This is a genomic window from Flavobacterium sp. (assembly GCF_036515215.1).
In the GTDB taxonomy this organism is placed as follows: domain Bacteria; phylum Bacteroidota; class Bacteroidia; order Flavobacteriales; family Flavobacteriaceae; genus Flavobacterium.
On the sequence record NZ_DATBVQ010000130.1, the window covers coordinates 1 to 57,671 of the forward strand.

50 protein-coding genes, 1 tRNA gene and 1 pseudogene (1 of these 52 running past the window's edge) are annotated in these 57,671 nt (G+C 38.2%); 23 read left to right on the top strand and 29 right to left on the bottom strand.

All coding sequences use genetic code 11. The features are described 5' to 3' along the window. Positions 1-215: 215 nt before the first annotated feature. The 3 genes and pseudogenes from VIH09_RS09000 to VIH09_RS09010 form a co-directional block, all read left to right on the top strand. Positions 216-1,109, top strand: a pseudogene (locus VIH09_RS09000) (2-hydroxyacid dehydrogenase); the annotation flags it as partial. Between the two features lie 108 nt (positions 1,110-1,217). Next, positions 1,218-1,520: a VOC family protein gene (locus VIH09_RS09005; protein WP_331580245.1), complete on the top strand. Its 303-nt coding sequence runs from the start codon at positions 1,218-1,220 to the stop codon at positions 1,518-1,520. Between the two features lie 46 nt (positions 1,521-1,566). Then, on the top strand, positions 1,567-1,848 hold the full coding sequence (locus VIH09_RS09010) for a TM2 domain-containing protein (protein ID WP_331580110.1): 282 nt from the start codon (positions 1,567-1,569) through the stop codon (positions 1,846-1,848). 57 nt (positions 1,849-1,905) lie between these two features. Here the strand turns inward: VIH09_RS09010 and VIH09_RS09015 are convergent, their stop codons facing one another. After that, positions 1,906-3,708 carry a lysophospholipid acyltransferase family protein gene (locus VIH09_RS09015; RefSeq protein WP_331580112.1) on the bottom strand — a complete coding sequence of 601 codons (1,803 nt, stop codon included), beginning with the start codon at positions 3,706-3,708 and terminating at the stop codon, positions 1,906-1,908. Between the two features lie 138 nt (positions 3,709-3,846). On the opposite strand from VIH09_RS09015, the gene VIH09_RS09020 reads away from it, so the two are divergent. From VIH09_RS09020 to VIH09_RS09030, 3 genes are all read left to right on the top strand, one after another. Continuing rightward, on the top strand, positions 3,847-4,611 hold the full coding sequence (locus VIH09_RS09020) for an exodeoxyribonuclease III (protein ID WP_331580114.1): 765 nt from the start codon (positions 3,847-3,849) through the stop codon (positions 4,609-4,611). A gap of 39 nt (positions 4,612-4,650) precedes the next feature. After that, positions 4,651-5,592, top strand: coding sequence for an OmpA/MotB family protein (locus VIH09_RS09025; RefSeq protein WP_331580116.1), 942 nt, complete (start codon positions 4,651-4,653; stop codon positions 5,590-5,592). 154 nt (positions 5,593-5,746) lie between these two features. After that, positions 5,747-6,784 (top strand): aldo/keto reductase, encoded by a 1,038-nt coding sequence (locus VIH09_RS09030; protein WP_331580118.1) that lies wholly within the window; start codon positions 5,747-5,749, stop codon positions 6,782-6,784. Positions 6,785-6,896: 112 nt separating this feature from the next. Here VIH09_RS09030 and VIH09_RS09035 read toward each other — a convergent pair whose 3' ends face one another. From VIH09_RS09035 to panC, 11 genes are all read right to left on the bottom strand, one after another. Beyond that, positions 6,897-8,858, bottom strand: a complete 1,962-nt coding sequence (locus tag VIH09_RS09035) for a biosynthetic peptidoglycan transglycosylase (protein WP_331580120.1) — start codon at positions 8,856-8,858, stop codon at positions 6,897-6,899. Positions 8,859-9,010: 152 nt separating this feature from the next. Continuing rightward, positions 9,011-9,424, bottom strand: coding sequence for a hypothetical protein (locus tag VIH09_RS09040; RefSeq protein WP_331580122.1), 414 nt, complete (start codon positions 9,422-9,424; stop codon positions 9,011-9,013). Between the two features lie 69 nt (positions 9,425-9,493). Continuing rightward, a complete protein-coding gene (locus tag VIH09_RS09045) occupies positions 9,494-9,904 on the bottom strand; it encodes a hypothetical protein (RefSeq protein WP_331580124.1) in 411 nt (136 codons plus the stop codon). Between the two features lie 90 nt (positions 9,905-9,994). Beyond that, the gene (locus VIH09_RS09050; RefSeq protein WP_331580126.1) at positions 9,995-11,164 is read right to left on the bottom strand and encodes a hypothetical protein; all 1,170 of its coding nucleotides are present in this window, start codon (positions 11,162-11,164) and stop codon (positions 9,995-9,997) included. A 13-nt stretch (positions 11,165-11,177) separates the two neighbouring features. Next, on the bottom strand, positions 11,178-11,894 hold the full coding sequence (locus tag VIH09_RS09055; RefSeq protein ID WP_331580128.1) for an ABC transporter ATP-binding protein: 717 nt from the start codon (positions 11,892-11,894) through the stop codon (positions 11,178-11,180). A gap of 6 nt (positions 11,895-11,900) precedes the next feature. After that, a complete protein-coding gene (locus VIH09_RS09060) occupies positions 11,901-13,112 on the bottom strand; it encodes an ABC transporter permease (RefSeq protein ID WP_331580130.1) in 1,212 nt (403 codons plus the stop codon). 13 nt (positions 13,113-13,125) lie between these two features. Continuing rightward, positions 13,126-14,340 (bottom strand): ABC transporter permease, encoded by a 1,215-nt coding sequence (locus tag VIH09_RS09065; protein ID WP_331580132.1) that lies wholly within the window; start codon positions 14,338-14,340, stop codon positions 13,126-13,128. Continuing rightward, positions 14,337-15,086 carry an outer membrane lipoprotein-sorting protein gene (locus VIH09_RS09070; RefSeq protein WP_331580134.1) on the bottom strand — a complete coding sequence of 250 codons (750 nt, stop codon included), beginning with the start codon at positions 15,084-15,086 and terminating at the stop codon, positions 14,337-14,339. The genes VIH09_RS09065 and VIH09_RS09070 overlap by 4 nt, the downstream gene beginning before the upstream one ends. 317 nt (positions 15,087-15,403) lie before the next feature. Further along, entirely contained in the window at positions 15,404-16,765 is a 1,362-nt protein-coding gene (radA, locus tag VIH09_RS09075; protein WP_331580136.1) for a DNA repair protein RadA, read from the bottom strand. Between the two features lie 109 nt (positions 16,766-16,874). Further along, positions 16,875-17,225, bottom strand: coding sequence for an aspartate 1-decarboxylase (gene panD / locus VIH09_RS09080; RefSeq protein WP_331580138.1), 351 nt, complete (start codon positions 17,223-17,225; stop codon positions 16,875-16,877). A gap of 14 nt (positions 17,226-17,239) precedes the next feature. Continuing rightward, complete coding sequence (panC, locus tag VIH09_RS09085; RefSeq protein WP_331580140.1) at positions 17,240-18,118, bottom strand: pantoate--beta-alanine ligase; 879 nt, start codon at positions 18,116-18,118, stop codon at positions 17,240-17,242. Between the two features lie 78 nt (positions 18,119-18,196). Between panC and VIH09_RS09090 the strand changes: the two genes are divergently transcribed. From VIH09_RS09090 to VIH09_RS09140, 11 genes are all read left to right on the top strand, one after another. Further along, on the top strand, positions 18,197-19,003 hold the full coding sequence (locus tag VIH09_RS09090; protein ID WP_331580142.1) for a glycogen/starch synthase: 807 nt from the start codon (positions 18,197-18,199) through the stop codon (positions 19,001-19,003). 21 nt (positions 19,004-19,024) lie between these two features. After that, positions 19,025-20,608 (top strand): DUF4270 domain-containing protein, encoded by a 1,584-nt coding sequence (locus VIH09_RS09095; protein WP_331580144.1) that lies wholly within the window; start codon positions 19,025-19,027, stop codon positions 20,606-20,608. 9 nt (positions 20,609-20,617) lie between these two features. Further along, positions 20,618-22,465, top strand: a complete 1,848-nt coding sequence (gene glmS / locus VIH09_RS09100) for a glutamine--fructose-6-phosphate transaminase (isomerizing) (protein ID WP_331580146.1) — start codon at positions 20,618-20,620, stop codon at positions 22,463-22,465. A gap of 303 nt (positions 22,466-22,768) precedes the next feature. Continuing rightward, on the top strand, positions 22,769-25,588 hold the full coding sequence (locus VIH09_RS09105) for a TonB-dependent receptor domain-containing protein (protein ID WP_331580148.1): 2,820 nt from the start codon (positions 22,769-22,771) through the stop codon (positions 25,586-25,588). Positions 25,589-25,626: 38 nt separating this feature from the next. Continuing rightward, the gene (locus VIH09_RS09110; protein ID WP_331580151.1) at positions 25,627-27,177 is read left to right on the top strand and encodes a G-D-S-L family lipolytic protein; all 1,551 of its coding nucleotides are present in this window, start codon (positions 25,627-25,629) and stop codon (positions 27,175-27,177) included. Between the two features lie 260 nt (positions 27,178-27,437). Continuing rightward, positions 27,438-28,949, top strand: a complete 1,512-nt coding sequence (gene atpD, locus VIH09_RS09115) for a F0F1 ATP synthase subunit beta (RefSeq protein ID WP_331580153.1) — start codon at positions 27,438-27,440, stop codon at positions 28,947-28,949. 43 nt (positions 28,950-28,992) lie between these two features. Continuing rightward, positions 28,993-29,274, top strand: a complete 282-nt coding sequence (locus VIH09_RS09120; protein WP_331580155.1) for a F0F1 ATP synthase subunit epsilon — start codon at positions 28,993-28,995, stop codon at positions 29,272-29,274. A 138-nt stretch (positions 29,275-29,412) separates the two neighbouring features. After that, on the top strand, positions 29,413-30,552 hold the full coding sequence (locus tag VIH09_RS09125; RefSeq protein WP_331580157.1) for an 8-amino-7-oxononanoate synthase: 1,140 nt from the start codon (positions 29,413-29,415) through the stop codon (positions 30,550-30,552). Between the two features lie 119 nt (positions 30,553-30,671). Further along, on the top strand, positions 30,672-31,289 hold the full coding sequence (gene bioD, locus VIH09_RS09130; RefSeq protein ID WP_331580159.1) for a dethiobiotin synthase: 618 nt from the start codon (positions 30,672-30,674) through the stop codon (positions 31,287-31,289). A gap of 2 nt (positions 31,290-31,291) precedes the next feature. After that, a complete protein-coding gene (gene bioA / locus VIH09_RS09135) occupies positions 31,292-32,596 on the top strand; it encodes an adenosylmethionine--8-amino-7-oxononanoate transaminase (RefSeq protein WP_331580161.1) in 1,305 nt (434 codons plus the stop codon). Between the two features lie 218 nt (positions 32,597-32,814). Further along, positions 32,815-33,969, top strand: coding sequence for a beta-ketoacyl synthase N-terminal-like domain-containing protein (locus tag VIH09_RS09140; RefSeq protein ID WP_331580163.1), 1,155 nt, complete (start codon positions 32,815-32,817; stop codon positions 33,967-33,969). Positions 33,970-33,979: 10 nt separating this feature from the next. On the opposite strand, the gene VIH09_RS09145 is transcribed toward VIH09_RS09140, so the two are convergent. After that, complete coding sequence (locus tag VIH09_RS09145) at positions 33,980-34,450, bottom strand: regulatory protein RecX (protein WP_331580165.1); 471 nt, start codon at positions 34,448-34,450, stop codon at positions 33,980-33,982. Between the two features lie 292 nt (positions 34,451-34,742). Here VIH09_RS09145 and VIH09_RS09150 point away from each other — a divergent pair, with 292 nt between their 5' ends. The 3 genes from VIH09_RS09150 (at position 34,743) to VIH09_RS13625 (ending at position 38,855) form a co-directional block, all read left to right on the top strand. Further along, positions 34,743-38,111, top strand: coding sequence for a hypothetical protein (locus VIH09_RS09150; protein ID WP_331580167.1), 3,369 nt, complete (start codon positions 34,743-34,745; stop codon positions 38,109-38,111). 369 nt (positions 38,112-38,480) lie between these two features. After that, complete coding sequence (locus VIH09_RS09155) at positions 38,481-38,618, top strand: hypothetical protein (protein ID WP_331580169.1); 138 nt, start codon at positions 38,481-38,483, stop codon at positions 38,616-38,618. A 69-nt stretch (positions 38,619-38,687) separates the two neighbouring features. Continuing rightward, positions 38,688-38,855, top strand: coding sequence for a T9SS sorting signal type C domain-containing protein (locus VIH09_RS13625; protein WP_414656152.1), 168 nt, complete (start codon positions 38,688-38,690; stop codon positions 38,853-38,855). 76 nt (positions 38,856-38,931) lie between these two features. Here the strand turns inward: VIH09_RS13625 and bioB are convergent, their stop codons facing one another. The 4 genes from bioB to VIH09_RS09175 all read right to left on the bottom strand — a co-directional run bounded on the left by bioB (position 38,932) and on the right by VIH09_RS09175 (position 42,174). Next, a complete protein-coding gene (gene bioB, locus VIH09_RS09160) occupies positions 38,932-40,017 on the bottom strand; it encodes a biotin synthase BioB (RefSeq protein ID WP_331580171.1) in 1,086 nt (361 codons plus the stop codon). Between the two features lie 98 nt (positions 40,018-40,115). After that, entirely contained in the window at positions 40,116-40,553 is a 438-nt protein-coding gene (locus VIH09_RS09165; RefSeq protein ID WP_331580173.1) for a hypothetical protein, read from the bottom strand. A 121-nt stretch (positions 40,554-40,674) separates the two neighbouring features. After that, entirely contained in the window at positions 40,675-41,127 is a 453-nt protein-coding gene (locus VIH09_RS09170) for a hypothetical protein (protein ID WP_331580175.1), read from the bottom strand. Positions 41,128-41,241: 114 nt separating this feature from the next. Then, positions 41,242-42,174, bottom strand: a complete 933-nt coding sequence (locus VIH09_RS09175; RefSeq protein WP_331580177.1) for a bifunctional riboflavin kinase/FAD synthetase — start codon at positions 42,172-42,174, stop codon at positions 41,242-41,244. A 200-nt stretch (positions 42,175-42,374) separates the two neighbouring features. Between VIH09_RS09175 and VIH09_RS09180 the strand changes: the two genes are divergently transcribed. Continuing rightward, on the top strand, positions 42,375-45,053 hold the full coding sequence (locus tag VIH09_RS09180) for a reprolysin-like metallopeptidase (protein WP_331580179.1): 2,679 nt from the start codon (positions 42,375-42,377) through the stop codon (positions 45,051-45,053). Between the two features lie 50 nt (positions 45,054-45,103). Here VIH09_RS09180 and pth read toward each other — a convergent pair whose 3' ends face one another. From pth to VIH09_RS09195, 3 genes are all read right to left on the bottom strand, one after another. Next, a complete protein-coding gene (gene pth, locus VIH09_RS09185; protein ID WP_331580181.1) occupies positions 45,104-45,778 on the bottom strand; it encodes an aminoacyl-tRNA hydrolase in 675 nt (224 codons plus the stop codon). 261 nt (positions 45,779-46,039) lie between these two features. Continuing rightward, the gene (locus VIH09_RS09190; RefSeq protein ID WP_331580183.1) at positions 46,040-46,654 is read right to left on the bottom strand and encodes a 50S ribosomal protein L25/general stress protein Ctc; all 615 of its coding nucleotides are present in this window, start codon (positions 46,652-46,654) and stop codon (positions 46,040-46,042) included. Between the two features lie 112 nt (positions 46,655-46,766). Then, complete coding sequence (locus tag VIH09_RS09195; protein ID WP_331580186.1) at positions 46,767-47,708, bottom strand: ribose-phosphate pyrophosphokinase; 942 nt, start codon at positions 47,706-47,708, stop codon at positions 46,767-46,769. Between the two features lie 218 nt (positions 47,709-47,926). On the opposite strand from VIH09_RS09195, the gene VIH09_RS09200 reads away from it, so the two are divergent. Next, positions 47,927-48,006, top strand: a tRNA-Leu gene (locus VIH09_RS09200). Positions 48,007-48,413: 407 nt separating this feature from the next. Further along, positions 48,414-49,115 carry a hypothetical protein gene (locus tag VIH09_RS09205; protein WP_331580188.1) on the top strand — a complete coding sequence of 234 codons (702 nt, stop codon included), beginning with the start codon at positions 48,414-48,416 and terminating at the stop codon, positions 49,113-49,115. A gap of 70 nt (positions 49,116-49,185) precedes the next feature. On the opposite strand, the gene VIH09_RS09210 is transcribed toward VIH09_RS09205, so the two are convergent. The 9 genes from VIH09_RS09210 to VIH09_RS09250 all read right to left on the bottom strand — a co-directional run. Next, the gene (locus VIH09_RS09210; RefSeq protein WP_331580190.1) at positions 49,186-49,902 is read right to left on the bottom strand and encodes a DsbA family oxidoreductase; all 717 of its coding nucleotides are present in this window, start codon (positions 49,900-49,902) and stop codon (positions 49,186-49,188) included. 189 nt (positions 49,903-50,091) lie between these two features. Further along, on the bottom strand, positions 50,092-51,462 hold the full coding sequence (locus tag VIH09_RS09215; RefSeq protein WP_331580193.1) for an NADH-quinone oxidoreductase subunit N: 1,371 nt from the start codon (positions 51,460-51,462) through the stop codon (positions 50,092-50,094). Between the two features lie 13 nt (positions 51,463-51,475). Continuing rightward, entirely contained in the window at positions 51,476-52,918 is a 1,443-nt protein-coding gene (locus tag VIH09_RS09220) for an NADH-quinone oxidoreductase subunit M (protein WP_331580195.1), read from the bottom strand. 9 nt (positions 52,919-52,927) lie between these two features. Next, positions 52,928-54,811 carry an NADH-quinone oxidoreductase subunit L gene (gene nuoL / locus VIH09_RS09225; RefSeq protein ID WP_331580197.1) on the bottom strand — a complete coding sequence of 628 codons (1,884 nt, stop codon included), beginning with the start codon at positions 54,809-54,811 and terminating at the stop codon, positions 52,928-52,930. 6 nt (positions 54,812-54,817) lie between these two features. Continuing rightward, positions 54,818-55,138: an NADH-quinone oxidoreductase subunit NuoK gene (gene nuoK, locus VIH09_RS09230; protein WP_007137055.1), complete on the bottom strand. Its 321-nt coding sequence runs from the start codon at positions 55,136-55,138 to the stop codon at positions 54,818-54,820. 1 nt (position 55,139) lies between these two features. Then, the gene (locus VIH09_RS09235) at positions 55,140-55,652 is read right to left on the bottom strand and encodes an NADH-quinone oxidoreductase subunit J (protein ID WP_331580200.1); all 513 of its coding nucleotides are present in this window, start codon (positions 55,650-55,652) and stop codon (positions 55,140-55,142) included. After that, positions 55,652-56,197: an NADH-quinone oxidoreductase subunit I gene (locus VIH09_RS09240; protein ID WP_331580202.1), complete on the bottom strand. Its 546-nt coding sequence runs from the start codon at positions 56,195-56,197 to the stop codon at positions 55,652-55,654. Before VIH09_RS09240 ends, VIH09_RS09235 begins: the two co-directional genes overlap by 1 nt. Positions 56,198-56,311: 114 nt before the next feature. Next, a complete protein-coding gene (nuoH, locus tag VIH09_RS09245) occupies positions 56,312-57,364 on the bottom strand; it encodes an NADH-quinone oxidoreductase subunit NuoH (RefSeq protein ID WP_331580204.1) in 1,053 nt (350 codons plus the stop codon). A gap of 3 nt (positions 57,365-57,367) precedes the next feature. Continuing rightward, a protein-coding gene (locus tag VIH09_RS09250) for a 2Fe-2S iron-sulfur cluster-binding protein (RefSeq protein ID WP_331580206.1) crosses the window boundary here: on the bottom strand, positions 57,368-57,671 show its 3' portion. It continues 740 nt past the right edge of the window; only the last 304 of its 1,044 coding nucleotides appear in the window; its start codon lies off the right edge, out of view; it ends in the stop codon at positions 57,368-57,370.

Below are 57,671 nucleotides of genomic sequence, written 5' to 3' on the forward strand. Positions count from 1 at the left end.
GGCATTTCCCGCCAAAAAAAGCGGGTCGGGCTGTACGCTATATCCACGAGATTGCTTCGTTCCTTGCAATGACGTGGGATGCCGCTTCCATCCCTAATGCAAGCCCGTTTCCAAATCAAATTTGTAACTTTGAACCACATTCAATTCAAACCACGGATATTTTGAAACCAGAAAACATTAAAATTCTACACATCGACAGCAACAACCCAATATTGATGGGGCAATTGCAAGAACTGGGTTTTACGAACCATGAAGATTTCACTTCCTCAAAGGAAGAAATCGAAGCCAAAATTCAGGATTACCAAGGCATCGTAATCCGCAGCCGCTTCAAAATCGACAAAGCGTTTTTGGACAAAGCCATTAATTTACAGTTTATAGCGCGCGTGGGAGCCGGTCTTGAAAGTATCGACTGTGCGTATGCGCTATCCAAAAACATCGAATTGATTGCCGCCCCCGAAGGGAACAGGAATGCCGTCGCCGAGCATACGCTGGGGATGATTCTGTCGCTTTTTAATAAGTTGAATATCGCCGACAGGGAAATACGCTCTGGACATTGGAATCGCGAAAGCAATCGAGGGCAGGAACTCGACGGTAAAACGGTAGGGATCATCGGATACGGAAACATGGGGAAATCCTTTGCCAAGAAACTGCGCGGTTTTGATGTGGAAGTCTTGTGTTACGACATTCAGGAATTTGTGGGTGATGCCAATGCAAAGCAGGTGTCGCTGGAAGAACTGCAGCAAAAATCGGATGTCTTGAGTTTGCACATTCCGTGGACGCCCCAAACCAACAAAATGGTCAATGCTGCATTTATAGACGCTTTTGTCAAGCCTTTTTGGATTTTCAACACCTCGCGGGGAAAAAGCATAGTGACAGCCGATTTGGTTGCCGCATTGCAATCGGGCAAAATTTTGGGCGCCGGACTCGACGTATTGGAATATGAGAAACTGTCGTTTGAAACGCTTTTCCAAGAAGACAAAACACCTGAGGCATTCCAATATTTATTGGACGCTAAAAATGTTGTTTTGACACCGCATGTTGCGGGTTGGACTTTCGAGAGTCATGAACGACTGGCGCAAGTTATAATAGATAAAATAAAAGCAAAATATTTTGGAGCAGCTGTAGCAACTGTCGAAGAAAAACGGGTTACCGGAATCGGAGGCATTTTCTTTAAATCAAAGAATACCAAAGAACTGATTGCTTGGTATGCCGAACATTTGGGCCTCAAAACGGATACGTATGGATCTACGTTCTGGTGGAAGGATAAGGATGGAGCGGACTGCTCGACGCAATGGTCGCCATTTGCTGAGGACACCACTTATTTTGCACCCAGCGAAAAGCAATTTATGCAAAATTTCAGGGTCGCCAATTTAGGTAAACTTCTGGATCAGTTAAAACAGGAAGGGGTTACCGTTGTGGGCGAAATAGAGTCATATGAGTACGGCAAATTTGGCTGGATTTTAGATCCCGAAGGAAATAAAATCGAACTTTGGGAACCTATCGATAGCGCCTTTAAATAAAAATATTATATTTATTGATTGAAAACCAATCAAATAAAAAAACACCATGGAAAATTCAAAAACCGAACATTGGAATAATCCGAGACCGGCGCAAGAAGACAATAAGAAATTGGCGGCGGGCTTGCTGGCTATACTTTTAGGTCCTTTCGGGATTCATAAATTCCTTTTGGGATACACTACTGAGGGAATCATATGGTTAGTGATCAGCCTTTGCACTTGTGGTTCGGTAACGGCAATCCTAGGTATTATTGAAGGAATTATATACCTGACAAAATCAGATGAGGAGTTTTATCAAACCTACCAGGTTAATAAAAAAGGATGGTTTTAAAGATAAAAAAGTCTCGACATTGTCGAGACTTTTTGGTTTTATTATCGAAAGAAAACTTTAATCTTCTTTTTCGGCAAGTTTGCGTTCCAGTTCGGCCTGAAATTCTTCCATAACGGGTTTCATGGTGCTCTCCGGAATGTCCGCAATCCTGATGTACATCAATCCGTCGACGGCATTGTTGAATAAAGGATCAACATTAAAAGCGACCACTTTTGCATTTTGCTTAATGTATTTTTTTATCAACACCGGCAAACGCAAAATACCGGGTTCCAGCTCATCTATAATTTTGTCGAACTTATTCAAATCAGATTCGGCCTCATCAAAAATGAAATCTTTGTCTGCGTCTTTCAGTTTTACCTTGTAGGCTTTTTTTGGATGAATGTATTGCGCTATATAAGGATCGTAATAATTCGATTTCATGAATTCAATCATCAAAGATTTCGAAAAATCAGAGAATTGATTGCTGATACTTACGCCGCCAAGGAGAAATTTGTGTTCGGGAAAACGCAAAGTCGTGTGAATGATTCCTTTCCAAAGCAAGAAAAGAGGCATCGGTTTCTGTTGGTATTCCTTGATGATAAATGCCCTACCCATTTCAATGGATTTGTGCATCATGTCATGTAACTCAGGTTCAAAACGAAAAAGTTCATTCAAATAGAAACCTTCAATTCCATATTTGGGAAAAATTTCAGAACCCAATCCCATCCGGTAAGCCCCGGCAATTTTCTTCGCGTCCTCATCCCATAAAAAAAGATGGTGGTAGTACTGGTCAAATTTGTCCAAATCAATCGATTCGTTAGTTCCTTCACCCACTTCCCTGAATGTTATTTCACGCAAGCGCCCGATTTCATGGAGAATGTTCGGTATTTTATTGGCTTCGGCAAAAAAGACTTCATAGTTTTTGCTTTGCAAAAGTCTGCAATCCGTATCTCTTAAAAAATCCACTTCTGCAATCATCTTTTCGCCATTGGCGGGAGTTGCGATCTCTTTTGGGCTTCTGGGGATTTTTAAAGTTGGGGGAGTCAGTAATTTACTTTCTTTCTCGTAAGGATTAGCCAACATATAGGTTTTCTTTCTCAAGAATTCGGAATAGGCCTCAATGGTTTTATATTCGTTTTGTTCTGCTACCGAAATGGGTTTTCCGATGCGCACTTTAATTACCCGATGTTTCTGACTGAAAACTTCCGACGGTAGTTTTGCGGTACGGAAGGTTCCACTGATTTTGGAAAGGAGATAAAACAACCAACTGTTTTTAGCGTGAAAATAAATCGGAACGACAGGGACTTGGGCTTTTCGAATTACTTTAATGGCGCCTTCTTCCCAGGGTTTGTCTACCATGAGTTTCCCGTCCTTATAGCTGGAAACTTCTCCGGCAGGAAACATTCCGAGGGGTTTTCCGTCGCTTAAATGACGCAAAGTTTCTTTGATTCCTATAACACTTGACTTGCTATCCTTGTGATTTTCAAAAGGATTTACAGGCATGATGTATTTCTTGAGCGGACTGATTCTGTGCAACAGGAAATTAGCGATGATTTTGAAATTAGGTTCTTTTTCAAGCATTAATTTCAATAATAAAACACCGTCTATTCCTCCGAGGGGATGGTTTGAAATGGTGATATATGCGCCTTCTTTCGGCAGGCGTCTAAAGTCATCCTCCGGAATTTCAAAGTTTATATGCAAATCGTCGACTATAGCATTTAAAAAGTCGATGTCCTCTAAATGTTTGTTGCTGTCGTAAAATTTATTAAGCTTAGATATTTTTAAAACCTTCATTAATAACCAACCGGAAAAAGTTCCGAAAACCCCATATTTTTCAGCATTTATTGCTTTTGCAACTTCTTTGGCGGTAACTAAACCCATTTACTTATTGTTTATTGAGCGAAAAACAAAGATAGAAAAAAACTCCATTATCCGGCTATTGGCGCATTGGATTTTCTGGTTTTTTACGGCATATCCTTTTTAATTTTTATTACTTTTGAAAATCAAAAATTTATATCAATGAGAATTATCTCTTACAATGTTAACGGAATTCGTTCCGCAATTTCAAAAGGATTCATCAACTGGTTGCAACAGGCAAATCCCGATGTAATTTGTCTTCAGGAAATTAAGGCGTCTCCTGACCAACTACCATTATTAGATTTCGAATTGGCCGGTTATCAATATCATTACTGGTTTCCCGCGACAAAAAAAGGGTATAGCGGTGTTGCCATTTTGTCAAAAGTGAAACCTAACGATATCGTCTTTGGGACCGGAATCCCGCATATGGATTTTGAAGGGCGAAATATTCGTGTGGATTTTGATGAAATGTCAGTAATGAGTCTTTATTTGCCTTCGGGAACTAACAGCGAAAGACTAGGTCACAAGTTTATGTTTATGGACGATTTTCAGAACTATATTACAGAATTAAAAGCAACAATCCCCAATTTGGTGATTTGCGGAGATTATAACATTTGTCATGAAGCCATTGACATACATGACCCCATTCGTAATAAAAATGTGTCGGGGTTTTTACCCGAGGAAAGAGCTTGGCTTGACGTTTTTTTGAAAAATGGTTTTATCGACAGTTTCCGCTTTTTAAACAAAGAGCCGGACAATTACAGCTGGTGGACTATGCGTGTTCCTACCGCAAGAGCAGCTAATAAAGGCTGGCGAATTGACTATTGTTTAGTAAGTGCGCCATTGAAAGATCGAATAAAAAGAGCACTTATATTGCCCGAAGCAAAACATTCTGACCATTGTCCCGTTTTGGTAGAAGTAGAATAACGTTAAAATAGAAAATAACCCCAATTTTAAATTATTAAAATGATAAAGAAAATCTCTCTAGGACTACTGATTATGGCACTTTCGACTTCTTGCGTGTCCAAGAAAATATACAATGATTTAGAAAATAAATTCACAGACCTAAAAAAGGAAAACAGAAGTTTGGCCGACGAAAACTCGGAACTTTTGAAAGCCAAAAATGAATTGGAACAGGATCAGGATGCGTTGAAAAATGATTTCGCCAAGTTGAAATTGGAACGCGATAAATGGCTCGCCGATTATGGCGCTTTAAATAATAAAATGGATTTGCTTAACGAGTCCTATAAAGCATTGGAGAAAAACAGCAATGAGGCTTTGCAAACTAATATGAGCAAAAATCGTGATTTGCTTTCTCAATTAGACGCCAAAGGAAAAGCATTGGCTATTGAGCAGGAACGGTTGAACAAAAGTTCCCAAAGACTACAAGAAATGGAAACTTTGATTGCCGCCAAAGAAGCTGCGATGAAAAAGCTGAAGGAAACGCTTTCGAAAGCATTGAATAGTTTTGAAGGTAAAGGATTGACCGTGGAGCAAAAGAACGGAAAGGTTTATGTTTCGATGGAGAACAAGCTTCTTTTCAATTCCGGTAGCTGGTCTGTAGGATCTGAAGGTAAAAAAGCGGTAGTGGAAGTTGGAAAAGTTTTGGGCGATAATCCTGATATTTCAGTGCTTATTGAAGGGCATACTGACGACGACGGTTTTTCAAGTTCAGGGCCAATTGCCAATAACTGGGATTTGTCTACCAAAAGAGCCACTGCGATTGTTGCCATTTTGAGCGAAAACAAAGCCATCAACAAGCAAAATCTTACCGCTGCGGGTAGAGGGGAATTTTCTCCTTTGGCCAGCAATTCAACAGCAGAAGGGAAAGCGAAAAACCGTAGAATCGAAATAATTCTTACACCAAGGCTAGACGAAATTGCTGAAATGTTGAATGAAATTAATTAATATAGAAGCACAGAATAAAAGATACAAAGGCTCAGAGTTTTTACTTTGAGCCTTTTTTTATTAGAGTGAACGTTTCTAAAATATCTGATAACACGATCAGGGACGCTATTAATAAAATCTACATTTGTATCTTTATCCTTTAAAATTAAAATAAATGAAATATACTACTTTACCCAATACCGAAATAAAAATCAGCAAAATTTGTCTTGGAACAATGACTTTTGGACAACAAAATACAGAAGCGGATGGCCATTCACAAATGGATTATGCCTTGGATCACGGCGTTAATTTTTTTGATACTGCCGAGATGTATTCCGTTCCCGCACGTGAGGAAACCTACGGTAGCACCGAAAAAATCCTTGGAACATGGTTTAAAAAAACAGGAAAAAGGGAAGAAATAGTTTTGGCTTCAAAAATTGCGGGACCCAACCCGAATTTCACCTATATGCGTGAGAAAAATGATTTTTCACCAGCCAGTATAAAATTTGCTTTGGACAGTAGTCTGCTGCGATTACAAACGGATTATATCGATTTGTATCAACTGCATTGGCCAGAACGCAAAACTAATTTTTTTGGACAAAGAGGGTTTAAAGTACAGGATGACGCTTGGGAAGACAACATTCATGCTGTTTTGGATGCCTTGGGAGATTTCATAAAAGAAGGGAAGATTAAGCATATCGGCCTTTCCAACGAAACGCCTTGGGGAATCATGCGTTTTCTGGAAGAAAGCAAATACAACCACTTGCCTAGGATTAAAACGGTACAAAATCCTTATTCTTTATTGAACAGACTTTTTGAAAACGGTTCAGCCGAAATTTGCATGAGGGAAAATGTAGGCCTATTGGCCTATTCGCCAATGGCTTTTGGTGTTTTGTCAGGTAAGTTTTTGTCTGGGGAAAGCCATCCGAATGCCCGAATCAAATTGTTTCCACAGTTCTCAAGATACAATAGTGCGCAGTGTACAGAGGCGACTCGCTTGTATCAAGAAATCGCACAAAAAAATGGTTTGACATTGACGGAGTTGTCATTGGCGTTCATAGAACAGCAGTCATTTGTGACCAGTACGATTATCGGAGCCACAACAATGGAGCAATTGAAAGAAAACATAGATACAATACAGGTCTCTCTTTCTGACGATATTCTTAAAGCGATAGACGAAGTTCAGGCAGTGATTCCCGATCCAGCCCCCTAATTTTTAACCGCAAGCTTCGCAAATTTTTTTACGCAAAGCCCACAAAATTTTTTTGCGGGCTTTGTTATTTTTAATAAAATTGAAAGTTCATTGTGAATTTTGTGGTTAGACACTAAAACTCAAATTCCTCATCGTTTGATAAGCTGTCAACAACTGTTGAATCCTGCACTTTTAATCGAAGATATGATTTTGCGGGACCAGAAATCAGCATCGGTTGCGATCTGTAGATCGTATCATCAACATTCAGAAGCCCTCTTCGTATCATGATGCTGGTTAGAAATTTTTCCTGCTTTGCGGCAAAATCCCTTAGTTTTCCTTGGTCATTGAACTGATACATGAATTTTTTCGGGCTGGGAATGATTCGGGCTAGATACAAACATTCGTTAAACGTTAACTCGGAAGGGCTTTTTTGAAAGTAGAAACGGCTGGCTTCTCCTATACCATATACATTCGGTCCCCATTCGATAATATTAAAGTAAACTTCCAGCATGCGTTCTTTGCTTACTATCCTGTTGTTTTCCAAAATGTAAACCAACAGGATCTCTTCCAGTTTTCGTGAGACCGTTTTTTCTCGGGTGAGGAATACATTTTTCACCAATTGCATGCTTATCGTGCTGGCTCCACGTGAGAATTTTTTAGTTTTTATATTTTTTACGATGGATTGTTTGAAGGCCTCGTTGATAAAACCATGATGCGAAAAGAACGAGGGGTCTTCAGTGGTCAGGGCACATTTTTTTAAATAGGGGGATATTTGTTCTAATGGCGTGTAATTTGGATTAGCAGCCCCAACTAAAATAGGGCGCTGAAGCACATCCCTTATGATGGCTCTATAAACAAATTCGCCGTTTAGTTTGGTTAGATTCGCTTCTCCATATTTCGTTATTTTTAAATTCTCTTTTTTCAGGTTACTGTCGAAAACGAGTTGATCGGGTTTGTTTTTATTGAACCTGAAGTCTAATTTGTAATCAAAAGTCCCTTCAGCTTGCATTCCCTGAAAGTGGGTAAACAGACCATCGGGAAGAGAAGAGATGAAATCCTGGGCTTTCATTTTCGGAATCACAACTTTGAGTTTGTAAACCGTATCCGATTGCGTTTCATAGGAGGCATAGGGATGAAATTTTATGGCATTAAACTGCGCGGTGGAACTGCTGTCTACAGAAATAAAATCGGAACCCAACAGCAATCGATAATCAAATAGGGCATTTTTTATCAAGACGTCTTTGCTGGCTATTTTTGGATGATTGATTCTTAGGTTGGAAATGGACGTGAAACCGTCAATATGCAATTCGCCGCCGCTTTTTTCAATGTTCGTAATTTTTAATCTGATGGAATCAAAGCTGGATTTCAGATTGTAACGTTCGTCGAAATAAGGCACTTTAATGGCGCCCGTGTCAATATTGAAGAAACGGATATCCGCTTTTTTGTTTCTGGGGTCGGCGAAGCCTTTTATTTTCCAGCGCTGCGAAAAAGTATTGGTTTGCACATTTATCGAAGTCTCGATTTCCTTGTCAAAAAGGTTCAATTTTTTTATGTCGATTGTTGCCTTCTTGCCATTGTCATCCAGCTTGAATACCAAATTTTCTATGCGCATATCGGTAGGGACCAGATTCAGTGCTTTCGAAATGATCCTATAGGCAAAAGTGGCGTAATCCCTTTTATCCTCGCTTATTGGTTCTTTGTTTTCTTTTTTTAAAAAAGCGGCAAAATTTTTAACCTTTCCTTTCTGCACCAGTTGCACTAGACCATTTTGAATTTCCAAAGTTCCCAGTTGCACTTCGCCAAGGAACAAATGCCTGATGCTGACCGTGGTTTTCATCTTTTTGATTCTGAAAAGCGTGTCGGCATTTTTGGGAACCAGGATTACCTCCGTCAGATTCACTCCCGACAGCCCTTCGAAAGAAGCTTTTTTCACCGAGAGATCACTGTTATATTCTAGTTGCATCTTAGTTGAAACTTTTGTGATTGCCTGCTGCAGAAGGGAATCTCTAAACGCAAAGAACGCCGCGGACAGAACCAGGATTATGGATGCAAATACTACCAGTAGAATGATTGTTTTTTGTTTTCCGGTTTTCATGAAATGGCGTCGGTTATTAAATGATATTGATTTTCTTGTAGAAAATCTGTCGAGCCCAAATGTAGGGACTTATTTATTTGGTGCATAAAAAAACTACAACATCTTTTATGCTGTAGTTTTTGAAAATTGAAGCTTCACTTTAGTGGAGGATATTATTTTTGGTTGTAGAACTGTTTGACTTTTGCCACAATCTGGTTTGATGTCATGCTGTCGGCCGTTTCAACTGATTTAGGCTTGCTGGCAATAGTAGATTTCTCGGCGTTTATTTTTTGTTCTAACTTGATTTTTGTGTCTGCCGGACCAAAAATATACAACTCATCTGCCCCATTAACAGTCGATATGACATCTTTTAGATAGGTGTTTATTTGGTGTTTTTTTCGTTCGTCGAATGATTTCTGGGAGTCAATGTGTTGCCCGGCAAAGAAACTTCCTTTGTCTCCCTCTTTATCGTGATAAACTCGATTTTCAAGATCGGATTGTATTTCTGTTACCGCTTCTTTGCCGTCTTCAAGAGTTACTATGATTGCTTTTTTTGAGTCAATCCAAATGCCTGTTTGCTTTTTCATCTTTCATTGTTTTTAAATTATATTGGACAATTTCACATTTCATAGGATTATTATATTACAAATTTTAATTTAATATTGGTTTTCTAACAGCGCATTCAGTTGGCTTATTAAAACATGTTCCGATTTGTTTTTGCCTGCAAAAGAGGTCGCAATCGCTTGGCTGGTTTTTAAAATCAGGGCATTTATTTGGGGCGTAAATAAACTACTATGCTCTTTTCTGAATAATCTGAAATCGGATAAAGTTTGTTCCATATCCCATTTATTTTCCACCAGCCAATCAAAAACAATCTCTATTTGGTATGCTGAATCAGATCCAAATTCGTCGAAAGTATCTTCAAGGGGTACCCATTCTTTTTGAATTATTTTTTTTAATTGTTTAATCTCTTCTTGGCGAACAGTTTCATCCACCGCGGCAATACTGTAAAATATTGTACCGAGTTGCCGATAAAAACGAACCATTGTTTTGTCAGATGGTTTCATATTTAAAAATCTTTAGAAGGGACTTTACAGGAATATAAATTTACGAAAAAATATTGAAAATCAGATTTTTACGGGTTGAAAAAGAGGTTTTTAAAAGCTCCATCTGCTTCTGATGAAAACTGCGCTGCTTAAATTATTATATGAGTTCTGTTGTCTTGTAAAAAAGGATTGTGCCGTGAAATCTAAATCAAAATTAGTGGCAACATTCCATGCAAAGGTTGGAAACAGAATTAGTGTATTTTGATGTGGAGAGTAAATTACGGAAACGGTGATTGAACTTATTGGAGAGATGGTTTTTACAACTGTGGTGTACACATTATATCGAAAAGGGAACAGTGATTTAGCCGTAAGGTTTGAACCATAAAAACCTCCGTTAGGTATAAAAATATTTGTGGGACTGCTATTGTATAAAGTAGCTAATGAGATGTACAAATCGTTTTTAAAAGTGCGGTCGGCCATTAAGGACATACTAAAAGATTCATTAGGCTCGGACGCTCCTTTTTGAGGAATAAAGTAACTAAATTCGCCTTTAAACCCTGCATCTTTAATGCTCCCGGCCCAACCGCCTCCAAGAACATAATCTTGTTCAAAAGTACCACTTAAGATTTGAAAGTCGTATTTCCATTTATTGAATTTATATAAAAGTGCGGCTGTATGTTTATCACTGTTTTTACCGGGTTTATAGGCTATTTCAACTGTTGAATTGTTTTTTAAGTAATGCTGAATCCGAACGGCATCATTTCCGGGACGCTCCTCGTAATCAAAATCCAAAAAATCGTAAGCGTTGAAAATGTCATTTGGATTCCAAACATTATTGATTCCCCAATTGATCCGTTGCCTGCCAATGGTTATGTTCCAAGTGTTATCTGAATATTGAATTAACATTCGGTCAATAACTGAATGGGCGACAAACGATTTTTCGTTCACCCATAAATGGGAAAGTTTCAAAATGCCGTTGTATTGGTTGATAATTGTACCAAAATTAGGAGTCTGTTTTATCTGTTCTCCATAAAAAATCCGGTTACGAACTTCTAATCTTCCGCTAAATTTTGAAGAAACATTGAATTTTAAATTCAATCGATTATGGATCAAATTGGAGGAAGAGTTTGAGTCGATTTTTCGGATAAAATAGGTGCTTTGAATGTCCTTTATGTAGCCGCTTAATTCAACCTTTGGGATTTTGGCATCTTGAGTCTGTCCTATAACCGATATAGGGATCAGGTAAATTAAACAACCGAATATGTAGTTACAGAATTTCACGCCTTTTTAATTTTTATTCGGTTTGGTCATGTTCAATTTTTGTAGGCGAGGTGTCGGCAACAATTTTTCCGTCTTCTAATGTGATAACTCTCCGAGCTCGATCAATTACCCGTTGGTCATGGGTAGAGAAAACAAATGTCATGTTCTCTTCCTTGTTCAATTTCGCCATCATATCCAGTAAGTTGTCTGCGGAAACTGAATCAAGATTTGCCGTTGGTTCATCAGCTAAAATAAATTGGGGTTTTGGCGCTAGTGCCCTGGCAACGGCTACCCGCTGTTGCTGGCCACCAGATAATTCTCGGGGCCTTTTGTTTATTTTGTCTTCCAGCCCTATTTCCCTCAGTAATTCCAATACACGCTGCTCTCTTTCCTTACGGGGTCTTTTTTGTAATAAAAGGATAAATTCGATGTTCTCCTTTGCGGTTAATACGGGTATCAAATTATAGGATTGAAAGACAAAACCGATATTATTTAAGCGAAAATCAATTAAATCATTGCCCTTAAGGGCAGTGATCTTGGTTCCATTGATTTCGACATAACCATCTGAAGGCGTGTCCAGGCCTCCAATCATATTCAGCAAGGTCGTTTTGCCTGATCCTGACGGGCCTTTTATTGCCGTAAATTCCCCGCGGGTAATATGTAAATGAACACCATTAAGAGCATAAACCGGAATGGTTTGTTCGTCATATATTTTTGATAAATTATGCGCGTCTATTACTGTTTCTTGCATGATAATTTATTTTTTTAAAGATTCGGCAGGATTTAACTTCAAGGCTCTCCTTGCCGGGAATAAAGCTGAGAACAGCGCTGTTATCACCACCAAAAGAATCATTATGCCAAACTGTTTTAATGTTAAACTAGGATATATTATGGAATCATATCCAAAACTGGAATAGGCTTCCGAGAAACGGCCAAAGTCTATTCCTGTTTTTTGGGTAATTGCAATAGTGGCAAGGGCAAGCAATATCCCCATTGGACATCCCGCAAGGATTAGGAAAAAGGTTTCGAAGAGTATCATGAGAAATATTTTTAATTTATTCATCCCTAATGCGAGCAGCATCCCTAGTTCGCGAGTTCTTTCTAAAATAGCCATCATCATAGTGTTAACGATTCCAAATGCCAGTGCGAGTAAAATGATCCCCATGAAAATATAAACCATTTGATCACCCACCGAAACCGTTAATCCCAGTTCTGGCGCAATTTCCTTCCAGTTTTTTATTTCTGTTGTTGGAAAACGTTTCTTCAAATTGTTTTGGCTTTGCTCCAATAATTTGCTGCTTTTAATCAATACTGCAATTTCGTTAAACTCATTTTCAATTCCAGAGAGAGAATCGATGTCCTTAATATTTACGAAAACGTTAGCTTCATCGTAAGGCCCGTTTATGGTTTTGTATATCGAAATAATCCGGAAAGCGGAGGAAGCCAAATTGCCTTCCTTATCTTGAAAAGTCAGAATGGTCTTTTTCTTTAAATCGAGTTTCAACTTTTTTCTGATTTTTTCGCTAATAATAATCTCGTTTGTTTTCTCAGAATTAAAATAATTCCCTTTTATTATTTTCTTCTTTAGGTTAGTGAGCAACTGTTCTTCGGTAGGCATGACCCCGTTTATGGTTATTCCGCTGCTACCGGAAGCTGATGCGACCATCCCTTTTAATACTATACGTCCAGCCGTAGCTTTTACCGTTGAATCTTTAGAGATTGATTCTAGCATTTTCCTGCCATTCGGCAAGCGGTATTTAACTTCATATTCTTTTCGGAATTCGGGATGATGCAACTGGATATGGGACAGTTCGGTGCTGATGGCGGTATTTATGCGCTGCTCGATCATACCGTTATAAAACGCCATCATAAAAATACCCGCCCATAAACCAATGCCTATGGCCGTGATGATTATGTAGCTTCGTTTTTTACTCCGCCATACGTTTCTGCCCGCTATTTTTATCAACATTTTCATATGTTTTTTACTGTTTCATTGCTTTGACCGGATCTAGCCCTTTTATAAAATAAAGAGGATACAAACCGATAAGAAATGCCATGAATAATACAATAAGCGATTGCGTGTAAAAAACTCTTAAATCAACGCTGGTGGGAAATATGGCTTCAAAGCCGAATTGCTCATATACTTTGGCAATTTCCCCTGTAAATCGCAATGGTTTTTTATTCAAATAAATGACTAGCGGTAAGCTAAAAAGTATGCCTAAAGCAACACCCAACATTGTAATAAATAGTGTTTCGCCCAACAACATGATTTCTAGCTTTCTTTTGCCCATTCCTATTGCTACCAGCATCCCGAATTCGTAGGTGCGTTCTGCAGTCATCATTAAAACGGTTCCGAAAAGGCCAAACCCTATTATGAAATACAATATTCCTGAAAACACATAAAAGGAAAACCCATCCGCTTTTATATGATTAGCAATTTCTGGCATCAATTCCTGCCATTTCATTACTTCATAGTTTTGACCAACTGTCTTTTTGAGCTTTTTGGTTAAGGCATCAGTGTTTTCCGGGTCAACTAACCCCAATGAAATGGAGGTGAGTCTGTTTTCGGCATTCAAAAAATATTGTGTGGCCGCTAGTGGTAAATAAACGAAACTATCATTCATTTCGGGAGATGCTAAATGAACGATGCCTTTTATCTTAAATTTTCCCGCAGCCATTGTTCCATGATAGCCTTGGCCAAATAACACTACAGTGTCGTTTGTTTTTAAATCAAGTCTTCTGGCAAGGCCTTCTGCTACAAGTGCCACTTCCTCATTGTTTTTAAAGTATTCTCCACTTATCAACTTGCCTTTTAACTTGGTCAAGTTGTTTTCTTTTACAGCGTCAGTGCCTATAAGCATGCAGCCTTTAGAATTGCTGTCTTTAGAAGCGAGCACAAATGTCTCCACTCTGGGAACCAGTTGATTTATCTCTGGGTATAGCTTCAGTTTGCTAGTTAACGCATCATCAACAGCAAAACAATTATCGAGCACTTGCTCCTCCCAATATCCTTTTTGATGTATTTGAACATAGCCCGAATAGTAACCGACAACATTTTTAATCAAATTATTGAAAACACCAATTTGAAAAGACTGCATTATAACAGCTGCCAAGACTGCAAAGGCAATCGAAGCCATTGTGATCAGCGTACGCCTGCTATTGCGCCAAAGATTCCTCCAAATCAGTTTTAAGATCATTTCACTTTGGTTATGTTTTGAGTGGTGAAAAAGGAATCATCTAATGGAGTGTCGAATACTATCGAATTGTATATCAATACCGTTTTATTTCCTTTTTTGCTCTCAGGTGTCATCTCCATTCTCGCCGGCAATAATCGCCCGCCTAGAATTTTTATATCGGAACCATGCATAGTATTTATAAGGGTGCCATCTTCATCATAGTATTGAACATGAAGCGTCATAAAATCCTTTTTGTCAATAGACATTATTACCTTTCCCCAAACCACGGCCGATTTCGGTTTTGGAAGGAGCTGGATTTTGTAACAAGTTCTCGCATCAACAACTGCATCTTCTAGAAAAGTATGGTCATAGTCCTCTAAAATAGAAGCCTCTTTTACCAAATCGTCATTTGTGAAATCAGTTCCCATCCAACTTTGGCTCATCATCGACGGTGGCATTTTGATATTTCGCTCAATTGAGGGAATCCAATTCCAAATTTCTTTGAATCGCTTTAGATAAACGACCCCTTTTTCCTTGGCAGGCGCCGTAACATATATCAATACCAAATCATTTCCTTTTGTCCAAGTTTTTATGCTCATCTCTCGTGACCAAGTAGGTCTTATGATTTGAACGGTCATAGTGGCAATTGAAGTTTTGCCTTTTGCCTTTTCGTCCGTTTTTCTGACAATTTCTTTTGCACTTTGGGCAAAAGATGGACTATTTAAAAGCGACAGATTAATAAACAATAGGAACACTATTCTTATCATGATATCAATATTAATAGTTTACGAATTATTTATATTGTATTCTTTGTAATCCTTAATGTCTTTAATGAACAGAAATCAGCTAAGTGGATGTTTGGTGATGTTACTCGGGTTAAAAAATGTAACAAACTAAAATTAAGTAACTTACATTACAAATGTAGCTATAAATTATTTTTAAAGCTAAAGAAAACCGCTGTTCTTCAGGTAGGAATTTTAGATGAATAGGAGTTGCAATAGGACAGCCTTTGGGAATTAATTTCTAACGGAAACTAAAACATCAAGGTAGATCAGTTGGGTATTTCATCCGCTTCTGGATTGGGTTATCCAAATAACATGCTGGCCACATCTTCTATTTTTGCCACCAATTGAATTTTGATACCGGTATTTTTCAGGGCGATTTTATTGTATTTGGATACAAAAATGGTCGAAAACCCCAGTTTTTCGGCTTCCTGAATGCGTTGATCCACACGGTTTACTGGACGGATTTCCCCCGACAATCCGACTTCTCCTGCAAAACAGAAATCTTTATTCACCGGAATGTCTTCATTGGAAGATAAAATGGCCGCAACAACCGCCAAATCTATGGCGGGATCATCTACAGAAATTCCTCCGGTTACGTTTAGGAAAACGTCTTTGGCGCCAAGCCTAAAGCCGGCTCTTTTTTCCAGAACGGCCAAAATCATGTTTAGTCGTTTGGCATTGTAGCCCGTTGTGCTGCGTTGAGGGGTCCCGTATACTGCTGTGCTTACCAGCGACTGTATTTCGATCATCAGTGGGCGCATTCCTTCCAGCGTAGAAGCAATGGCGGTTCCCGACAATTCCTCGTCTTTGTGAGAAATCAATATCTCCGACGGATTGGATACCTCTCTCAAACCGCTTCCTAACATTTCGTAGATACCTATTTCGGCCGTAGAACCGAAACGGTTTTTTAGCGAACGCAAAATGCGGTACACGTGATTCCTGTCGCCCTCAAATTGCAATACGGTGTCTACCATGTGCTCCAGAATTTTTGGGCCTGCTATGTTTCCGTCTTTCGTTATATGTCCAATAAGAATTACCGGAATATTGGTTTCCTTGGCGAATTTAATCAGCTCTGCCGTGGTCTCTCTAATCTGCGAGATGCTTCCCGCAGTAGATTCTATGTAATCAGTATGAAGAGTTTGGATCGAATCGATAATCACGATTTCGGGCTCAATGGCTTCAATTTGTTTGAATATGTTTTGGGTTTTTGTTTCGGTAAGAATGTAACAGTTGTCGCTGATGGACGTGATTCTTTCGGCACGCATTTTTATTTGTTTTTGGCTTTCCTCACCAGAAACGTAAAGTGTTTTATAAGGTAATTTTAATGAAATTTGTAGTAATAATGTACTCTTTCCAATTCCAGGTTCCCCTCCCAAAAGTGTTAAAGATCCAGGAACAATGCCGCCGCCCAATACTCGATTGAGTTCTGCATCGGTGGTGTCCATGCGGATTTCCTCAGTGGAATCTATTTCGGTAATTTTCAAAGGCTTTGGGGCTTTGCTCTTGACCGTCGATTCGCTTTTCCAAGCCGTCTTTTCTTCCTTTTGGATGATTTCCTCTGCAATGGTATTCCATTCTTTACAAGAATTACATTGTCCCTGCCATTTGGCATATTGCGCTCCGCAATTTTGACAAAAAAAGGAGGTTTTTACTTTGGCCATAGGTAGAGTAACTGTTTTATTTAAATTATGGAATAAAAAAAGACAATAGACATGACGGCTATTGTCTTTTGTAACGATAAAATTACATTTATTTCTGAACTAATTTTAATTAGGTCAAGGAATTGTCTTGTTCGTTGGGAAAAATAATCCAAGGCTTGAAAGTTTTGGCTTCTTCAAATTCCAAAGTAGCGTAAGAAATGATAATGATGATGTCGTCTTTCTGGACTCTTCTTGCTGCGGGACCGTTAAGCGTAATTTCGCCTGAATTTCTCTCGCCTTTTATGGCATATGTGTCAAAGCGCTCGCCGTTGTTGATGTTCACGATTGAAACTTTTTCTCCTTCAATGATATTTGAAGCCTCCAAAAGTGTTTCGTCGATGGTAATACTACCGATATAGTTTAGATCGGCTCCAGTTACTTTTACCCGATGGATTTTTGATTTTAGTACTTGAATTTGCATGCTACAAAAGTAAATTAATTTAATGAAATGGTGTCAATCAATCGAATATTATTGACAATAACCGCTATAAAAGCGCGGTACTTTTTGGTTTTATTTTTTCTTAAACAAGGCAATAGTGTCGTTTCATCGGCGATTTGAAAATATTCCAATTCAAAGGAAGTGTTTTTTTCGAACACTTTTTCGACCCATTCCGTTACGGATTTTGCGCTGTTCGTTTTGAATTTTTCTTTTGCGCCGTTTAAGGTTTTGTATATGAGAGCTCCGTCCATTTTTTGTTGCTCGGAAAGGCGCTCATTTCTCGAACTCATCGCAAGGCCGTTAGATTCCCTGTAAATGGCACATCCCTGCACGTTAACGGTCATGTTATTTTTTTTGACCATCTTTTTGACGATCTGCAATTGTTGGAAATCTTTCTCTCCAAAATAAGCGTTGGTTGGGTTTACAATTTCGAACAACCTTTTTACGATTGTTCCAACGCCATTAAAATGACCAGGCCTGAATTTTCCTTCCATTTGGTTTTCCAATCCGTCGAAATCAAATTCTTGGGACAAGATTTTTCCTTCATATACGTCTTCAACTGAGGGGGCGTACAAAATTATTTCGGTATTTAATTCCGATATTTTGGTAATATCCGCTTCCAGAGTTCGTGGGTATTTTGACAAGTCTTCCGGATTGTTGAACTGAGTGGGATTGACAAAAACACTAACCACCGTATTTTCATTCTCAGCCAGCGATTGTTGCATCAAGGACAAATGACCTTGATGTAATGCACCCATTGTAGGAACAAAACCAATAGTGGAATCAGGAGTCTTAATAGATTTCAAATGGTCCATCAAAGCCTCTTTTTCCTTGAAAATATGCATGGTTGTTTTATTAAAATTTAGTGCAAACATAATATATTAGTTAATAACTGCATAAATTTTTGTAATTTTGCGTGGTTTTTATTACCAATAAATTAAGCAAATTACAATATGAAAGATAAGAGGATATTATACGTATCATCTGAAGTGGTGCCTTACTTGGCTGAAAACGAGGTCTCTTTAATGTCTTACGATGTGCCGAAGATGGTTAATGATCAAGGAGGACAGATCAGGATTTTTATGCCCAGATATGGAAATATAAATGAAAGAAGACACCAATTACATGAAGTGATTAGACTTTCGGGGATGAATTTGGTAGTAAATGACTTAGATATGCCATTGATAATAAAAGTGGCCTCAATACCTAAAGAAAGAATACAAGTTTACTTTATAGATAACGATGAATATTTCAAAAGGAAAGCGACATTTGCCGATGAAGAAGGGGTAATGTATCCTGATAATGACGAACGTGCGATTTTCTTCGCAAAGGGAGTTGTGGAAACGGTGAAAAAGTTGAATTGGGTTCCGGATATCATACATGTTCACGGTTGGATGGCAGCGATGTTGCCTATATACATGAAGCACTATTATAAAAATGAGGCCTTGTTTTCAGACACAAAGATTGTTACTTCTGTCTACAGTCAATCGTTTGAAGGCACTTTAGATCCAGAAATGATCAGTAAAATTATTCTTGACGGAGTTCCTGCGGAAGCCATAGCTGACCTGAAGACACCTGATTATGAAAGCATTATAAAAACGTCTATAAAGCATTCAGATGCAGTGATAATCGCTTCAGACAGCGTGTCTCCAAGTTTAACAAAATTTATAGAGTCTTCGGGGAAACCTTTTTTATCTTTCGTGCCTAAAGATGCATTTGCGGAGGCGTACAGCAATTTTTACAATAACGAGATTCTATAATTTAAACTTTTATTATCTGATATGTACAATAATTCTTTTTTTAAGAAAATTCTAATAGTTGCGTGTGTTGTTTTTTTATATTCCTGTGATAAAGATTATAATTCAATTGGTGATGGTTTGATTGGTGACAATCATTTTGATTTTGCTAAATACACTTCGAGTGTTGTGGCTTATAATCAAAAAATCGGACCGATCCAGTCGAACGGGCTTTCCATAAATCCGCTCGGGATACTCGATAATCCGGCATTCGGTACAACAACCGCCAATTTTGCAACTCAATTATTACTGAGTTCTCCAAACCCTGTGATAGGAAATAATCCTGAAATCGAGAGCGTAATTTTAACAATTCCATATTTCAGTACATTAGTATCTACCGATACTAATGGCGATCATGTCTATGAATTAGATTCCATTTATGGTGCAACAGATGGCAAAATAAATTTGAGCGTCTATGAGTCCGGATATTTTATGAGAGATTTAGACCCTCTTGGCGGTTTTCAGGAAGCGCAAAAATATTTTACGGATCAAAATGCAGATTTTGATGGCGCTAAAGTGGGGACCCGTTTAAATAACGGTAGTGCTTCGGAAAACGATTCGTTTTTCTTTAGTGCCGCTGAATATAAGGAAACTGTGACAAAGGATGGCAAGGAGGTCGTGACCCGAACGGCTCCAGAAATGCGATTGGCTCTCAATTCCAGTTTTTTTAAATCGAAAATAATTGATGGCGCTGCATCAGGAAAGCTGGCTTCAAATGATGTCTTTAAAGAATATTTTAGAGGATTGTATTTCAAGGTAGAAAAGTCAGGAACCAGCCCAAGCGCATTGGCGCAATTAGATTTCAAGAAAGGAAAAATAACAATAAAGTACAAGGGAGATACTTCAGCTACGGATAACACAAGAATTGATTATTCGATCGTCCTTAATATGAGCGGGAACACGGTTAGTTTGTTAGAGCAAAGCAATACGAACATTTCGTATGCTAATGCGACCAATCCGGCAAACATTAATACAACTCTTGGAGATGAAAGATTATATCTCAAAGGTGGCGAAGGCGCTATGTCGATTCTGGAACTTTTTGGTCCTGACGCTGACAATAACGGTGTTGCCGATGAATTGGAAACCATCCGAAACAGCGATTGGTTAATTAATGAGGCCAATCTTGTTTTTCATGTCGATGCAAGCGCGATGAATGGCGCTGTCGAGCCAAGTCGAATTTACCTATATGATTTAAACAATAACAGACCGGTTTTTGATTACGCTACTGACGCGACCACGGGCACAAATGCTAAAAACGGGAAATTAATATACGGCGGTTTGTTAAACAAGGAAGATGCCGCAAATGGAATCTATAAGATTAGAATCACAAATCAAATCAGAAATCTTATAAAAAATGCCGATTCCACTAATGTGAAGTTAGGCGTTGTCGTGACGGAAGATATTAATACAACTGTTTCGTATAAATTAAGAACGGCGACTTCTACAATATCCCAAGCTCCAAAAGCTTCGGTTATGAGCCCTTTAGGGGCAATTATTTATGGAAGTAAATCTACCGTCCCGGAAGATAAAAGATTGAAATTGGAAATTTACTATACTAAACCTAATTAATATAATATTATGTGTGGAATCGTTGGTTATATAGGCTACAGAGAGGCTTACCCCATTGTAATAAAAGGATTGAAAAGACTCGAATATAGAGGTTATGATAGCGCTGGAGTGATGATCTATGACGGCGAAGCTATAAAACTGAGTAAGACGAAAGGTAAAGTTGCAGATCTTGAAGAAAGGGCTTCTAAAGAAATTTCCACAAACGGGACTATAGGAATTGGTCACACGCGTTGGGCAACTCATGGTGTACCCAATGATGTAAATTCTCATCCTCATGTTTCTAATTCAGGTGATTTAGTGATAATCCATAATGGTATCATTGAAAATTATGCTCCTTTAAAGGTGGAGTTGATCAAGAGAGGTTATGTTTTTCAATCTGATACAGATACTGAAGTACTTGTAAACCTTATCGAAGAGATACAAAAAAAAGAAAAAATAAAGTTAGGGAAGGCGGTTCAAATTGCGCTCAACCAAGTGGTAGGGGCGTATGCCATTGCCGTTTTTGATAAAAAAAATCCTAATGAAATTGTAGCGGCCCGTTTAGGTAGCCCATTGGCAATTGGTATTGGTGAAGGGGAATATTTTGTCGCTTCAGACGCATCTCCTTTTATTGAATATACGTCAAATGCCGTTTATCTGGAGGATGGTGAAATGGCAATAATAAGGTTACACAAGGCGATGAAAGTGCGAAAGATTAAAGATGACTCTTTAGTGGATCCTTATATTCAAGAACTTCAAATGAATTTGGAGCAAATTGAAAAAGGAGGTTATGATCACTTTATGTTGAAAGAAATATACGAGCAACCTAGTGTTATTAAGGACACTTATAGAGGAAGGTTGCATGCAAACGAAGGCCTTATTCAAATGGCTGGAGTCGAGGATAATTTAGAAAAATTCTTAAATGCGGATAGGATTATTATAGTGGCATGTGGTACTTCATGGCATGCAGGTCTTGTTGCCGAATATATTTTTGAAGAATTTGCCAGGATCTCCGTTGAGGTAGAATATGCATCTGAATTTAGATATAGAAATCCAATCATAAATAGCAAGGATGTAGTCATTGCCATATCTCAATCTGGAGAAACGGCTGATACAATGGCTGCGATTAAATTGGCAAAAGAGCAAGGCGCTTTCGTATTTGGAGTTTGTAATGTCGTGGGTTCTTCTATCTCAAGAGAAACGCATGCGGGCGCTTACACACATGCAGGTCCTGAAATTGGAGTTGCTTCCACTAAGGCTTTTACAACACAAATCACGGTATTGACGATGATCGCGCTTCGTTTGGCTAAAGCCAAAGGGACGCTGTCTCATTCTGATTTTCATATGTATTTGCAGGAACTGGAATTAATTCCTGAGAAAGTTAGAGAAGCTTTGGAGACCAACGAAAAAGCAAAGGAAATAGCTGAAACTTTTAAAGACGCGCCTAACTGTTTGTATTTAGGAAGAGGGTATAATTTTCCTGTGGCTCTTGAGGGGGCTCTGAAGCTAAAAGAAATATCGTACATTCATGCTGAAGGCTATCCGGCGGCCGAAATGAAACACGGGCCAATAGCTTTGATAGATGAGCAAATGCCAGTTGTGGTTATAGCTCCCAAACAAGGACATTACGATAAAATTGTAAGTAACATCCAAGAAATTAAGTCAAGAAGCGGAAGGATTATTGCCATAGTTACTAAAGGCGATACGCAAGTTCGCGAATTGGCCGATTATGTTATTGAAATCCCGGAGACTTCAGATGCCTTGTCACCATTAATAACGACAATACCGTTACAGCTTTTGTCATATCATATCGCTGTGTTGAGAGGATGTAATGTTGACCAGCCCAGAAATTTGGCCAAGTCGGTTACGGTTGAATAAATCAATGTTCTAATGATAATTTATAAAAAAAGCGAGATTTTTGATCTCGCTTTTTTTTTTGGATAAAAATACACAAAACACCCTATTTTTATGATAAGTTCAAATTTTCATTAAAAATAGTATGTACGCATAGTATATTGCAACAAATTAACACATTAACAGAGATAAACATAAAAATCATAATGTTGTAATTGTGTTAAAATGTCAGCAAAAAGATAGAGATAATGAATTTTTTTTAACGTTTTTTTATTAATATTAAAAATAATTGTACTTTGGCAATCTAAATCTATAAAATTCAACCAAATGAGAATGTATTTACTTTTTTTGTCATTGTTTTTTTGCAGCATAACTTTTGCGCAAAGTTCAATTTCAGGTACCGTTGTTGAAAATGACAACCAACCAATTTTTGGAGCTAATATTAAAATTGTTGGGGAGTCCGCTGGAACGGTTTCCGACAGTGATGGAAAGTTTACATTAGTTTCATCAACAAAAGCGCCTTATGAGATCGAGGTTACAAGCGTAGGTTTCATTACAAAAAGAGTAAGTATCACATCAAACAATCAAAAAGTTAATGTTGTCCTTAAAGAGGAGCAAAACTTACTTAATGAAATTGTGGTGTCTGCCTCAAGAACTCCTGAAAGGGTTTTGGAATCTCCTGTAACTATTGAAAGAATGGGTACCGCTGATATTAAAAAGTCGGCATCAGCTACCTTTTACGATGGTTTGGAGAACTTGAAAGAAGTTCAAATGAACACCAGTAGTTTGTCTTTTAAGTCCATCAACACTCGTGGTTTTGCCACTGTGGCCAATACGCGTTTTATGCAATTGGTAGACGGAATGGATAACTCTTCTCCACTGTTGAATTTTGTTTTGGGAAATATGATTGGTGTTTCAGAAATAGATGTGCAAAGTGTCGAGCTATTGCCTGGTGCCTCTTCTGCTTTATACGGAGCTAACGCATTTAATGGTATTTTATTCATGAATAGTAAAAGCCCATTTACAAGTCAAGGTATTACCGCTTATGCAAAGTACGGTCAGACAAGTCAAAAAGCTGCAGGATCTAACGATTACATAGATTATGGGATTAGAATGGCACATGCGTTCAGTTCTAAATTGGCAGCGAAGGCTAATTTCACTTATATGAGAGGTACGGATTGGTATGCTACAAATTACGATGACAGAACTGTCGAAGGCAGAGATAGGAATCATGTGAATTATGACGGTATAAATGTATATGGTGATGAGGTTACTACAAATCTAAATGGGGTTGCTGATGGATTACTTGCTGCAGGTGCAATAACTCCTGCTCAGTTTGCCGCTTTTGATGCGATTCTTCCTAATTATAATGTAAGCAGAACGGGATATAATGAAACTGATCTTACTGACAATAAAGCAAGTAACACTAAAATTGATTTTTCAGTGCATTATAAGCCTTTCGAAAATGATGTGGAGGTTATTTGGCAGAGTAAATTTGGTTTTGGTAATGCTGTTTATCAAGGTGCAAACAGGTATTATTTAAATAACTTTTTTATGCAGCAGCATAAAATAGAGGTAAAAGGGAAAAACTTTTTTGTAAGAGGTTATACTACTAGTGAGGACGGTGGTGATTCATATGATATGCTTTTTACCGGTATTAATGTGAATAGACAATGGAAAGATGATAAAACTTGGTTTGGTCAATACGCAGCTGCATATGTTGGTGCAACTTTGGGTGGTCAGACTCCTGAAAATGCTCATATATTTGCAAGAAATACGGCTGAGACGGGTAGATTTTTACCAGGTACACCAGAGTTTAAGGCTGCTTTTAATAAAGTAACAAATGAGGCAAGTGTGTTAACTGGTTCAAAATTGGTTGATAACTCTAAAATATATCATTCTGATGCAAACTATAATTTTAAAGATATTATAGAGTTTGCTGAAATACAAGTTGGTGGGTCGTACAGGCTATATGAATTAAATTCCCATGGTCGAATTTACACGGATAAGGATGGGCCTATAAACTATAATGAATATGGGGCTTACACGCAATTGACAAAAAAGTTCATAGATGACCGATTGAAATTTACAGGTTCGGTTCGTTACGATAAAGCACAAAATTTTGACGGTAACGTATCACCAAGAGTTTCCTTAGTCTATTCAGGAGGTCAAAGCAGAAGACATAATTTCAGAGGGTCATTTCAAACTGGTTTCAGAAACCCTACTACACAGGATCAGTACATCGGGTTTAATGTCGGAAGTGCTATCTTGCTTGGTTCTGCTCCAGATAACTTAGTGCGATATAGTGAGACATTGCCGGTGTCTACTCCTACAGGTCAATTTCTTGCCGGTGGAACAACGGTGGTAATGACTGGGCTAAATGCCTATAATAACTCTTACACAGCGTCTTCTGTAGGTGCTCTTACGGCAACTGGAAATCCTGCGGTATTGAAAAAAACCAATGTTGATTATGTGAAACCTGAGCAGGTGAAAGCATTTGAATTGGGGTATCGTTCATTTATAAGAGATGTTTCCATTGATGTTAATGGATATTATAATATCTACAATGATTTTATCGGAAATTTAAATGTGGTGGCTCCTTTTTATGGTACAGCGCAAGATGCTCCTAGTCCAACTGCAAATGATGAAGGGAGTAAGACATTACACGCATTGCAAAATGGAAATTACAGAGTGTATCAATTATACACTAATACAGATGTGGAAATCGAGTCTCTTGGTTTTGGTCTTGGTCTTTCTACAAAAGTTTACAGAGACTTTGAAGTGGGTGTTAACTATAATTATGCTGAATTTAAGTTTGATCAAGAAAAGGACCCGAGCTTTGAAGCTGGTTTCAATACTCCAAAACATAGAGTGAAAGCATCATTCGGAAACGAAAAATTATTCAAAAACTTCGGATTCAATGTAAGCGGAAGATGGAACAGTGAATATTTATGGCAATCTACAATGGTAGATGGTATGATTGATGCTGCCACGGTAATTGATGCCCAAGTAAATTACAACATACCGGCATTAAAATCAACATTGAAAATTGGAGCTGCAAATATTGGTGGAAAAGAATATGCTCAGGTATTAGGAGCAGGTTTGATTGGACAACAGTATTTTGCATCTTGGACAATCAACCCGTAAGCTAATTGTATTCAGTAATAAAAATAAACACATAAACAATGATAAAAAATTTCAAATGGCTACTGTTAGTTTCTTTAAGCTTTGTAGCATGTAATAATGATGATGAAAACATGACCGCTGCAGAGGTTTCTGTAGTGCCAGGTACAGCGAATTTTGCAAAATATGTGGCGTTGGGTGATTCATTTGCCGCCGGGTATAGCGACGGGGCTCTTTTCGTAAAAGGTCAAGAGGGTTCTTATACAAATTTATTGTCGCAACAATTTGCTCTTGCTGGAGGTGGTTCTTTTACGACTCCACTAATGGTAGATAATATAGGGGGATTTTCTTCAGGCGGCGTTCAAATTCCTCAATTTCCAACTAGATATTTTTTTGATGGCGCAGGACCTGTGAATGTGTCAGGTGTATCTGGTACAGCAATTTCGGCTCATTTGACTGGAGCGTTTAATAATATGGGTGTTCCTGGAGCCAAAAGTTTTCATTTAGGCTTTCCCGGGTATGCCGCTTTAAACCCTTATTTTGGGAGATTTGCGAGCACGGCTGGAACCACAATTATGGCGGATGCTTTAGTTCAGGCTCCGACTTTCTTTTCTTTATGGATTGGAGGAAATGATGTTTTGGGGTATGCTACTTCTGGTGGTATTGGTGTAAACCAAACCGGTAACGTCAATCCGGCAACTTACGGAAGTAACGATATAACGGATCCCAATGTGTTTGCTAGCGTATATTCTGGATTGGTTACTGTTTTAACTGCTAATGGAGCAAAAGGGGTTGTTGCTAATCTTCCTTATGTTAATACATTGCCTTACTTTACGGTTGTTCCTCATAACCCATTGACAACTACTCTTTTGGGTGGAGGAAATAAAGCGGTAGGTGTGGCTACTATTGCTGCTTTGAATGCGCAATTGTACGGTCCTTTACGCAATGCTTTAGCTTTCTTAAATCAAGGAAGCAGGATTGCTCTTTTGTCTTCTGAGACCGCTAATCCTATGTTGATTAAAGACGAATCTTTGACAAATTTGTCAGCAGCCTTAACTCAAGTATTAATGGGTGGAGGACTTGATGCTGCCACTGCGGGACAGTTAGGGTTTATTTTTGGACAAGTGCGTCAAGCAACGAGTTCTGATTTAATTTTATTAACGACAAAATCAGTAATTGGAACCGCGCCTACAGCAGCTAACTCTGGTTTAGGAGTGGCTCCGACATATCCATTAAATTCATTCGGTATCACTTTCCCTTTGCAAGATCAACATGTATTGATTCCAACTGAAATTGCTGAAGTTAAAGTCGCAACAGATGCGTATAACGCGACTATTAAGGCTGTTGCAGATGCTAAAGGTTTGGCTTTTGTAGATACAAAAATGATAATGGATAGATTATCAAGTGGAGGTATAGTAAGTAGCAGTTTTAATCTTAGTTCAACTTATGTAACTGGAGGTGCTTTTTCGCTAGATGGTATTCATCCTAGTCCAAGAGGGTATGCGTTAATTGCTAATTCTTTTAGTGCTGCCATTAATACAACTTATGGATCTACTTTACCTATGATTAATCTGGGGTTATATCCTATATTGTATCCTATGGTGTTAAATTAAAAAAGGAATATTTTTTAAGAATAAAACCACCCGTTTTCAAGACGTGGTGGTTTTTTTGTATTTCAGTTGAAGTTAATGTAATTGTTTGTTTTAATTGGGTTTTCAAACAATCCTATAATTTTTTCTTGTTTTTATAGAAAAAGGTGTTGATTTTTTATTTTAAAAAATTATCTTTGCAACTTGAAAAAAGTAGGTAATCGATAAATTTCGGTTGCTGCTATTTCATAAACCTAAATAGCTATTTAATAAATACATAAGTAATGTCAAAAGTAATAGGAAAAGTTGCGCAAATCATTGGTCCAGTAGTTGATGTAGTATTCAACGGTAAAGATGTTGAACTTCCAAAAATTTATGATTCATTAGAAATCACAAAAAAAGATGGTACTTTGTTGGTACTTGAAGTACAATCTCACATTGGTGAAAACACCGTTCGTACCATTTCGATGGACTCAACAGATGGTTTGAGTAGAGGTTATGAAGTAGTTGGAACAGGGAATCCTATCCAAATGCCAATTGGTGCGGATGTTTACGGACGTTTGTTCAACGTAATTGGAGATGCAATTGATGGTTTAGGTAATTTGCCTAAAACAGGCGAAAACGGAATGTCAATTCACCGTCAAGCACCAAAATTCGAAGATCTGTCAACTTCATCTGAAGTTTTATTCACAGGTATTAAAGTAATCGATTTAATTGAGCCTTACTCAAAAGGAGGTAAAATTGGATTGTTCGGTGGTGCTGGTGTAGGTAAAACAGTATTGATTCAAGAGTTGATCAACAATATCGCAAAAGGTCACGGTGGACTTTCAGTATTCGCAGGAGTAGGAGAAAGAACACGTGAAGGGAATGACTTACTTCGTGAGATGTTAGAGTCAGGAATTATAAAATACGGTGATGAGTTCATGCACTCTATGGAAAATGGAGGATGGGATTTGTCTAAAGTTGATATGATGGGAATGAGAGAGTCAAAAGCTACTTTCGTTTTCGGTCAAATGAATGAGCCACCAGGAGCTCGTGCACGTGTTGCACTTTCTGGATTATCTATTGCGGAGTATTTCCGTGATGGAGCAGGAACTGACCAAGGGAAAGATGTATTGTTCTTCGTGGATAACATCTTCCGTTTTACACAGGCAGGTTCTGAGGTTTCGGCACTTTTAGGTCGTATGCCATCTGCAGTAGGATACCAACCAACATTAGCTACAGAAATGGGAGCGATGCAAGAGCGTATCACATCTACTAACAAAGGATCTATTACATCTGTTCAAGCGGTTTACGTTCCTGCGGATGATTTAACTGACCCGGCACCAGCAACAACGTTTGCTCACCTTGATGCAACAACTGTATTGTCTCGTAAGATTGCAGAGTTAGGTATTTATCCGGCGGTTGACCCGTTGGATTCAACTTCTCGTATTTTGACACCACAAATTCTTGGGAACGAACACTATGACTGTGCACAAAGAGTGAAAGAAATCCTTCAAAAATACAAACAATTGCAAGATATTATTGCGATTCTAGGTATGGAAGAATTATCTGAAGAAGATAAATTATCAGTTTCTAGAGCTAGACGTGTACAACGTTTCTTGTCTCAACCTTTCCACGTAGCGGAACAGTTTACAGGATTAAAAGGTGTTTTAGTTGATATCAAAGATACCATCAAAGGATTTAACATGATTATTGACGGTGAATTAGACCACCTTCCGGAATCAGCTTTCAACCTTAAAGGGACTATCGAAGAAGCTATCGAGGCTGGAGAGAAAATGTTGGCGGAAGCATAATCCAATTGATAATTACCAATTATCAATTATCAATTAAAAAATTATGATTTTAGAAATAGTATCACCGGAGGCATCATTATTCAAAGGAGAAATAACTTCGATATCCGTGCCGGGTGTTGACGGAAGTTTTCAAATTTTAAATAATCACGCACCGATTGTTTCATTGCTTCAAAAAGGAACCGTGAGTTTCACAGCTCCTAGTTTCGAATTCAACAAGGAAACATCAAACTTATTCACTAAAGTAAATGCGGAGAATTATTCGTTAACGATATCTTCAGGAACTTTAGAGATGAAAGACAATAAAGTAATTGTTTTAGTCGACTAAAATAATTTCAATATATAAGGAAAGCCTAACATAACTGTTAGGCTTTTTTTTGTTTTAATTTCAGCGGCTTTTTTCAAAATCAAACAATCGAAGACCGCGTAATTTATTAAACCGAAAAAGTTGCTTATTTTTGTGACCATGAAAAAATTTCCAAAAAACCTTTCCATTAAACTCGACAACCGGAAACTCAATAGTTCGCTGAGAAGCTTGCCTTTAACGAATGGTTTAACCGATTTTGCATCGAATGATTATCTTGGGCTGGCAAAGTCGGAAACCATTTTTCATTCTACACATCGGTATTTGGTCGACAATGCCATTATTCAAAATGGTGCAACTGGCTCCCGATTATTGTCGGGAAATCACAAGTTATATAACGAAACGGAAAAATACATTGCCCATTTCCATGATTCCGAATCCGCTTTAATGTTCAACTCCGGTTATGATGCCAATGTCGGTTTTTTTGGTTCTGTTCCTCAAAAAGGAGATTTGATTTTATATGATGAATTGTGTCACGCGTCCATTCGTGACGGGATTTTGTTGTCGAATGCGAAAGCCTACAAATTCGATCACAACGATTTTGAGGACTTAGAGAAATTGATTTTGCGCAATCCAAATGCTACAATTTACATTGTTACCGAAAGCGTTTTTTCGATGGATGGGGATACGCCAAATCTTGATGAGTTGGCACAACTTTCAAATAAGTACAATTGCTATTTGATAGTGGACGAAGCACATGCTTTGGGTGTTTTTGGAGAAAAGGGCGAAGGATTGGTTCAAATGCTGGGTTTACAACAGCAAGTTTTTGCGCGTATTATGACGTTCGGAAAAGGATTGGGATGTCATGGCGCGGCCGTTATTGGTTCACAGGAACTTTCAAATTATCTGGTGAATTTTGCTAGAAGTTTTATTTACACCACGGGATTGTCGCCGCACTCCCTCGCTACAGTACTGATGGCGTACAATTATCTTAAAATCGACAATAAAAACAACACTTTGCTTCGAGAAAACATTCTTCATTTCAATCAGGAAAAGAACATTTTGGGGATGAAACAACTGTTCGTAAGGAGTAAATCAGCAATCCAGTCAGCAATCATGCCTGGAAATGAAAACGTAAAGTCAATAGCCAGGAAACTGCAAGAAAAAGGTTTCGATGTCAAGGCAATTTTGTCGCCCACCGTTCCGGAAGGACAGGAGCGATTGCGGTTTTGCATCCACAGTTACAATTCGAAGGAAGAAATCTCGGATCTCTTGGCTTTGTTGAGTACTTTTGTGTTCTAGAAGAAAATAAGCTAAAATTATTATGCAAAGTTTCACAAAGAATCTCAAAGAGATTAATAAACTAAAACCTTTGTGAACCTTCTTTGAACTTCATTAATCTTTGCGAAAGAAAAAAATCTATGAAACTATTTATAACAGGAATATCTACCGATGTGGGTAAAACCATCGCTTCAGCCATCATTGTAGAAGCTCTGGAAGCCGATTATTGGAAACCGATACAAGCAGGCGACTTGGATAATTCGGACAGCCACAAGATCAAATCCTTGATTTCAAACTGTCAGACTACGATTCATCCAAACAGTTACCGATTACAAACGCCCGCAAGTCCTCATCTGGCTGCGGAATTAGATGGGATTACAATTGATTTAAATCAAATTGTTGAACCCGTCTTGAAAGAACATCTTGTAATTGAAGGCGCAGGTGGTGTTTTGGTTCCGTTAAACAATACAGACTGTGTTACTGATTTGATCCAGGATGATTATAAGGTGGTGGTTGTTTCCAGACATTATTTAGGAAGCATCAACCATACATTATTGACCATTGAAGCCTTGAAAAACCGAAATATAGCGATCGCCGGAGTCATTTTCAGTGGAAATGAAAACAAGGCATCCGAAGCCATCATCTTGAATAAGTCGGGGATAAAAAACATTGGGAGAATCGAGCAAGAACCGTATTTCGACCAAAATGTGGTTCGAGAGTATGCCGATTTGTTCCGAGAAAATCTACTGAAATTATAATTATGCACAATAAAAACATTTCCCCTTCTGGGGTTAGGGGACTGACTGAAAGAGACCAAAACTATCTTTGGCACCCGTATACTCAACACAAAACAGCCGCACTTCCCATTGCCATCAAGAGAGGTGAAGGAGCGCTGCTTTGGGACGAAAACGACAAGGAATATATTGACGCCATCGCATCATGGTGGGTAAATCCGTATGGACACAGCAACAAATTTATTGCTGATGCCATTTACAAACAACTCACCACATTGGAACACGTTCTCTTTGGGGGGTTCACACATGAACCAGCGATAGTTCTGGGCGAAAAGTTGATCGAAATTCTCCCGAAAAACCAACAGAAAATATTTTTTTCTGATAACGGTTCAACGGCAGTCGAAGTGGGCATAAAAGTGGCGCTGCAGTATTTTTTCAATAAAGGGGAAAAGAGAACTACGATAATCGCGTTCGAAAATGCCTTTCATGGAGATACCTTCGCTGCCATGGCGGCAAGCGGAATCTCCTTCTATACCCAAGCTTTTGAAGGGATGTTTATTGATGTCGTTCGGATTCCCGTACCCATAAAAGGGCAGGAAAAGGAAAGTTTTGATGCCTTACGAGAGCTGATCCAAAAACACGATTGCGCAGGTTTTATTTTTGAGCCTTTGGTTCAGGGAGCCGCAGGTATGGTGATGTATGAACCCGAGGCATTGGGTCAATTGATCCGAATTTGTAAAGAAAACCAAGTCTTGACCATTGCTGACGAGGTGATGACAGGTTTTGGTAAAACCGGAAAAAACTTCGCGATGGATTATGTTAATGAAGTGCCGGATATGATGTGCTTGTCTAAAGCCCTTACTGGTGGCACAATACCAATGGCTATTACCACCTTCACGCAGGATATTTTTGAAGCTTTTTACGATGAGGACATCAACAAAGCCTTGTTTCACGGGCATACCTTTACAGCAAACCCAACTGGTTGCGCCGCTGCCCTAGCCAGCTTGGAACTACTGCAAACTCCTGAAATACAGGCTAATTTGGTTCGGGTGAATGCAAGCCACTTGAACTTCCAAGGGCGTATAAGGAACCATTCAAAAGTGAAGACAACACGTGTTTTAGGGGTTATTTTTGCCTTGGAAATAAAAACGGAAGATGACTTCAGTTATTATGGGACATTGCGGAACAAGCTGTATGATTTTTTCATCGAAAATGGAGTGATTCTACGACCTGTGGGGAACATTATTTATATTTTGCCACCATATATAATCAGCGATAATCAATTGCAAAGAATATATCAAGTTGTCGAAGAAGCACTAGAAATAGTTTAAATTAGGAGCTATTCCTGCTATTCGTTGCAATCTTTATTCCCTCTTCAAAAAGAGGGAATAAAGGATTTTCACTGCTATCAGGGCTAAAAACTCGAAAAACACAAAATTTCCTGATTTCCATTTATTTTTTGCAAAAAGAAATCCTTTTCGGTTCACTGTTGCTGCTGGAGTTTCTTAAATTTGCCTTTTTATAAATGTGATTAATAAATACAATCATTTTGCCCAGAACAATATCGATAACAGCCATAACTTCAATATCTCCATTAGGGAACCAACCAAAAACAATTTGGGGAAATTATCTGAATGGGGAACATTGTTTCACGGCAAAATATTTAGATCATAAAAATACTCTCGTTGCATCATTGGATGACAATTCTAACGAGATTATTTCGGCATTAAGAGCATCGGACAGCAAATATAAATCATTGGATAAATCGGTTTTGTTTGCTATGGCTGCTTCCCGAAAAGCAATTGAAGAGTCAGGATGGGGTCAAGATGCTGTTTTTGGAATCAATATCGGGTCATCGCGTGGCGCCACGGATTTGTTCGAAAAACACCATCAGGAATATTTAAAGTCGGGAAAGGCGCAAACTTTGGCGTCGCCCACAACAACTTTGGGGAACATATCTTCCTGGGTTGCCCACGATTTGCGAAGTACCGGTCCCGAAATTTCACATTCCATTACCTGTTCAACGGCTTTACACGCCCTTTTAAACGGCGTGGCCTGGCTTAGAGCAGGAATGGTCGACAAATTCCTGGTTGGCGGGAGCGAGGCGCCATTAACTGACTTTACGATTGCTCAGATGCGGGCGCTAAAAATATATTCAAGGAGCGATGACGAATATCCTAATCTGGCCCTTGATCTGGAAAAGAAGAAAAACACCATGATTCTTGGCGAAGGAGCAGCCGTTTGCTGTCTCGAATTTGGGAAAAAAGAAAATGCATTGGCCTATATTGAAGGCATTGGTTATGCGACTGAGATTTTGGAGCATAATATTTCTATTTCAGCCGAAGCGACTTGTTTCCAAAAATCGATGAAAATGGCGCTTCAAAATACGGATCCTGCAGATGTAGATGTTATTGTAATGCATGCCCCTGGAACCATAAAGGGGGATTTGACGGAATATAAGGCAATACAAAAAGTTTTTGGCGAGAGCGTACCGCTTTTGACCACAAACAAATGGAAAATTGGCCACACTTTTGGCGCCTCAGGAATGCTGAGTGTAGAATTTGCGGTACTGATGATACAAAACGACACCTTTGTCGGTGTTCCTTTTGCGGCATCGCCGTCGCAAAAAAAACCAATAAATAAAATATTGGTGAATGCCGTTGGTTTCGGTGGGAATGCCGTTAGTGTTTTACTTTCAAGATAAAAAAATACATCTATTTAGTTTCCAATTCCCTAAGTTTCTCGTAAACCAAGTTGCTCTCAAATCCGCGTCGAAGTATATAATCACAAAATTTTTTCCGCTTTTTTGTAGTATTCGCTTCCTGAATTGATAGCCAATGTTTTTCTGCAAGCCTATGGAATGTTTCCGTATATTCTTGCTGCGAAATTTCCTTAAGCGCCAAGTTAATGTTATAGGTAGTTATATTGCGAAATTTCAGTTCATTAACGATCCTGATTTTTCCCCAATTCTTGATCCGATGTTTTCCCCTTGCGAAACTGCAGGCGAAGCGGCTTTCGTTAAGGAAATTATCTTTGATAAGATGTGAAATAATATGACTTATTTCTTCAGAATCCATTTTCATGGTTCTCAATTTCTGCTCCACTTCAGTATGGCAGCGTTCCTGATAGGCACAGTAATGTTCTATTTTATTGATAGCATCTTTTATAGAAAAAACATCTTTCATTATGGGTTGTTAAAAAAAAATTTGAAATCACAATTCCCCTAGAGAAAAGTGAGTCGTTTTTTATTCCGTTTAAGCTGACTGATTTCGTACTATTTTGTTAATCAGCAAGTGATTAACGTATTGTAAACTAGATACTTGTGTTGATTTTTGCGCAAAACACCAGTATAACGGATTAATCTGCAAGTTAACGACTTTGTTGTTTTATTTAATTTATTTTTAATTTATTTTGTACTGTGTTTTATTCATTTTCAACAGTAGCCAAGATATAAATATAAATTATTTCAAGAAAAAAATGTTAGAAAAACTACTTGTCTACTCGGTGCTTCTTTTATCTCCTTTTATTCTTTTATCTCAAAATGTTGGGGATTTCCGCTCAAATGTAACTACCGGAAACTGGGAAACATTTTCAAGTTGGCAATATTACAATGGTTTTTCATGGGTCACACCCTCAGGAACTTCACCTCAAGGATATCCGGGGCAGTATACAGGAACAGGAAGGGTAACAATTCTTGACAATCAAACAATTACAATAAGCAGCAGCACGCCAAATAATTTTAGCGCTTTGGTTATTGGCGAAAATGTTTCCGGTTCCTTAATTGTTGATGCCGACATTGATGTAAAAACTTCAAGTGTAACGATAAATGCTTCAGCTTTAGTGAAATTTGCGGGAAATTATCAGATTCGGTTTCCTGAAAACACAAACGTTAAAATTAATTCACCTGGGAAATTTGATGATGGAGGAGTCTGCAATAGTAATGTTGCAGTTTATATTGGAACCGTAAAATTTGCTGTGTGTAAAGGTGCGGGTAACTCAGAACTTACTTTTGATCAAATAAATAAAGGAGGAGGGACAATCTTATCTGATCCGGCTGCAATTTTGCCAATTTGTCAAAGCGGGATCGTTAATTTAGTCGGTTCTTATTCTGGAACAGCAGGCATGACTACTTCAAGCGGTACTGTGGCCGGTATAAATTATTTTTGGTCGGTAAAGGCACCAGACAATACAATTACTGCCTTCGACACTCAAAATCCAAATTTCGTAGCCAGCCAGTCAGGGATATATTTGGCTACTCTCAACTGTTCAACCTATTATGGTGGTGATTTGTTTTCTAATTCTAAAACTATTTCTGTCTTAGTAAATATACAGCCTAACATTAGCACGCAACCCACCAATCAATTGGACTGTGAAGGCCGCGATATCAATTTCAAAGTAGTTGCGACTGGTTCCGGTTTAACATATTCTTGGCAATACAAAAAGCTGGGTGACTTAAATTTCACTTCCATTTCTTCAAGCACTACTAATGTTGGTAATTTTGATACAAATATAATTACGATAAGGAATGTAGGAAGTGCCCAATTCCCGAACGGAACACAGCTTCAAGTCGTGATTTCTAATGGGACTTGCACTGTTACTTCAAGCACCGCTTCGCTTTTAGTAAATGAAATGATTTCCATTTCACCAACTACTACTAATGTTACCCGCTGCTACGGTGCTACTTATTCCTATACAGTTTTGACTTCCTATCCGGCAAATGTGGTTTCATATCTGTGGAAAAAATCTATAAATTCTGGGGTTTGGATTGTTGTAAATGACGGTGGCGCTTATTCGGGGGCGACCACATCTTCCTTAAAAATAACTGCCGGTACACCGTCGGAGTCGGCCGAATATCGCGTGTATATCACTTTTAACAACACAACAACCCAGTGTTCAGTGGATAGCGCAACAAGAACACGTTTAATTACCTTTCTTCCGCTGTTAACAGCTCCTCAGATAACTGTTTTACAGCCAGACTGCATGATAAATACCGGTACAATCGCCGTTAGTGTTCAAAGCGCAAGTGATTCTTATAGTTTTGATAATGGAGTTACTTATCAAACAACTAATACCAAATCTGAACTAGTTCCAGGGACATATAAGGTACTTATAAAAAATACCGGGAATTGTCTTTCGCCTGTTGCAAACTGTACTATAGTAGCTGCGCCTCCATCAATTTGGAATGGTACATCATGGACAAATGGTCCGCCATCAAGTGCTCAGGCTCTTATTTTTAATGGAAATTTCTCTTCAATCGGTGATATGCATGCGTGCTCTTGTCAAGTAAATTCGGGAGTTGTTCAAATAAATTCGGGACACAGTTTGAAAATAACTAATGGAGTCAGCGTTTCTGGGGGGAGTTTAACTTTTGAAGATAAGGCTAGCCTTGCTCAAATTAATAATGCAATAAATATTGGAAATATAATTTATAAAAGGATAACCCCTGCAATCTTAAATACCGATTATGTTTATTGGTCATCGCCAGTTTCTGGATACACTTTGGGGGCTTTATCGCCAAACACACTTTCGGGAAAAATGTACTCCTATGATGCTTTTGCCAATCCCGAAGATTGGAAGCTGGAGTCTTATGGAACGGTCATGGCGCCGGGGAAAGGGTATATAATTAGAGGGCCAGAATACGCGCCACCTTTTCCTCCATTTCCTTCTCAGTTTCCTGCTTCATTTACAGGTGTGCCCAACAATGGTTTGATAACATTGCCGATCGGACCAATTGGCACCTCAAACTTAATTGGCAATCCATATCCATCCGCACTGGATGCAGATGTGTTCCTAGCGGCAAACAATACTGTTTTAGCGGGAACCATTTATTTTTGGACACATAACACAGCAATCCAATTAGCGACAAATATTACTGGCGGAAGTGCTGGCTCCGGTACTTATGCCTATACGTCTGACGATTATGCGTCTTATAATTTTACAGGAGGGGTTGGTGTTATTGGAGCAGGAACAGCAGCCGCTACCGTGGGTTTTGACCCCCCATCTATTCCGACCGGAAAAATTGGATCTGGTCAATCCTTTTTTACGATTAGCATTGTTGACGGTAAGAATGCAACATTCAGCAATAGTATGCGGCTAGGATCAGGAGGAGTAAAATTAGATAATTCCCAGTTTTTTAAAAACACCATGAATTCTAAATCGGGCGAGCTGATTCAAAAAAACAGGGTTTGGTTGAATCTGTTAAATGGCAAAGGCGCATTTAAGCAGACGCTAGTGGGGTACATTTCAGGAGCTACGAACGGTTTTGATAATGGATATGACGGGGAAAGCTTAGATGGGAATGAATTTATTGATTTTTATAGTGTTTATAACGATAAGAATTTAGTAATCCAGGGTCGAGCCTTGCCATTTGAACGGAACGATTCAGTTCCTTTAGGTTACCGTTCTGCTATTTCGGGAGATTTTACGATAAGTGTTGACCAAGTTGATGGCTTATTTATTGACAAAGCGATTTATTTAAAAGACAATCTGACCAATAGTATCCATAATTTGAATGAGTCCGGTTATAATTTTAAAACTTCGGCCGGTACTTTCAATGACCGCTTTGTATTGGGTTATACCAATGAAATGTTGCTAATGGATCAGTTTGATATTCTTGGAAACGGAGTTTTAATTTCAAATAAAAATAAAGAAGTAAAAATAAGTTCTTCGGTTGAAAATATTTATTCTGTATTGATTTATGATTTATTGGGCAGGCAGATCTATAAGAAAACCAATGTGAACAGCCGAGAGTTAATTGTAATAAACACATTTTCAGCAAATCAAATATTGTTTCTAAAAGTTGATTTGCAGGGAGGAAAAATGATCAACGCCAGGATTATAAATTAGAATATTTGGAAACAATGAGTTTATTCATCGCCTAATTACCGCATTATATAGTGGGATGTATTTCTCAAAAAAGCACAGCTAATTATTCATCTTTACTTCCTGGAATCAGTTCTTTTCCATTGATCAAATCCTTCATCATGGGCACAGTAATGTTCTATGGTATTGAACTTTTATTATAGGGAGCTATTTCGTTTTATTTTAAAACCGATTTTTTTTTGCAGACATGATATTTCCCCCGTTTAAAACCGCCTAAAGCAAGGCCGGGCACATCCTCTTCAAGAAAGAGATACTATTCCAATAGGATTTAGTACAGCTATTAAAAGTAATTTCACAATATCTATTGATAAGACTGACAGATTACTAACCGCAATGGATGTGTTTTTGCAAAACAAACTGAGCCATACGGTTACCGATTTAAAAGCGGGAGCCTATACTTTTACTACTGAAAACGGGGCATATAATGATCGTTTTATATTGAGTTATGCTAATAAAACCTTATACAGATGATTTTGAAGACATGGTGTCCTAATTTTAAATATGAATAAGGAAATACTAATAAAATCAGCAAATTAGCCGATTGACAATGTATTAATTTATGATTTTTCGGGCAAACAAATTTATAAAAATATAAACGTTGCCAATATCGAAAATAAGATAACCAACTTAATTTCCAGCCAACAAGTTTTGTTTGTCAAGGTAGTTTTACAGGACGGTAAATCAATGACCAAGAAGATAATTTATTAGGGTTTTGGATGTAATAACTCATAGAAAAACCCATTCAGTTTTGAGCTGAATGGGTTTTTTGCTTATGTGTGAAAATTTATTTTCTTTTAGTGGAGGCTTCAAGATTCCTGTCAATTGTGTGGCCAGGGCGTGACCATTTTGGTTTTTCGCCAAGCGGCAGGAATTGAGAGTCAGTTGCTTCAACAGTAGAAGGTTGTGAAACTTTAGTAAATGGTTTTTGAGGATTCAATCCTAACATTTCAAACATTTTCATGTCTTCATTTACGTCTGGGTTTGGTGTGGTCAACAATTTGTCACCAGCAAAAATTGAGTTGGCTCCGGCAAAAAAGCACATCGCTTGACCTTCACGACTCATGTTCATTCTGCCTGCTGATAAGCGAACTTGGGTTTCGGGCATTATAATTCTTGTGGCTGCCACCATTCGAATCATTTCCCATATTTCAACCGGTTTTTCTTCTTCCATTGGGGTTCCTTCAACGGGAACCAAAGCATTGATTGGCACTGATTCGGGTTGCGGATTTAAAGTCGAAAGAGCGACGAGCATTCCGGCTCTGTCTTCAATACTTTCGCCCATACCTATAATCCCTCCGCTACAAACGGTAACGTTAGTTTTACGTACGTTTTCAATGGTTTGCAAACGGTCTTCGAATCCGCGGGTGGATATCACTTCTTTATAGTATTCCTCCGATGTGTCTAAGTTATGGTTGTAAGCGTATAAACCTGCTTCTGCCAAACGTTGTGCTTGGTTTTCAGTGATCATACCAAGGGTGCAGCAAACTTCCATCTCCAGTTTGTTGATGGTACGAACCATCTCCAGTACTTGGTCAAACTCGGGGCCGTCTTTTACGTTTCTCCAAGCCGCTCCCATGCATACCCTGGAAGACCCGCTTGATTTTGCTCGCAAGGCTTGGGCTTTTACTTGGCTAACTGACATCAGGTCATTGCCTTCCACCGAGGTGTGATATCTTGCGGCCTGAGGGCAATAACCGCAATCCTCTGGGCAACCACCTGTTTTGATAGACAATAATGTTGAAACTTGAACCACGTTTGGGTCATGATGCTCTCTATGAATGGAAGCTGCCTCGTAAAGCAAATCCATCATAGGCTTATTATAGATTGCAATAATTTCTTCTCTTGTCCAATTGTGTTTTGTGATGCTCATTGATGCGATTTTTTGATGAGCCAAAAGTAAACAAATTGTACTAAAGAAGCAATCTAATGCTGTTGAAAAACCACTTGAAGATCGTTTATTAAGCTTAGTTAATCGGTTGTAAGGCGGTTGTTCCAATATAGCATCAGCAGCATGGTGACAATTACCGAAGAGGCAATCCCTTCAAAAAGCAAACTGACGGAATAGCTGAATATCGACGGATTCCCGCCAAACAAAAAAGTTTTGGATAACGATTGAACATACTCGTCACCCCCTTGCATATAGCTATAAACGATTAATCCTATGATGCTTAAAAACACTCCAACCAATGAGGTGACTATTGCTGAAACGGCATTGGAAACGAAGTCTTTTTGTCCTTCTTCAACATTCATTTTGATGGTTCTGTTAACTCCATAAAAAACAAAAAAGATGTTGACGAGACGCCAATAAAACGAATTGCCATATCCCAAAGCGTTCATCAATAGGAAATAAGCCGTAATCCCAATGAATATAACAAATCCGTTCAGCAGTTCTTTTGGTAGTTTCATATGTTTCTTTTTTTGTAAAATGTTTTATCGCTTTTTTTACTTGAAACGAACAGGATGTTATTTTAAAAAAAGGCAATTTGAAATGAAATAGCTGGTGTTTTTTTCAGAAGGACGAATCTCCTTATTTGACTTCATGTTTGTCAGAAACATAACGCGTGTCCCAATAGAGCATTAGCATAAAGGAGACTATTACAGCGGACACGATTCCTTCAAAAAGCAAACTGATGCTGTAAGTCATAATTGATGGTGTGCCTCCAAACAGGAAGGTTTTTGATAAGGATTGCAAGTAGGCATCACCACCTTTAATGTAGCTGTAGGCAATCAGGCCGACAATACTTAAAAACACCCCTGTGAGAGAAGTTAGTAGTGCGGAAACGGCGTTGCTGACAAATATGGTCTTCCCTTCTCGGTAGTTCATTTTGAGCGTTCTGTTGGTGCCATAAAAGACAAATAAAACGTTAAATAGGCGCAAGTAGTATAAATCGGCGAGTCCCAAAATCTCCATTAACATAAAATAGAGGCCAATACCAATGAAAATAATGATTCCGTTGTATAATTCTTTTGGCAGTTTCATACTTTTGGGTTTTTAAAGTTAAAAAATCATCTCTTTGATAAACAGGACAATACCTATCAAATTTACATAAAATATAAATATACTTTACGAAAAGTACTAAGAAATTTTTTAATTTTATCGAAGTGCATTCATGTAAGCTAATGCGAATTTCTTGTCTTTTTCCAATTGTACTTTTAATAAGTCAACTGAATCAAATTTTTGTTCCGGACGTATATATTGGAGTATGGAAACCGTTATTTCTTGGTCATATAAGTCCGAATCGAAATTAAAATAATGAATTTCAATGGATAAATTTTCTCCATCGACCGTTGGGTTAAAACCGATATTCATCATTCCGTAAACAGTTTCTTGCTCAATGGTACTTTTTACGATGTAAACGCCATTTTTGGGAATCAGTTTGTAATCTTCCTTGATTTTTAAGTTTGCAGTGGGAAACCCAATCGTTCTTCCTAGCTGTTTTCCTTTGAAAACCGTACCAGTCAGGAAATAGTCATACCCCAAATAATTGTTTGCCAATGTCATATTCCCTTCTGACAGTGCTTTTCTGATTTTAGTGGAACTCACTGAGATTTCATTTATTTCCTGGACGGATATTTGTTCCACTTCAAACCCATATTGATTACCAAAACAGATTAGATCGTCAATATTTGCTGTTCGGTTTCTTCCAAAACGATGATCATGCCCGATAATGATTTTATGGATGTGCAATTGATCGACAAGTACCGAACTGACAAATTCCTCTGCGGTCAATCTTGAGAAGCTTTCATCGAAGGGGTGAATGATAAGGTTTTGAATCCCGGTCTGTTCCAGTAAGGAAATTTTTTCCGACATGGTATTCAGTAGTTTTATGTTGGATTTCTCCTGCAATACAATCCGGGGATGCGGGAAAAATGTCAGCACCAGACTTTCATATTTGTCAATTTCGGTATTTTGCAATACCCTTTCCAAGATTTTTTTATGCCCAAAGTGTACCCCGTCAAAAGTACCTAAAGTGAGAATGGTTTTTTTTGTGGCACTGAAATCTTGTATCGAATGAAAAATTTTCAAAATATGTGTTTTATCGTGCCGCAAATTTATACTATCTATTTTAAATGCAAAGTATAGTGAATCGATTTTCATCGAATTAAGAGGAAATGGGAGCTAATAGTTTAAAATAAAGAATTAAATTTATGTATGACATATTATGGGGTTTTGCATTATGTATTAAGTTAAATGCTTTAATTTTGGAGTGTAATTATTGTTTAGCCATGAAAAAAAATATCCTATACATATTTATCTTGGTTTGGTGTTCGTCTATCCAAGCCCAAAATCAGATCCCTTGGAAAAGAATTGATCAAGGTTCTTCGCCTTCTTTTGATAATAAGACCAATGGATCCGGTTCTAATAAACAAGTCTTGTTTCGTTTAGATCAAGAGATGTTCATGCAATCATTGGCAACAGTTAGCAGCAAGACCCAAAAAGAGCGAAGAGTGGAAATTAATATTCCAAACATAAGTGGAGCTATGGAGAAGTTTCTGGTATGGGAGTCTTCCAATTTAGAACCTGAATTGCAAGCTAAATATCCTGACATCAGGGCTTACTCTGGAATTGGGCTTACTGATACTAAATCTACCATTAATTTTAGTTTGTCTCCAGAAGGGATCCAGACCATGGTTTTAAGAGGAGATAGTGGGTCGGAATTTATTGAGGCTTCCTCCAACGACAAAAATTCATATGTTGTTTTTAGTTCAAAAAACAAAAATGTTGGAAGTTTGCCTTTCTCTTGTAAAACGGAAGATGTGGCACTTAATCAACAACTGCTCAGTAAGACGAGTAAAATTTCGGCTAATAATAAAATTTTTAAAACATTGCGTTTAGCCCTGTCCTGCACTGGTGAGTATGGCGCTTTTCATGGAGGGACACAGGCCAAAGCACTTGCGGCAATGAATGCGACTATGACACGCGTCAATGGTATTTTTAATAAAGATTTGGCCGTAAAGTTGACTATTATTGCAAACAACAATTTGATAATATACACTAATGCCACTACGGACCCTTATTCGGAGGCAACCGCTGGTGTTGGAGGTGATTGGGCTCAGGAATTACAGACGAATTTAACCAATAAAATAGGTAGTGACAATTATGACATTGGTCATCTATTTGGAGCTTCAGGGGGAGGCGGGAATGCCGGTTGTATAGGATGTGTTTGTGTGCCCCCCTCGATAGACACTCCGTTAGCTAAGGGCAGCGCCTATACTTCACCGGCAGATGGCAAGCCCCAAGGTGATACCTTTGACATCGATTTTGTTGCTCATGAGATGGGACACCAACTTGGTGCGAATCACACTTTTTCATATTCGCCTGAGGGAACCGGAGTAAATGTTGAGCCTGGTAGCGGGTCCACTATTATGGGATATGCTGGAATAACAACGGATTACGATGTTCAAAATAGTTCCGATGATTATTTTGCGTATGCCAGCATTAAGCAAATTCAGGATAATCTAAATACAAAAACCTGTCCTGTTAGCACCCCTTTAACAAATAGTTCTCCAATTATAAGCGCAGGTCTCGATTATACGATTCCAAAAGGAACCGCTTTTGTTTTAAAAGGCACGGGATCAGACATTGATGGTGATGTAATAACCTATACTTGGGAACAAAATGATTCAGCGATCACTTCAGGTAGTGGGAATAGCTTGGCCGTTCCTACAAAGACGGACGGACCTTTGTTTCGATCTTTGTATCCTGGAAGTACCCCAATAAGGTATATGCCGGCTTACAACAGCGTCTTGTTTAATAAATTAACGAGTAAATGGGAATCGGTGTCGAGTGTGGCAAGAACGCTTCATTTTGTGTTAACGGCTAGGGACAATGCAGCGCTGGGAACTGCACAAACTAATTCAGACGAAATGATAGTAAATGTAAGTGGAGCAACCGGTCCATTTGCTGTAACCTCGCAGAATACGGAAAACCAAAGCTGGTTTCAAGGGACAAATCAAACGATAACTTGGAGCGTGAATGGGTCTGAGGCCTTGGGCGGATCAGCAAATGTAAACATTAGACTTTCCACTAACGGTGGATTGACTTTTCCGACAGTTTTGGTGGCTAATACTCCAAACGATGGTTCCCAGACAGTTGCGGTGCCAAATATTACGGCCAAAAATTGTCGGATTTTAATTGAGCCGACCGCAAATATTTTTTATGCCATTAATAGCAGTCCTTTTTCGATAGGGTATTCGGTTAAAACAAACTGCAGTTCCTATTCTTTTTCTGCGCCATTCCCAATACCGGAACAGGCGGCTTATACAACAAGGACAATCATATATCCCGCTTCGACAGAGTCCATTTCCGATGTTGATTTTAATGTGAATTTTACTCATGCCTTTCTCGCGGACGTTGAAATGGAAATAATAAGCCCAAAAGGCACAACCGTAAAATTGTTTGATAAGAGTTGCGGAAATAAAAATAGCACTTTAGTTATAAACTACGACGATTCGGGTGGAGATCTTGCTTGCGGATCCACCACCGCCCAAACGGTGGCCCCTTTTCAGGCCTTAGCTGCATTTAACGGTGAAAACCCTGAAGGAACTTGGACATTCAGAGTCAGGGATGCTTATTCTGGAGATTTGGGGACATTAAATTCGGCATCGATAACAATTTGTGCGCAAACGTTTACATTGTCTGCAGAGGATTTTGAAATTAGTGATTTTGTGATGTATCCGAACCCAAACAAGGGCGTTTTCAATGTGCGGTTCACGAGTCAATCCACAGATGGAGTGAAAGTGCTGGTTCATGATTTATTGGGCAGAAAACTATTCGAAAAGAACTATGAAAACGAAAGTAATTTCAATGAAAACATTCAATTGAAAAACGTGCAAGCGGGGCTTTACTTATTGACTGTTATTGACGGAGAACGAAGGGAAGTCAAAAAGATAGTGATTCAATAATTATTGTATAGAAAGCAAAAAAGGGAAGCGTATTTATATGCTTCCCTTTTTTATTTTCCGTTAAATGCGGTCATGGTATTTTCCAGTCCTGCGGTTCCAAATGATTTTATGATTTCAGATGCTATTTCCAGTCTTTCTGGAAGAGCGGTCTTTTCTGCATCATCCCAATCGCCCAACACGTAATCTATTTGTTTCCCCTTTTTGAACTCGTCACTGATGCCAAATCGAAAGCGGGTATATTGATTAGTGTTTAGGATTAAGTTGATGTTCTTTAGTCCATTGTGACCGCCGTCGCTTCCTTTTGGTTTGATGCGGATGGTTCCAAAGGACAGATTCAAATCATCCGTAATTACCAGTAGGTTTTCTAGTGGGATGTTTTCTTTTTCCATCCAATATTGCACTGCTTTCCCGCTTAAATTCATGTAAGTATTGGGCTTCAAGAGAAAAAAAGTCCTTCCCTTGAATTTGTATGTAGCTAGTGAGCCCAACTTGACGGTTTCGAACGAAAGCCCTTCTTTTTTGGCAAAATGATCAAGTATTTTGAACCCGATATTATGACGGGTATTCACGTACGCAGCGCCAATATTGCCAAGTCCCACAATTAAAAATTTATTACTCATGCTTTTTATATTGTTTTTTTGGTGTTCGTGAACCTCTGGTTTAATGGAATCAGTATTGTCTGCTGTTTGTTCTGATGAAAATATAGTTCTTATCCATTTTATCATGCTGCAAAAATAAGTTTATTTGATTGAAATAGGATTGAAAAATGCAATTAAGGGAGAATAATTTTTTGGATAGCCCTGATGGGAATGGCATCCTTTTATGCCAGTGCTTGGCATGAAAGATATAGTGGACAGCAGGAAAACTCGTCTTTGAAATTGATTGATTTCTGCTTCTAAAAAGAAAATACGTCCAAACGGTAAAATTTGGGCATAAAAAAAGCACCAGTTTTGCAACTGATGCTTTTTGAAATACTTGAAAAAATATTATTTTTTCTTTCCTTTTGCAGGTCCCGCTTTTGCTGCTTTTGCTGCTTCTTGAGCTGCTTTCATAGCTGCACGTGAGATCTTCACTTGACAAATTACTGTATTGTCAGGGTGCATGATTTTGAAGTTTGGAGTTGGCACTTTAGTAACGTATAATTTGTTACCCATGTCAAGTGGAGTAATGTCCGCTTCGATAAAATCAGGAAGATTTTTTGGCAACGCTTTTACTTTAAGTTTACGGTTGTTTAAACGTAAATCTCCACCAGCCATAACTCCTTTAGAGGAACCAATGATTTTAACTGGTACTTCCATAGTGATTTCTTTGTCTTCAAAAATTTGAAAGAAGTCAATATGCAAGATCTTGTCAGACACAGGGTGAACCTGAATGTCTTGAAGAATTGCATTGAATGATTTTTTGCTACCCAAATCAATCACAACTGTGTGTGCATTTGGAGTGTAAACCAAGCTTTTGAATGTTTTTTCTTCTGCTGAAAAATGTACTGGTTGATCTCCTCCGTATAACACGCAAGGAACCGCTCCAGCATTACGTAAGGCTTTAGTCGCAACTTTTCCCACGCTTTCTCTTTCTGATCCTTTAATTGTAATCGATTTCATTGTAAAAAATATATAGTTAATAATAATAAATTACTTGTTTGTCGCTTTAAGCGCAATGCTTTAAGCTTTTTTTTAACGGCAAGTCTATTGGCTTTCGCCTTTAGGTCAGTTGCTACATTAAAAATTTTCCACTGATGGAATTGTTGTGGTGCACCATGTGCATAACTTCGGCGAAAAGAGGTGCACAACTCACTACTCTTATTTTGTTCGATTTTTTCTTCAAAGGAATAGAATCGGTAACTATCAATTCCAATAACTTAGAATTTTCTATTTTTTCGTAAGCATCACCTGATAATATGGCGTGAGTACAAATCGCTCTAACGCTCAATGCCCCTTTTTCAATCATCAAATCAGCGGCTTTCGCCAATGTGCCACCAGTGTCAATCATGTCGTCCACAAGGATTACATGCTTGTCTTTCACTTCACCAATCAATTCCATGGTGTCGATGATGTTTGCTTCTTTTCTCTGTTTGTAACAGATTACTACGCTTGAATCTAAAAATTTAGAATAGGCGTAAGCTCTTTTTGAACCTCCCATATCAGGAGATGCTATAGTCAAATTTTCTAATCCCAAGCTTTTTACATATGGTAAAAATATTGTAGATGCGAAAAGGTGGTCAACTGGTTTCTCAAAAAATCCTTGAATCTGATCTGCATGCAAATCCATGGTCATGATTCTTGTTGCTCCGGCAGTTTCTAACAATTTTGCCGTTAGTTTTGCTCCTATCGGAACTCTCGGCTTGTCTTTTCTATCCTGTCTTGCCCAACCGAAGTAAGGAATTACAGCAGTTATATGTCTCGCCGAAGCACGTTTTGCAGCATCTATCATAAGTAACAATTCCATCAGGTTGTCTGAATTTGGAAATGTGGAACAAACAATAAACACACGTAAGCCTCTGATAGACTCTTCATAAGAAGGCTGGAACTCACCGTCACTGTATTTTGACATGGTAACCTTACCTAATGGGATTCCGTATTTTTCGGCAATCTGTTCCGCTAGATAAACACTTTGTGAACAAGCAAAAATTTTAGCTTCTGGTTCTAGGTGTGACATTTAATTTGTTGTTTTGTAGTTAGTTGTGTGTCTCGTTTTTAACGAGCTGCAAATTTATGAAATTTATTCAACTGTGAAAGGAAAAAATTAAGTATTTTTAGTAGAATTTTTAATATTATTTTTTACATTTGCACCGTGTTAAAGGAATCGATGGTTGATTTATAACAATCTCATCTTTTATTGCGTTGAAATAGCTGTCGCTATTTCATGTCTGCTAAGCCCGGATGGCGGAATTGGTAGACGCGCTGGTCTCAAACACCTGTGGGAAACCGTGCCGGTTCGACTCCGGCTCCGGGTACTTAAAAAGTCTGTAAATACTTGTTTATCAAGTATTACAGGCTTTTTTTTATGGATATTGCCCAAATACTAGCCCTTCTGTTTTAGGATATTGCCTGCTATCAGCAATCTAAGAGTGATGTAATCCTTAATTCGCATTAGTTAAGAACAGCAAAAAAAGGTGTTCTTCTGTACCGACTGGATGATAAAACAGTTGTTCTTTATTTCTTAAAAAAAAACTTTTGCTTGGCCGTTTATAAACGGTAAATAGTTGATTAATAATATTTTGTGTCATTAAAAATGCTTCGGATTCTTAACGCCAAAAGCCAACAAAATAGTTTTGGCACGCTACTTGAATATACCAAATCAAATAAGCAAAAGCGTAAGCCGAAAAGCTCAAGAGTAGGCAAAACACAAAATATAATTATCATGAAAAAAATTACCCTTTTAGTAGCTAGTATCTTCGTATTAGGCGGAAGTATAGCGAATGCCACAGAAAAAGTTAAAAGCGCCCACGAGAGAAGGTATGCGGTAGACTTTAGAAATGCCGATCCAATTGTATTTACCGAAAGAGGAGTGGAGTTCTTCGTTTTCGCTGACGGTCAATTCGATTTCAATACGCGTCCATCTACGAGAGAAACGTATTTCAAACCGAATAACGGTAGGGGAAATGTAAACAGGACTTATGGAGCCCCGATGAATAACAGAAGACAAGATTTTGGCGTTAAAGTAGAGCATGATGCTTTCGGAAAAGTGAGACGTATTGGAAATGTTTTTGTTAATTATGATGCGAATGGTAGAATCAAACGAGTTGGTTCGGTTTACATGACTTACAACCGTTTCGCTTTGGAACAAGTGGGAGGATTACAGATTATCTACAACCGTCGTGGTCAGATTGTTGACATAGTAGGGTCTGTGAAAGGACGTGAATTTGAAGGACCTATCCAAATTAACCGTTATGAGAACGACTACCAGTATGGAAACGAAAGAGGTCGAGATGAAGTGCCTACTCGTTATGAAGATGATTCAGATGAACAAGACCAGTACTATTTCAAGAAAAGTGACACTAAAGTGAAAGCTGCTGACACTAAAGTTACGGGAAGTTTGGATGTAAGAATAAATAGAAGATAGTTAGTCACAAGTTGTTAAAAAGAAACCCGCTGATATTTTTGTCAGCGGGTTTTTTGTTTTATGGAGTACTCTAGTCGCAGCCGTCTATACCGCAACTGTCGCCATCGCTGGTGTTCAGCAGCGTTGGTTTTGATTTGAATTCACCTTCTTCCCATACTTTTTCTAGGGTTTTAATGAATGTTTCAACATGTTGTGCTCCTGACACCGCATATTTATTGTCAAAGACGAAGAACGGAACCCCTTGGACGCCTATTGACTGTGCTTCAAGTATATCCTGCTTAACTTCTTTTGCGTAAGTATCAGAATGCAAAACGGCTTCAATTTCTTTAATGTCCAGTCCCGCTTCTGATCCTAGTTGGCTTAAGGTTTGTAAATTATTTATGTTTTTACCCTCGGTCAAGTAAGCTTTAAACAGCAGTTCTTCCAGTTGATCTGATAGATTGTGTTTCTTGGCCAAATGTAGCAGACGATGCGCATTAAATGAATTGGCCATTATCGCCTTCTCAAAATGGAAATCCAATCCTGAATTTTTGGCGTTTTGCGTCATACTGTGCATCATTTCCTGGGCCCACTGTTTGTCTTTTTGGTATTTCGTAGCCAAGTGTTCTACCATATCATCGTCTTCCGATGCGACGAAGCTGGAGTCCAACTGGAAACTTTTCCATTCGATTTCGACGGCATCTTTATGCTCGAATTGTTCTAAAGCGCCTTCAATCCTTCTTTTCCCTATGTAGCAATAAGGACACATGATGTCCGACCAGATTTGTATTTTCAGTTTATTTTCCATTGTATTTTTATTTATTGGAGCTTCAATTGTTTGTATATACAAATGTAAGGAATCTTCTTTGGAACTATATGGGGTTTATCTTTTAATTGGGAATTGTAGAGGATAGACTGAGAAATCGGTAATTCTTTATAAGCAAAAAACCCATCAAAATTGCTCTTGATGGGTTTTCGGATATTATTAGTTGAATTATTATGCCAGCAAGTCCAATACCAATGATGGGAATAAACCCAAAGCGATATTCAAAACAATCGCAATCACGGCAACAGCGTAAATAACAACTGGAGTTCCTGTTCTTGTTTCGTTTGGTTCTTTGGTGTACATCGCCAGGATCAATTTAAAGTAGTATCCTACGCTTATAATCGAATTCACTACGGCAACTATAACTAAAGCGATATAACCCGCTTGGATCGTTTGGTTGAACAAAACCATTTTCGCAAAAAATCCTGCAAAAATAGGGATACCGGCCATAGACAATAAAGACGCGGTTAGAATGGCGGCCAATAATGGGTTGGTCTTTCCTAATCCGTGGAAATTGGTGATGTCTTCGTTTTCTGTGTTTTTACACACATATAGAATTACACTGAAAGCTGCGATTCCTGCTAGGGCATAAGCTGAAGTGTAATACAATAAACTTCCTGCAGCATTGGTCACGCTTAGTAAAGTCATCAACATGAACCCGGCATGCGAAATACCGGAGTAGGCCAACATCCTTTTGACATTCACTTGTCGTAATGCCATAATATTTCCCAGCGTCATAGAAGCCATAGATATGATCACGACAACTATTTGGAAAGAAGCAGAGAGGTCTGCATTCATAACGTTCAGTAATTTAAACAATGTAGCGATAGCTACGACTTTCGCCAAAGTGCTCATTAAAGCAGTTGTCAAAGCTGGGGAACCTTCGTAAACATCTGGCGCCCAAAAATGAAATGGTACAGCCGCTATTTTGAAAAACATTCCGATTGTCACTAAAACGATTCCAATTGGAAACCAAACTGGTAGTTCTGCAGACCTTGATAGTTCGCTTATTTCTGTAACATCAAATGTTCCCATGGCTCCGTAGATCAAACAAATACCGAACAATATAATCCCAGAAGCGAAAGATCCCATTAGGAAATATTTCAATCCTGCTTCATTACTTTTGATACTCAATCGGTTGCTTGCCGCCAAAATGTATAGCGCAATAGACAACACTTCGATTCCCAAGAAGAACATCGCTAAGTTTCCAAAAGAAACCATTGCTACCGTTCCTGCCAGTAAAAACACTTTTATGGCAATGAAATCTGATATTTTAGTTTGATGGTTTTCATAAAACTTATGACTCAATGCCACCAAGAAAATTGTTAGTATGATAAACAAACCAGAGAATGCAGTGGAAAACTTATTTACAATAATCATGTTATTGTAATATGCTTCAGGAGAATTAAATTCAGATATGTTCAGACCAAGAACGGCCAATAATCCAATAATTGTTATGGGAACGATGGCTTTCCTTAATTCGAAAATTTCAAATAAAAGGCATAAAACACCTAATCCTATTATAGCTATTAATGTATTCATTTTTTTTATTTGACTAGTTAATTCTATTGATTTGAGTTAATATATTTTCCAAACTTGGAGTGATCAAGTCGGTAATTGGTTTTGGATACATTCCGAAAAAGAATAATACCGCAATGATTAGAACCAAAGCGAGTCCTTCTTTGAACGTTACATCAGCAAACACTTTTGTATTTGTTTCTCCCAGCATTACTTGTTGATACATTTTCAACATATAGTAAGCACCCAAGATAATTGTTGTTCCTCCTAAAAAGGCAAACCAAACATTGATTTGAGAAAGGCTATACAATACGGTAAACTCACCGACAAAGTTAAAAGTGGTAGGCAATGCCACTGATGCTAATACTAAAAGCAAGAACATCGAGGCGAATTTTGGCGATTGTGTGCGAATGCCACCCATTTCAGCAATAGTCCTGGTTTCGTATCTTCTGAAAATTATTTCAGAGATGAAGAACAACCCAACCACTACAAATCCGTGGGCAATCATTTGTAAAACCGCACCGCGTAGTCCGTCAATAGTCAAAGTATATGTACCTGCCGCGATTAGTCCAACGTGGGCTAATGAAGAGTAAGCCAATAGTTTCTTCAAGTCTTTTTGTCTCAAAGCCACAATTGAACCGTAAAGTACTCCAGCAACTCCAAGGCTGATGAAGATATACATGTATTCTTTTGCTGCAAGCGGAGCAATAGGTAATTGCCAACGAATTATACTGTAAAGACCCATTTTTAACATGATTCCAGAAAGAAGCATTGTACCTACGGCTGGTGCTTTTTGGTATACATTCGCTTGCCATGTATGGAAAGGAATAATTGGGATTTTAATAGCATAAGCTAAGAAGAATGCCAGGAATATCCATAATTGTTCTGTCGCTGATAAGTTCAATTTGTATAGGTCTTCTATCAAGAAGCTTCCCGCTTGTTGGTATAAGTATATGAATGCAATAAGCATAAACAAGGAACCTGCAAGAGTGTAGATAAAGAATTTTACCACCGCTTTTTTACGTTCTTCGGTATCACCGTTACCCCAAATTAAAGCAATAAAGTAAATAGGGATTAAAGATAGTTCCCAGAAGATATAATATAAAAGTCCATCTGCTGCAAGGAAAGTTCCGACCATTGCAAATGACATAAATAGGATTAACGAATAAAAGGCTTTCGCATTTTTGTATTCAGTTCCAAATGAAGTGAAAATGATAATCGGTGTCAATGCCGTTGTCAATAAAAGCATGGCTATTGATAATCCATCGGCTTTTAGGGCAAAAGAAACATTGGGTTGGTTGATCCATTGGTGCAAAAAGCTAATGTTTTCACCCAAATTAAAATGGTTTAACAATACAATCGAAGATCCTAGAGCGGATAATCCAAAGAACAAAGCGACTTTTGAAGCCAGTTTGTCACCAGCGATATAAGTTGCAATTGCGCCAACTAAAAGTATAATTAATATTAGAGATACATTCATAGTATAAAATTATTGAGCTAAAAATAAATAGGTTATGATGGCACAGATGCCCAATACAAAAACAAAAAGGTAACGTCCGATGCTTCCGTTTTGTAATTTTTTACCTTGAAAACCTATTTCGTAGGTTACTTTTCCTAATCCGAAAACTAAAGTCGACAAAGTGGTTTCCACATTATCTCTAAAGAATTTTGACAAACCGTTTATTGATTTCACGAATATGGAATCGTAAATTTCGTCAACATAGTATTTATTGTAAAGCACTTTGGCAAAACCACCGATTTTTGCATCCTCCTCAGGAACGAGGTTCTGTTTGATGTATTTGGAATAGGCAATCCCAATTCCGACTAACCCACCGATCACTGCAATTAACATTAACATATATTCCGAAGTGCCAAAGTGATGTTCTTCTGTAGCTACTTTTGTAAATAAAGGCGATAGGTATTCATTTAACCAACTATTACTTGGTAAACTTATCAATCCTCCTAATGCCGCTAATATTGCCAAGACAATTAGTGGAAAAGTAATAAGTGCAGGACTTTCGTGCAAATGACTTTTTTGTTCTGCAGTACCTCTAAAATCGTTGAAGAAGGTAAGGTACAAGAGTCGGAACATATAGAAAGCGGTCATTAGGGATGCCAATGAAGCGATGAACCAAAGTATTTTGTTGTGCTCAAAAGCTACCATCAAGATTTCATCTTTCGAGAAAAACCCTGAAAAAGGAGGGATTCCTGAAATGGCCAATGAAGAGATTAAGAAAGTTACAAAGGTGATAGTCATCACTTTTTTCAATCCACCCATTTTGCGCATGTCCTGTTCGCCATGTAAAGCGTGTATTACTGAACCTGAACCCAAGAACAAACAAGCTTTGAAGAAAGCGTGTGTGATAACGTGGAAAACGGCTACTTCGTAAGCACCCAATCCTAATGCCAAGAACATTAACCCCAATTGAGAAACAGTAGAGTAGGCCAGTACTTTTTTGATATCGGTTTGAACCAATGCAATAGTTGCAGCCACAAGAGAAGTAACGGCTCCTACAATAGCAATGATGTTTTGAACGTCTGGAGCTAAATCGAAAACGAAATTCAATCTGGTAATCATAAAGATACCTGCAGTTACCATCGTTGCAGCATGTATTAATGCCGAAACTGGTGTAGGCCCTGCCATCGCATCTGGTAACCAAGTATACAAAGGTATTTGTGCTGATTTTCCACAAGCTCCAATGAACAAAGCAAAAGCCGCTGCAGAAATCCAATACATATTAAGATCGGTAGCGCCAGCAATAGCTGTTTTTAGGGTTGCGTAATCCAAAGTGGAAAACAAAGATCCGATGATGAATATGCCGATTAACAATCCTAGATCCCCGATTCTATTCATGATAAATGCTTTCTTGGCAGCATCATTGAACTCTTGGTTTTTATGCCAGAACCCGATAAGAAGATAAGAACAAAGTCCAACTCCTTCCCAACCGATGAATAATACTAATAGATTACTTCCAATTACCAAAGTGATCATGAAGAATATGAACAGGTTCAAATATGCAAAATACTTATGCATGTTCTCGTCATCATGCATATAGCTGATCGAGTACATATGAATTAATGATCCAATTCCTGTCACAAAAAGCAACCATAGAATAGATAATTGGTCTAATAGAAAACCAAAATCGACCTTGAAATTACTGATTTGAATCCAATCGAACAATTGAATTTGGATGGGTTGCTGGGTTTGGTTGATCTGCATGAAAAAGTATACAGAAGCGGCAAATGAAACCGCGACAGTAAGCGTCCCAATAATTCCGGAAGCCGATTTCCCGATACTTTTTCCGAAGAAAACATTAAATAAAAATCCTATAAAAGGAGCTAATAATAAGAGTAAAGTTAAACTTGTATCCATTGAAATTTATCCTTTTAAGTTTTTTAAATTATTGATGTCAATCGAACCTAAATTTCTAAATATCGAAACTAGAATGGCTAATCCTACGGCGACTTCGGCAGCGGCCACAGCCATCGAGAAAAACACGAAAATTTGTCCCTGGGCGTCCTGATGGTAGGTCGAAAAAGCAACAAACAAAAGGTTCACTGCATTAAGCATGATTTCGATAGACATAAATACGATGATGGCATTTCGTCTGTATAAAACTCCAAAAACCCCAATACTAAAAAGTATCACAGAAAGGAAGATATAGTTTTCGATGCCTATTTCATTTAAAATATTGTTCATTTTATTTCTCTGTTTTTTCTTTTTTAGACAATAGAACAGTTCCAATCATTGCCACTAAAAGCAATATTGATGCGAATTCGAAAGGAACCATGTACTCGTTCAGTAGCACTTTTCCTAAAACTTTTATGGATTGGTAATCTTGACCGGTAAAATCATACGGTCCAATAATTGGTTTTGAGTTCATGAAAACGGCAAGCAATACCAGACAAATCAAACAAAAGGAAACGATAGCCCCTAAACGTGTGATTCTTGGTTTGTGAACTTCATTTTCTTTATTCAAATTCATCAACATGATAGTAAATAAGAACAAAATCATGATCGCTCCCGAGTACACAATGATATGAACCACAGCCAAGAATTGCGAGTTCAACAATAAATAGTGTCCTGCAATCGAGAAAAAACAAACCACAAGATACAGCGCGCTGTGTATAGGGTTTTTGCTAAAGATTGTCATAAATGCAGTCGCTAATGTGATGGCAGATAAAAAACAAAAAATAATAAGTATAGTTGACATTAGTTAGCGTTTTTAAGTTGTGCATTTTTCATTGCGATATCTAAAGGCATGACCAATTTATCTTTTCCAAAAATAAAATCTTCTCTTTCGTAACTTGAAGGAACCAATACTTTCGAGGTAGTCAAGTAAATAGCGTCTTTTGGACAAGCTTCCTCGCACAATCCACAAAATATACAACGCAACATATTGATTTCGTATATCGATGCATATTTTTCCTCGCGGTACAAATGTTTTTCTTCTGGTTTACGTTCCTCCGCTTTCATCGTAATCGCTTCCGCGGGACATGATAAAGCGCATAATCCACAAGCGGTACAGTTTTCTCTACCTTGCTCATCGCGTTTCAACATATGTTGACCACGGTAAACAGGGCTCATTTCACGAACTTCTTCCGGATATTGAATCGTAACTTTTCTGGTGAATAAATGCTTGATTGTGATCATCAAACCTTTGACAATCGCAACAATATACATTCTTTCCCAAAAGGTCATCTCTTTGTTAGAGACTTGCTTTTTTCTTCCCGATAAGGAGATGGCTTCTATTGACATTTTTTAATTTTTATTTAAAGCTTATTCCTGCTATCCGTTTCAATCTTAAAGTTTTTAAAGAAAAAACTTTAAGGATTTACTCTGCTATCAGGGCTAGGCATTTTTTGATGCTATTTAAAATCCTAAATAAATTGCTATTTCTGCTCTTAAAATCACCAAACCAGTGATGATAATATTGATGATAGATAATGGAATTAATACTCTCCAACCTAAATGCATCAATTGATCATATCTGAATCTTGGAATAGTCCATCTTACCCACATGTAAAAGAAGATGAAGAAACATATTTTAGCAAATAAAACAGCAATTCCTATTACGTTAGCAATATTTACGCCCCAGTTTTCAACAGCCCAAGCCATTCCAGGATAATTGTATGCCCCAAAGAATAAAACAGCTAGGATAGTGGAGGAAATAAACATATTTGCATATTCAGCAAATAAGTAGAAACCCATTTTCATCGATGAATATTCGGTGTGGTATCCACCAATCAATTCACTCTCGCATTCCGCTAAATCAAAAGGAGTCCTGTTAGTTTCAGCAAATGCACAAATCAAGAAAATGAAAAAGGAAAGTGGTTGGTAAAATACGTTCCAATGCATCCCCGGTTGTTGAGCTGCAATTTCTCTTAGGCTCAATGTCCCAGTCATCATCAATAAAGCAATGATAGACAATCCCATGGCTACCTCATAAGAAATCATCTGTGATGCGGCACGAACGGCTCCCATCAAAGAGAACTTGTTGTTTGAAGCCCATCCACCAATCATGATTCCGTAAACACCCACTGACATCACACCAATAACATATAGCAATGCAACATCAATATCTGTCGCTTGTAAAATAATATCTCTCCCGAAAAGGTGGAACTTGTCACCCCAAGGAATAACTGCGCTTGTCATCAAAGCCGTACTCATGGCAATGGCTGGTCCTACGAAAAACAAAAATCTATTTGGCGTGTTTGGCTCAAATTCTTCTTTCGAAAATAATTTCAAACCATCGGCAAGAGGTTGTAAAATCCCGCCTTTACCCGCTCTGTTAGGCCCAATTCTGTCTTGAAGCCAAGCTGCAACCTTACGTTCGGCAAGTGTGGAATACATGGCCATAAGCATCGTAATTGCAAATACAACCAGAATGATGACGCTCTTTTCTATAATTATAGTACTATCCATTCGTTAAAGATTACCGTGTTTAAATTTTTCCTCATCTTCTTTATCCAATGGGATAGCAGGCATACTGATTTTTATGCGGTCTTGTTCTCTACCTTTAAGAATCCCTTCTTCGGTGGCAATATGAACGGTGTCTAGTTTTTGTGTGTAATTGTTTTGATTGATGACAGAGTCTTTGTCAAACTCTCTTGGTCCTTCAATAACCCAGTCCTTTGGATCTTTATGGTCAAAACGACATCCGTTACAGATGAATTCTTCTACCTCATGGTAAATGTCTTTCCTTCCCGTTACTCTTTGTATTTCGTCACCA

Excerpts from the sequence above, each read along its gene's own strand:
- atpD (WP_331580153.1), top strand. The coding sequence starts at position 27,438 with ATGTCAAAAGTAATAGGAAAAGTTGCGCAAATCATTGGTCCAGTAGTT.
- VIH09_RS09125 (WP_331580157.1), top strand. The coding sequence starts at position 29,413 with ATGAAAAAATTTCCAAAAAACCTTTCCATTAAACTCGACAACCGGAAA.
- bioA (WP_331580161.1), top strand. The coding sequence starts at position 31,292 with ATGCACAATAAAAACATTTCCCCTTCTGGGGTTAGGGGACTGACTGAA.
- VIH09_RS09055 (WP_331580128.1), bottom strand. The coding sequence starts at position 11,894 with ATGCAAGAAACAGTAATAGACGCGCATAATTTATCAAAAATATATGAC.
- VIH09_RS09180 (WP_331580179.1), top strand. The coding sequence starts at position 42,375 with ATGAAAAAAAATATCCTATACATATTTATCTTGGTTTGGTGTTCGTCT.
- nuoK (WP_007137055.1), bottom strand. The coding sequence starts at position 55,138 with ATGAACAATATTTTAAATGAAATAGGCATCGAAAACTATATCTTCCTT.
- VIH09_RS09195 (WP_331580186.1), bottom strand. The coding sequence starts at position 47,708 with ATGTCACACCTAGAACCAGAAGCTAAAATTTTTGCTTGTTCACAAAGT.
- nuoL (WP_331580197.1), bottom strand. The coding sequence starts at position 54,811 with ATGGATACAAGTTTAACTTTACTCTTATTATTAGCTCCTTTTATAGGA.
- bioB (WP_331580171.1), bottom strand. The coding sequence starts at position 40,017 with ATGAGCATCACAAAACACAATTGGACAAGAGAAGAAATTATTGCAATC.
- VIH09_RS09015 (WP_331580112.1), bottom strand. The coding sequence starts at position 3,708 with ATGGGTTTAGTTACCGCCAAAGAAGTTGCAAAAGCAATAAATGCTGAA.
- radA (WP_331580136.1), bottom strand. The coding sequence starts at position 16,765 with ATGGCCAAAGTAAAAACCTCCTTTTTTTGTCAAAATTGCGGAGCGCAA.
- VIH09_RS09145 (WP_331580165.1), bottom strand. The coding sequence starts at position 34,450 with ATGAAAGATGTTTTTTCTATAAAAGATGCTATCAATAAAATAGAACAT.
- VIH09_RS09235 (WP_331580200.1), bottom strand. The coding sequence starts at position 55,652 with ATGTCAACTATACTTATTATTTTTTGTTTTTTATCTGCCATCACATTA.
- VIH09_RS09215 (WP_331580193.1), bottom strand. The coding sequence starts at position 51,462 with ATGAATACATTAATAGCTATAATAGGATTAGGTGTTTTATGCCTTTTA.
- VIH09_RS09060 (WP_331580130.1), bottom strand. The coding sequence starts at position 13,112 with ATGTTGATAAAAATAGCGGGCAGAAACGTATGGCGGAGTAAAAAACGA.
- VIH09_RS09030 (WP_331580118.1), top strand. The coding sequence starts at position 5,747 with ATGAAATATACTACTTTACCCAATACCGAAATAAAAATCAGCAAAATT.
- VIH09_RS09070 (WP_331580134.1), bottom strand. The coding sequence starts at position 15,086 with ATGATAAGAATAGTGTTCCTATTGTTTATTAATCTGTCGCTTTTAAAT.
- VIH09_RS09045 (WP_331580124.1), bottom strand. The coding sequence starts at position 9,904 with ATGAAACCATCTGACAAAACAATGGTTCGTTTTTATCGGCAACTCGGT.
- VIH09_RS09210 (WP_331580190.1), bottom strand. The coding sequence starts at position 49,902 with ATGGAAAATAAACTGAAAATACAAATCTGGTCGGACATCATGTGTCCT.
- VIH09_RS09190 (WP_331580183.1), bottom strand. The coding sequence starts at position 46,654 with ATGAAATCGATTACAATTAAAGGATCAGAAAGAGAAAGCGTGGGAAAA.
- glmS (WP_331580146.1), top strand. The coding sequence starts at position 20,618 with ATGTGTGGAATCGTTGGTTATATAGGCTACAGAGAGGCTTACCCCATT.
- bioD (WP_331580159.1), top strand. The coding sequence starts at position 30,672 with ATGAAACTATTTATAACAGGAATATCTACCGATGTGGGTAAAACCATC.
- VIH09_RS09105 (WP_331580148.1), top strand. The coding sequence starts at position 22,769 with ATGAGAATGTATTTACTTTTTTTGTCATTGTTTTTTTGCAGCATAACT.
- VIH09_RS09120 (WP_331580155.1), top strand. The coding sequence starts at position 28,993 with ATGATTTTAGAAATAGTATCACCGGAGGCATCATTATTCAAAGGAGAA.
- VIH09_RS09095 (WP_331580144.1), top strand. The coding sequence starts at position 19,025 with ATGTACAATAATTCTTTTTTTAAGAAAATTCTAATAGTTGCGTGTGTT.
- panC (WP_331580140.1), bottom strand. The coding sequence starts at position 18,118 with ATGTTTGCACTAAATTTTAATAAAACAACCATGCATATTTTCAAGGAA.
- VIH09_RS09035 (WP_331580120.1), bottom strand. The coding sequence starts at position 8,858 with ATGAAAACCGGAAAACAAAAAACAATCATTCTACTGGTAGTATTTGCA.
- panD (WP_331580138.1), bottom strand. The coding sequence starts at position 17,225 with ATGCAAATTCAAGTACTAAAATCAAAAATCCATCGGGTAAAAGTAACT.
- VIH09_RS09205 (WP_331580188.1), top strand. The coding sequence starts at position 48,414 with ATGAAAAAAATTACCCTTTTAGTAGCTAGTATCTTCGTATTAGGCGGA.
- VIH09_RS09155 (WP_331580169.1), top strand. The coding sequence starts at position 38,481 with ATGGATGTGTTTTTGCAAAACAAACTGAGCCATACGGTTACCGATTTA.
- VIH09_RS09165 (WP_331580173.1), bottom strand. The coding sequence starts at position 40,553 with ATGAAACTACCAAAAGAACTGCTGAACGGATTTGTTATATTCATTGGG.
- VIH09_RS09240 (WP_331580202.1), bottom strand. The coding sequence starts at position 56,197 with ATGTCAATAGAAGCCATCTCCTTATCGGGAAGAAAAAAGCAAGTCTCT.
- VIH09_RS09065 (WP_331580132.1), bottom strand. The coding sequence starts at position 14,340 with ATGATCTTAAAACTGATTTGGAGGAATCTTTGGCGCAATAGCAGGCGT.
- VIH09_RS09150 (WP_331580167.1), top strand. The coding sequence starts at position 34,743 with ATGTTAGAAAAACTACTTGTCTACTCGGTGCTTCTTTTATCTCCTTTT.
- VIH09_RS09025 (WP_331580116.1), top strand. The coding sequence starts at position 4,651 with ATGATAAAGAAAATCTCTCTAGGACTACTGATTATGGCACTTTCGACT.
- VIH09_RS09040 (WP_331580122.1), bottom strand. The coding sequence starts at position 9,424 with ATGAAAAAGCAAACAGGCATTTGGATTGACTCAAAAAAAGCAATCATA.
- VIH09_RS09170 (WP_331580175.1), bottom strand. The coding sequence starts at position 41,127 with ATGAAACTGCCAAAAGAATTATACAACGGAATCATTATTTTCATTGGT.
- VIH09_RS09020 (WP_331580114.1), top strand. The coding sequence starts at position 3,847 with ATGAGAATTATCTCTTACAATGTTAACGGAATTCGTTCCGCAATTTCA.
- nuoH (WP_331580204.1), bottom strand. The coding sequence starts at position 57,364 with ATGGATAGTACTATAATTATAGAAAAGAGCGTCATCATTCTGGTTGTA.
- VIH09_RS09010 (WP_331580110.1), top strand. The coding sequence starts at position 1,567 with ATGGAAAATTCAAAAACCGAACATTGGAATAATCCGAGACCGGCGCAA.
- VIH09_RS09090 (WP_331580142.1), top strand. The coding sequence starts at position 18,197 with ATGAAAGATAAGAGGATATTATACGTATCATCTGAAGTGGTGCCTTAC.
- VIH09_RS09220 (WP_331580195.1), bottom strand. The coding sequence starts at position 52,918 with ATGAATGTATCTCTAATATTAATTATACTTTTAGTTGGCGCAATTGCA.
- VIH09_RS09110 (WP_331580151.1), top strand. The coding sequence starts at position 25,627 with ATGATAAAAAATTTCAAATGGCTACTGTTAGTTTCTTTAAGCTTTGTA.
- pth (WP_331580181.1), bottom strand. The coding sequence starts at position 45,778 with ATGATAAAATGGATAAGAACTATATTTTCATCAGAACAAACAGCAGAC.